The organism is Amycolatopsis sp. NPDC004368, from assembly GCF_053602515.1.
The window spans coordinates 1-55,220 of record NZ_JBSGDT010000007.1 but is presented as its reverse complement, the minus strand read 5'-3'; the positions used below and the strand labels follow the sequence as shown (position 1 = coordinate 55,220).

At 71.4% G+C, this 55,220-nt stretch carries 54 protein-coding genes, 2 pseudogenes and 1 riboswitch (1 of these 57 running past the window's edge); of the genes and pseudogenes, 24 read left to right on the top strand and 32 right to left on the bottom strand.

The window, feature by feature from the left end; all coding sequences use genetic code 11:
• From argS to ACWEOE_RS13110, 3 genes are all read right to left on the bottom strand, one after another.
• Nucleotides 1-706: the 5' end (the start) of an arginine--tRNA ligase gene (gene argS / locus ACWEOE_RS13120; protein WP_452007803.1), read on the bottom strand. The gene continues 1,022 nt to the left of window position 1, outside the view; the window shows 706 of its 1,728 coding nt (coding positions 1-706); its start codon is at nt 704-706; its stop codon lies off the left edge, out of view.
• A 73-nt stretch (nt 707-779) separates the two neighbouring features.
• Nucleotides 780-2,069, bottom strand: coding sequence for an MFS transporter (locus ACWEOE_RS13115; protein WP_452007801.1), 1,290 nt, complete (start codon nt 2,067-2,069; stop codon nt 780-782).
• Nucleotides 2,070-2,334: 265 nt separating this feature from the next.
• Nucleotides 2,335-4,461, bottom strand: coding sequence for a RecQ family ATP-dependent DNA helicase (locus tag ACWEOE_RS13110; RefSeq protein ID WP_452007799.1), 2,127 nt, complete (start codon nt 4,459-4,461; stop codon nt 2,335-2,337).
• Between the two features lie 304 nt (nt 4,462-4,765).
• On the opposite strand from ACWEOE_RS13110, the gene nadD reads away from it, so the two are divergent.
• Genes nadD through ACWEOE_RS13085 form a run of 5 tightly spaced genes read left to right on the top strand, consistent with a single transcriptional unit; the run spans nt 4,766 to nt 8,035 of the window.
• Complete coding sequence (gene nadD, locus ACWEOE_RS13105; protein ID WP_366189846.1) at nt 4,766-5,365, top strand: nicotinate-nucleotide adenylyltransferase; 600 nt, start codon at nt 4,766-4,768, stop codon at nt 5,363-5,365.
• Nucleotides 5,366-5,410: 45 nt separating this feature from the next.
• On the top strand, nt 5,411-5,839 hold the full coding sequence (gene rsfS, locus ACWEOE_RS13100) for a ribosome silencing factor (protein ID WP_452007797.1): 429 nt from the start codon (nt 5,411-5,413) through the stop codon (nt 5,837-5,839).
• Nucleotides 5,836-6,450, top strand: coding sequence for a histidine phosphatase family protein (locus ACWEOE_RS13095; RefSeq protein WP_452007795.1), 615 nt, complete (start codon nt 5,836-5,838; stop codon nt 6,448-6,450). The genes rsfS and ACWEOE_RS13095 overlap by 4 nt, the downstream gene beginning before the upstream one ends.
• Nucleotides 6,451-6,453: 3 nt before the next feature.
• A complete protein-coding gene (octT, locus tag ACWEOE_RS13090; RefSeq protein WP_452007793.1) occupies nt 6,454-7,182 on the top strand; it encodes a diglucosylglycerate octanoyltransferase in 729 nt (242 codons plus the stop codon).
• A gap of 4 nt (nt 7,183-7,186) precedes the next feature.
• Nucleotides 7,187-8,035 carry a DegV family protein gene (locus ACWEOE_RS13085; protein WP_452007791.1) on the top strand — a complete coding sequence of 283 codons (849 nt, stop codon included), beginning with the start codon at nt 7,187-7,189 and terminating at the stop codon, nt 8,033-8,035.
• Nucleotides 8,036-8,056: 21 nt separating this feature from the next.
• Here ACWEOE_RS13085 and ACWEOE_RS13080 read toward each other — a convergent pair whose 3' ends face one another.
• The 3 genes from ACWEOE_RS13080 to ACWEOE_RS13070 are packed head-to-tail and all read right to left on the bottom strand — an operon-like array spanning nt 8,057 to nt 9,915.
• Complete coding sequence (locus ACWEOE_RS13080) at nt 8,057-8,620, bottom strand: TetR/AcrR family transcriptional regulator (protein ID WP_452007789.1); 564 nt, start codon at nt 8,618-8,620, stop codon at nt 8,057-8,059.
• Between the two features lie 13 nt (nt 8,621-8,633).
• Nucleotides 8,634-9,458: an oxidoreductase gene (locus tag ACWEOE_RS13075; protein WP_452007787.1), complete on the bottom strand. Its 825-nt coding sequence runs from the start codon at nt 9,456-9,458 to the stop codon at nt 8,634-8,636.
• A 46-nt stretch (nt 9,459-9,504) separates the two neighbouring features.
• The gene (locus tag ACWEOE_RS13070; protein WP_452007785.1) at nt 9,505-9,915 is read right to left on the bottom strand and encodes a nuclear transport factor 2 family protein; all 411 of its coding nucleotides are present in this window, start codon (nt 9,913-9,915) and stop codon (nt 9,505-9,507) included.
• Between the two features lie 181 nt (nt 9,916-10,096).
• Here ACWEOE_RS13070 and ACWEOE_RS13065 point away from each other — a divergent pair, with 181 nt between their 5' ends.
• Together ACWEOE_RS13065 and ACWEOE_RS13060 are read left to right on the top strand one after the other, a co-directional pair.
• On the top strand, nt 10,097-10,846 hold the full coding sequence (locus tag ACWEOE_RS13065; protein WP_452007783.1) for a helix-hairpin-helix domain-containing protein: 750 nt from the start codon (nt 10,097-10,099) through the stop codon (nt 10,844-10,846).
• Nucleotides 10,843-13,227, top strand: coding sequence for a ComEC/Rec2 family competence protein (locus ACWEOE_RS13060; protein ID WP_452007781.1), 2,385 nt, complete (start codon nt 10,843-10,845; stop codon nt 13,225-13,227). Before ACWEOE_RS13065 ends, ACWEOE_RS13060 begins: the two co-directional genes overlap by 4 nt.
• Nucleotides 13,228-13,254: 27 nt before the next feature.
• Here ACWEOE_RS13060 and thrC read toward each other — a convergent pair whose 3' ends face one another.
• The gene (gene thrC / locus ACWEOE_RS13055) at nt 13,255-14,520 is read right to left on the bottom strand and encodes a threonine synthase (RefSeq protein ID WP_452007779.1); all 1,266 of its coding nucleotides are present in this window, start codon (nt 14,518-14,520) and stop codon (nt 13,255-13,257) included.
• Between the two features lie 13 nt (nt 14,521-14,533).
• A riboswitch (SAM riboswitch) is annotated at nt 14,534-14,667 on the bottom strand.
• Between the two features lie 146 nt (nt 14,668-14,813).
• Between thrC and holA the strand changes: the two genes are divergently transcribed.
• On the top strand, nt 14,814-15,785 hold the full coding sequence (holA, locus tag ACWEOE_RS13050) for a DNA polymerase III subunit delta (protein ID WP_452007777.1): 972 nt from the start codon (nt 14,814-14,816) through the stop codon (nt 15,783-15,785).
• A gap of 642 nt (nt 15,786-16,427) precedes the next feature.
• On the opposite strand, the gene rpsT is transcribed toward holA, so the two are convergent.
• Nucleotides 16,428-16,688: a 30S ribosomal protein S20 gene (rpsT, locus tag ACWEOE_RS13045; RefSeq protein WP_452007775.1), complete on the bottom strand. Its 261-nt coding sequence runs from the start codon at nt 16,686-16,688 to the stop codon at nt 16,428-16,430.
• Between the two features lie 372 nt (nt 16,689-17,060).
• Between rpsT and ACWEOE_RS13040 the strand changes: the two genes are divergently transcribed.
• Together ACWEOE_RS13040 and ACWEOE_RS13035 are read left to right on the top strand one after the other, a co-directional pair.
• Nucleotides 17,061-17,924, top strand: a complete 864-nt coding sequence (locus tag ACWEOE_RS13040; RefSeq protein ID WP_452007773.1) for an EamA family transporter — start codon at nt 17,061-17,063, stop codon at nt 17,922-17,924.
• A gap of 22 nt (nt 17,925-17,946) precedes the next feature.
• Nucleotides 17,947-18,321, top strand: coding sequence for a VOC family protein (locus tag ACWEOE_RS13035; protein WP_452007771.1), 375 nt, complete (start codon nt 17,947-17,949; stop codon nt 18,319-18,321).
• A gap of 726 nt (nt 18,322-19,047) precedes the next feature.
• On the opposite strand, the gene ACWEOE_RS13030 is transcribed toward ACWEOE_RS13035, so the two are convergent.
• The 6 genes and pseudogenes from ACWEOE_RS13030 to ACWEOE_RS13005 form a co-directional block, all read right to left on the bottom strand.
• Nucleotides 19,048-19,731, bottom strand: a complete 684-nt coding sequence (locus ACWEOE_RS13030; protein ID WP_452008212.1) for an SDR family NAD(P)-dependent oxidoreductase — start codon at nt 19,729-19,731, stop codon at nt 19,048-19,050.
• A pseudogene (locus ACWEOE_RS13025) lies at nt 19,728-20,352 on the bottom strand (MmgE/PrpD family protein). The gene ACWEOE_RS13030 and the pseudogene ACWEOE_RS13025 overlap by 4 nt, the downstream one beginning before the upstream one ends.
• 28 nt (nt 20,353-20,380) lie before the next feature.
• A pseudogene (locus ACWEOE_RS13020) lies at nt 20,381-21,064 on the bottom strand (MmgE/PrpD family protein); the annotation flags it as partial.
• Between the two features lie 26 nt (nt 21,065-21,090).
• A complete protein-coding gene (locus ACWEOE_RS13015) occupies nt 21,091-22,095 on the bottom strand; it encodes an MmgE/PrpD family protein (RefSeq protein WP_452007769.1) in 1,005 nt (334 codons plus the stop codon).
• Nucleotides 22,096-22,170: 75 nt separating this feature from the next.
• Nucleotides 22,171-23,067: a LysR family transcriptional regulator gene (locus ACWEOE_RS13010; protein WP_452007767.1), complete on the bottom strand. Its 897-nt coding sequence runs from the start codon at nt 23,065-23,067 to the stop codon at nt 22,171-22,173.
• A 66-nt stretch (nt 23,068-23,133) separates the two neighbouring features.
• On the bottom strand, nt 23,134-23,742 hold the full coding sequence (locus ACWEOE_RS13005; protein ID WP_452007765.1) for a class I SAM-dependent methyltransferase: 609 nt from the start codon (nt 23,740-23,742) through the stop codon (nt 23,134-23,136).
• A 117-nt stretch (nt 23,743-23,859) separates the two neighbouring features.
• Here ACWEOE_RS13005 and lepA point away from each other — a divergent pair, with 117 nt between their 5' ends.
• Complete coding sequence (gene lepA / locus ACWEOE_RS13000; protein ID WP_452007763.1) at nt 23,860-25,710, top strand: translation elongation factor 4; 1,851 nt, start codon at nt 23,860-23,862, stop codon at nt 25,708-25,710.
• A gap of 42 nt (nt 25,711-25,752) precedes the next feature.
• Here lepA and ACWEOE_RS12995 read toward each other — a convergent pair whose 3' ends face one another.
• Nucleotides 25,753-26,199, bottom strand: coding sequence for a pyridoxamine 5'-phosphate oxidase (locus ACWEOE_RS12995; RefSeq protein ID WP_452007761.1), 447 nt, complete (start codon nt 26,197-26,199; stop codon nt 25,753-25,755).
• 63 nt (nt 26,200-26,262) lie between these two features.
• Here ACWEOE_RS12995 and ACWEOE_RS12990 point away from each other — a divergent pair, with 63 nt between their 5' ends.
• Together ACWEOE_RS12990 and ACWEOE_RS12985 are read left to right on the top strand one after the other, a co-directional pair.
• On the top strand, nt 26,263-27,312 hold the full coding sequence (locus ACWEOE_RS12990) for an NAD(P)H-dependent flavin oxidoreductase (RefSeq protein ID WP_452007759.1): 1,050 nt from the start codon (nt 26,263-26,265) through the stop codon (nt 27,310-27,312).
• A 109-nt stretch (nt 27,313-27,421) separates the two neighbouring features.
• Nucleotides 27,422-29,116 carry an FUSC family protein gene (locus ACWEOE_RS12985; protein WP_452007757.1) on the top strand — a complete coding sequence of 565 codons (1,695 nt, stop codon included), beginning with the start codon at nt 27,422-27,424 and terminating at the stop codon, nt 29,114-29,116.
• A gap of 12 nt (nt 29,117-29,128) precedes the next feature.
• Here the strand turns inward: ACWEOE_RS12985 and ACWEOE_RS12980 are convergent, their stop codons facing one another.
• The 3 genes from ACWEOE_RS12980 to ACWEOE_RS12970 all read right to left on the bottom strand — a co-directional run bounded on the left by ACWEOE_RS12980 (nt 29,129) and on the right by ACWEOE_RS12970 (nt 32,850).
• Entirely contained in the window at nt 29,129-30,595 is a 1,467-nt protein-coding gene (locus tag ACWEOE_RS12980) for an amino acid permease (protein ID WP_452007755.1), read from the bottom strand.
• A 108-nt stretch (nt 30,596-30,703) separates the two neighbouring features.
• Nucleotides 30,704-31,723 (bottom strand): alpha/beta fold hydrolase, encoded by a 1,020-nt coding sequence (locus ACWEOE_RS12975; protein ID WP_452007753.1) that lies wholly within the window; start codon nt 31,721-31,723, stop codon nt 30,704-30,706.
• Nucleotides 31,724-31,884: 161 nt separating this feature from the next.
• On the bottom strand, nt 31,885-32,850 hold the full coding sequence (locus tag ACWEOE_RS12970; protein WP_452007751.1) for a zinc-binding dehydrogenase: 966 nt from the start codon (nt 32,848-32,850) through the stop codon (nt 31,885-31,887).
• A gap of 59 nt (nt 32,851-32,909) precedes the next feature.
• On the opposite strand from ACWEOE_RS12970, the gene ACWEOE_RS12965 reads away from it, so the two are divergent.
• Genes ACWEOE_RS12965 through ACWEOE_RS12955 form a run of 3 tightly spaced genes read left to right on the top strand, consistent with a single transcriptional unit; the run spans nt 32,910 to nt 33,942 of the window.
• Entirely contained in the window at nt 32,910-33,107 is a 198-nt protein-coding gene (locus ACWEOE_RS12965; RefSeq protein ID WP_452007749.1) for a hypothetical protein, read from the top strand.
• Between the two features lie 11 nt (nt 33,108-33,118).
• The gene (locus ACWEOE_RS12960) at nt 33,119-33,580 is read left to right on the top strand and encodes a ribonuclease domain-containing protein (RefSeq protein ID WP_452007747.1); all 462 of its coding nucleotides are present in this window, start codon (nt 33,119-33,121) and stop codon (nt 33,578-33,580) included.
• Nucleotides 33,577-33,942, top strand: coding sequence for a barstar family protein (locus ACWEOE_RS12955; RefSeq protein WP_452007745.1), 366 nt, complete (start codon nt 33,577-33,579; stop codon nt 33,940-33,942). Before ACWEOE_RS12960 ends, ACWEOE_RS12955 begins: the two co-directional genes overlap by 4 nt.
• 39 nt (nt 33,943-33,981) lie before the next feature.
• On the opposite strand, the gene ACWEOE_RS12950 is transcribed toward ACWEOE_RS12955, so the two are convergent.
• The 8 genes from ACWEOE_RS12950 to ACWEOE_RS12915 form a co-directional block, all read right to left on the bottom strand.
• Complete coding sequence (locus ACWEOE_RS12950; RefSeq protein ID WP_452007743.1) at nt 33,982-34,755, bottom strand: enoyl-CoA hydratase family protein; 774 nt, start codon at nt 34,753-34,755, stop codon at nt 33,982-33,984.
• Between the two features lie 55 nt (nt 34,756-34,810).
• Nucleotides 34,811-35,539: a sirohydrochlorin chelatase gene (locus ACWEOE_RS12945; protein WP_452007741.1), complete on the bottom strand. Its 729-nt coding sequence runs from the start codon at nt 35,537-35,539 to the stop codon at nt 34,811-34,813.
• Complete coding sequence (locus tag ACWEOE_RS12940; protein ID WP_452007739.1) at nt 35,536-36,798, bottom strand: sulfate adenylyltransferase subunit 1; 1,263 nt, start codon at nt 36,796-36,798, stop codon at nt 35,536-35,538. The genes ACWEOE_RS12945 and ACWEOE_RS12940 overlap by 4 nt, the downstream gene beginning before the upstream one ends.
• Complete coding sequence (gene cysD / locus ACWEOE_RS12935; protein ID WP_452007737.1) at nt 36,798-37,718, bottom strand: sulfate adenylyltransferase subunit CysD; 921 nt, start codon at nt 37,716-37,718, stop codon at nt 36,798-36,800. The genes ACWEOE_RS12940 and cysD overlap by 1 nt, the downstream gene beginning before the upstream one ends.
• A 20-nt stretch (nt 37,719-37,738) precedes the next feature.
• The gene (locus tag ACWEOE_RS12930) at nt 37,739-38,434 is read right to left on the bottom strand and encodes a phosphoadenylyl-sulfate reductase (RefSeq protein ID WP_452007736.1); all 696 of its coding nucleotides are present in this window, start codon (nt 38,432-38,434) and stop codon (nt 37,739-37,741) included.
• Nucleotides 38,431-38,586: an Insertion element protein gene (locus ACWEOE_RS12925; protein WP_452007734.1), complete on the bottom strand. Its 156-nt coding sequence runs from the start codon at nt 38,584-38,586 to the stop codon at nt 38,431-38,433. The genes ACWEOE_RS12930 and ACWEOE_RS12925 overlap by 4 nt, the downstream gene beginning before the upstream one ends.
• A complete protein-coding gene (locus tag ACWEOE_RS12920; protein ID WP_452007732.1) occupies nt 38,583-40,274 on the bottom strand; it encodes a nitrite/sulfite reductase in 1,692 nt (563 codons plus the stop codon). Before ACWEOE_RS12920 ends, ACWEOE_RS12925 begins: the two co-directional genes overlap by 4 nt.
• A gap of 111 nt (nt 40,275-40,385) precedes the next feature.
• A complete protein-coding gene (locus tag ACWEOE_RS12915; RefSeq protein ID WP_452008209.1) occupies nt 40,386-40,472 on the bottom strand; it encodes a putative leader peptide in 87 nt (28 codons plus the stop codon).
• A gap of 252 nt (nt 40,473-40,724) precedes the next feature.
• On the opposite strand from ACWEOE_RS12915, the gene hemW reads away from it, so the two are divergent.
• Both hemW and ACWEOE_RS12905 read left to right on the top strand, forming a co-directional pair.
• Nucleotides 40,725-41,942 carry a radical SAM family heme chaperone HemW gene (gene hemW / locus ACWEOE_RS12910; protein WP_452007730.1) on the top strand — a complete coding sequence of 406 codons (1,218 nt, stop codon included), beginning with the start codon at nt 40,725-40,727 and terminating at the stop codon, nt 41,940-41,942.
• A gap of 72 nt (nt 41,943-42,014) precedes the next feature.
• The gene (locus tag ACWEOE_RS12905; RefSeq protein ID WP_452007728.1) at nt 42,015-42,935 is read left to right on the top strand and encodes an NADP-dependent oxidoreductase; all 921 of its coding nucleotides are present in this window, start codon (nt 42,015-42,017) and stop codon (nt 42,933-42,935) included.
• Here ACWEOE_RS12905 and ACWEOE_RS12900 read toward each other — a convergent pair.
• Nucleotides 42,925-43,488, bottom strand: a complete 564-nt coding sequence (locus ACWEOE_RS12900; RefSeq protein WP_452007726.1) for a TetR/AcrR family transcriptional regulator C-terminal domain-containing protein — start codon at nt 43,486-43,488, stop codon at nt 42,925-42,927. The two genes, ACWEOE_RS12905 and ACWEOE_RS12900, sit on opposite strands and share 11 nt — an antisense overlap.
• Before the next feature lie 87 nt (nt 43,489-43,575).
• On the opposite strand from ACWEOE_RS12900, the gene ACWEOE_RS12895 reads away from it, so the two are divergent.
• The 3 genes from ACWEOE_RS12895 (at nt 43,576) to ACWEOE_RS12885 (ending at nt 46,046) form a co-directional block, all read left to right on the top strand.
• Nucleotides 43,576-43,899, top strand: a complete 324-nt coding sequence (locus ACWEOE_RS12895) for an SgcJ/EcaC family oxidoreductase (protein WP_452008206.1) — start codon at nt 43,576-43,578, stop codon at nt 43,897-43,899.
• 100 nt (nt 43,900-43,999) lie between these two features.
• The gene (locus ACWEOE_RS12890) at nt 44,000-44,815 is read left to right on the top strand and encodes a siderophore-interacting protein (protein WP_452007724.1); all 816 of its coding nucleotides are present in this window, start codon (nt 44,000-44,002) and stop codon (nt 44,813-44,815) included.
• A gap of 10 nt (nt 44,816-44,825) precedes the next feature.
• Nucleotides 44,826-46,046, top strand: coding sequence for a serine hydrolase domain-containing protein (locus ACWEOE_RS12885; protein WP_452007722.1), 1,221 nt, complete (start codon nt 44,826-44,828; stop codon nt 46,044-46,046).
• Between the two features lie 99 nt (nt 46,047-46,145).
• On the opposite strand, the gene ACWEOE_RS12880 is transcribed toward ACWEOE_RS12885, so the two are convergent.
• From ACWEOE_RS12880 to ACWEOE_RS12860, 5 genes are read right to left on the bottom strand one after another with little or no spacing between them, the layout of a single operon-like run.
• Complete coding sequence (locus tag ACWEOE_RS12880; protein WP_452007720.1) at nt 46,146-46,649, bottom strand: pyridoxamine 5'-phosphate oxidase family protein; 504 nt, start codon at nt 46,647-46,649, stop codon at nt 46,146-46,148.
• A 51-nt stretch (nt 46,650-46,700) separates the two neighbouring features.
• On the bottom strand, nt 46,701-47,699 hold the full coding sequence (locus tag ACWEOE_RS12875; protein WP_452007718.1) for a TIGR03842 family LLM class F420-dependent oxidoreductase: 999 nt from the start codon (nt 47,697-47,699) through the stop codon (nt 46,701-46,703).
• A gap of 10 nt (nt 47,700-47,709) precedes the next feature.
• Entirely contained in the window at nt 47,710-49,095 is a 1,386-nt protein-coding gene (gene hydA / locus ACWEOE_RS12870) for a dihydropyrimidinase (RefSeq protein ID WP_452007716.1), read from the bottom strand.
• A complete protein-coding gene (locus tag ACWEOE_RS12865) occupies nt 49,095-49,937 on the bottom strand; it encodes a nitrilase-related carbon-nitrogen hydrolase (protein WP_452007714.1) in 843 nt (280 codons plus the stop codon). Before ACWEOE_RS12865 ends, hydA begins: the two co-directional genes overlap by 1 nt.
• Entirely contained in the window at nt 49,888-51,429 is a 1,542-nt protein-coding gene (locus tag ACWEOE_RS12860; protein ID WP_452007712.1) for an NCS1 family nucleobase:cation symporter-1, read from the bottom strand. The genes ACWEOE_RS12865 and ACWEOE_RS12860 overlap by 50 nt, the downstream gene beginning before the upstream one ends.
• Before the next feature lie 219 nt (nt 51,430-51,648).
• Between ACWEOE_RS12860 and ACWEOE_RS12855 the strand changes: the two genes are divergently transcribed.
• From ACWEOE_RS12855 to ACWEOE_RS12845, 3 genes are all read left to right on the top strand, one after another.
• The gene (locus ACWEOE_RS12855) at nt 51,649-52,344 is read left to right on the top strand and encodes a response regulator transcription factor (RefSeq protein ID WP_452007710.1); all 696 of its coding nucleotides are present in this window, start codon (nt 51,649-51,651) and stop codon (nt 52,342-52,344) included.
• The gene (locus ACWEOE_RS12850; RefSeq protein WP_452007708.1) at nt 52,341-53,387 is read left to right on the top strand and encodes a HAMP domain-containing sensor histidine kinase; all 1,047 of its coding nucleotides are present in this window, start codon (nt 52,341-52,343) and stop codon (nt 53,385-53,387) included. Before ACWEOE_RS12855 ends, ACWEOE_RS12850 begins: the two co-directional genes overlap by 4 nt.
• Nucleotides 53,388-53,746: 359 nt before the next feature.
• Nucleotides 53,747-55,129, top strand: a complete 1,383-nt coding sequence (locus tag ACWEOE_RS12845) for a DUF4153 domain-containing protein (RefSeq protein WP_452007706.1) — start codon at nt 53,747-53,749, stop codon at nt 55,127-55,129.
• The last annotated feature ends 91 nt before the right edge of the window (nt 55,130-55,220 follow it).

The window sequence follows — 55,220 nt, the reverse complement described above, 5'->3', positions numbered from 1 at the left end:
CGACGAGCCCCTGCCACGTCGCGAGCGTCTCGGCGTCGCCGCCCTGCAGCTTCACGACGCGCTCGCGCGAGCGGGTGGCGAAGGCTTCGTCGGAGTCGAACTTCCGGCGCGCGGCCTGGTAGAACTCGTTGAGGTCGCCGATTCCGCTGGGACCGGCGGGCGGTTCGTCGAGCAGGTGCTCGATGAGCATGCCGAACGGCGTGCCCCAGTCGCCGAGGTGGTTGTGCGGCAGCACTTCGTGGCCGGCGAAACGCAGCAGGCGCACGATCGCGTCGCCGATCACCGACGAGCGCAGGTGGCCGACGTGCATTTCCTTGGCGACGTTGGGGCTGCTGTAGTCCAGCGCGATACGTCGCGGCTGCGCGGCGGGTTCCACGCCCAGGCGTGCGTCGTCGGTCAGGGCGGTGATGCTCTCCTCGAGCCACTCACGCCGCAGCACGAAGTTGAGGAAGCCCGGCCCGGCGACCGCGGGCGGCTCGGCGAGATCGGCGATCTCCAGGTGCTCCACGATGGCCGCGGCGACCTCCCGCGGCGCGCGGCCGAGGCGTTTGCCCAGGCTCATCGCGAGGTTGCACTGGTAGTCCACGCCTTCGCGGGTCGAGACGGCGATCAGCGCGTCGGCCGGGGTGATCTCGACGTCGAGCGCACGGCGGAGAGCGTCCACCACGCGTCGGGCGAGTTCCTCACTAACCTCGGGCTTGCGCACGGTGTCCCTCCTTCTGGTCGCTTCGCCGGTTTCGCAGGAGCGTAGCGACCGGGCCGCAGGGACCTCGAAGGGATTACCGCAGTTCGCTGCCCTTCGTCTCAGGCAGGTGCAGCACCACGAAGAACGCGATGGCCGCCGCGACCGCGACGTAGCCGAAAAAAACCGTGGCCGCACCCGCCGCCGAAAGCGCGTTGAGCACCAGCGGCGCGGTGCCACCGAACACGGCGACGGTGAGGTTGTACCAGGCCCCGATACCCAGACCCCGCAATTCGGTCGGGAACAGCTCGCTCATGATCGCGGGCGCGAGCGACGTCATCGCCGTGTACAGGCCGAGGCCCACGCAGAAGACGACCAGCAGCCCGCCGAGCCCCGGCCCGACGAGGAACGACAGCGGCACGATCACCACCGCGGTCGCCCCCGACCACACGAGCAGCTGCGGCCGCCGCCCGACGCGGTCGGCCAGCGCGCCCATCGGGTACTGCAGCACCACGAACAGCGCGGTGGCGATCGACAGCGCGAGGAACGCGTCGACGTCGCTCGCGCCGCGCGTCTTCACGGCGAAGGAGGTCAGCGCGCTGAAGAAGGTGTAGTAGCAGAGCGTCGACAGCATCGTGAACCCGACGAGCTGCCCCACGGCCTTGGGGTGCTGGGTGAGCGTCGTGAGCAACGGCCGCTCGACGCGTCGCGCCTGGTCCTTCTTCTGTTCGAACAGCTCGGTTTCCGCGAGACTGCGCCGCAACCACAGCCCCACAAGGCCCAGCACCCCGCCGAGCAGAAACGGAATCCGCCACCCGAGCGACGTCAGCTGCGCCTTGTCCATCGTGCGCGCCAGCACGAACCCCAGCACGGTCGCGATCAGCACCGCCGACCCGGTCGAGATGTAGAAGAACGACGAGTACCGCCCCCGCCGCTTCGCCGGCGCGATCTCGCCCAGGTAGGCCGATGCGTTCGACACCTCTCCACCGAGCGACAGCCCCTGCGCCACCCGCGCCACGAGGAGGAGGCCCGGGGCCAACCACCCGACCTGCTCGAACGTCGGCAACACCCCGATCGCCACCGACCCACCCGCCATGAGCGCGATGGTGAGGATCATCGCGGGCTTGCGCCCGTGCACGTCCGCGAACCGCCCCAGCAGCACCCCGCCCAGCGGCCGGAAGAAGAAGGCCAGCGCGTACGTGGCGAACGTGTTGATCAACGCCAGCGCTTCGTTGCCCGAGGGGAAAAACGCGCCCGCGAAGTAGATGCTGAACGTCGCGTAGATCGTCCAGTCGAACCACTCCAGCGCATTCCCGGCACTGGCCGCCACCAACCGCCGCACCGGCAACCGGTGCCTCGCCGGGACTTCCACCGTCGATTCGGCCATGCCGACCTCCACGTCCGCGAGGGGTGGAAGGGCACTTTGCCAGAAACGCCCGGTGATCGGTAGTTCTTCACGGACCGGATCTGGTCTTTGTGCCCTGCCGCCGTGGTCTGGACCGTGGCAGCGCGGTGGTTCGGACTCGTGGCCGCGAGACGTCGTTCGACGGGGTGTCGGCCTGCGCGCGGGTGTTGGTCATGGCTTGCCGTTCGGCCCGGTGCCGACTTGGCCCGCGTCCGGGCGTCGTCCGCCGGTGTCGGCGGGCCCCCGGTCAGGAGGTGCTCGCCAGACCGAAGGGCAACACCGCCTTCGCGCCCGCGTTGCGCAACAGGCGGGCCGCCAGGGTCATCGTCCAGCCGGTGTCGATGATGTCGTCCACGAGGAGGATCGGGCCGGGTGCCGAGGCGACCGCGGCGGCGACGTCGTCGGGCAGGGAGAGGCGGCGCCAGAGGTCGGCGAGGCGCTGGGCGCTGTTGGCCTGCCGCGGGGGTGGGCCGGCGGACTCGAGTGTGCCCAGGTGCTCCAGGCGGCCGACGGTGGCGAGCCGTTCCGCGAGGCTCGCGACCAGCACCGGCCGCGTTGCCGAGGGCACGGCGACGACGGCCGTCGGGCGCTCCGCCCAGGGCCACGCCGCGAGCACCTTCACGCAGGCCTGGAACACCGAATCGGGAACGACGTCGTCGACCGCGCCGGGACCGACGAGCTCGCGCAGGCGCGAACCCCAGCCGACGTCGGTGAGGCGGCCCAGCACCTGGCCCGGCTCGGCCTGCTCGGTAGCGGCGATGCGGCCCGACACCGGTACGTCGAGCCCCTTCATCCCACTCGGCCACTGCTTGCGCGGCGCCACCTCGACGCCCGGGCGGTCGAGCCGCTCGCGCGTGGCGCCCACGACCGCCTCCGACACCGCGGTGTCCCAGTGCTGCCCGGTGCAGTTGTCGCAGCGGCCGCACGGTGCGGCGTCCGGGTCGTCCAGCTGGCGGCGCAGGTATTCCATGCGGCAACCGGTGGTGGAGATGTACCCGAGCATCGCCGACTGTTCGGCCTCCCGCGCCTTGGCGACGCGGGCGTAGCGGTCGCGGTCGTATCGCCACTCCTGGCCCGTGCTCTCCCAGCCGCCGCGCACGCGCCGGACCGCGCCGTCGACGTCGAGCACCTTCAGCACCATCTCCAGCCGCGAGCGCGACAGCTCCACCGTCGGCTCGAGCGCGGCCGTCGACAGTGGACGGTCGGTGTAGGCCAGCGAGTTCAGCACCTGCGTCACCCGCAGTTCGTCGGGAAACGCGAGCGAGCCGAAGTACGCCCAGATCGCCTTGTCCTCGCGCCCGGGCAGCAGCACGACCTCCGCGCGTTCCACACCGCGGCCCGCACGCCCGACCTGCTGGTAGTACGCGATCGGCGACGACGGCGCGCCCAGGTGCACCACGAACCCGAGGTCCGGCTTGTCGAACCCCATCCCCAGCGCCGACGTGGCCACGAGCGCCTTGACCCGGTTGGCCAGCAGATCGTCCTCCGCCGCCTGGCGGTCGGCCGGATCGGTCTTGCCTGTGTATGCGGCCACCGGGTAGCCGCGCTCGCCGAGCAGCGCCGCGACGTCGTGGGCCGCCGCGACCGTGAGGGTGTAGATGATGCCGGACCCGGGCAGCTCGGCCAGGTGCTCGGCGAGCCACGCCAGGCGCGCCTGGTCCGTCGGCAGCTCCACCACGGCCAGCCGCAGGCTCTCGCGGTCGAGCGGCCCGCGCAGCACGAGCGTGTCGCCGCCCGTGCCGATGCCCAGCTGATCGGCGACGTCCGTGGCCACGCGGTCGTTGGCCGTCGCGGTGGTGGCCAGCACCGGCACGCCGTCGGGCAGGTCGCCCAGCAGCGTGCGCAGCCGGCGGTAGTCGGGCCGGAAGTCGTGGCCCCAGTCGGAGATGCAGTGCGCCTCGTCGACCACGAGCAGCCCGGCGCTCGCGGTGAGCTTCGGCAGCACGGCGTCGCGGAAATCCGGGTTGTTGAGCCGTTCGGGGCTCACCAGGAGCACGTCGACGTCGCCGGCCACCACCGATGCCTGCACCTGGTCCCACTCCTGCGCGTTGGCCGAGTTGATGGTCGCCGCGTGGATCCCGGCCCGCGCGGCCGCCGAGATCTGGTTGCGCATCAGGGCCAGCAGCGGCGAGACGATGACCGTCGGACCGGCGCCCTGCTCGCGCAGCAGAGCCGTGGCCAGGAAGTACACGGCCGACTTGCCCCACCCGGTGCGCTGGACGACGAGCGCACGCCGGTGGTGGGCGACGAGGGCCTCGATCGCCGTCCACTGGTCCTCGCGCAGGGTCGCGGTTTCGCCGGCGAGCGACCGCAGCAGGGTCTCGGCACGCTCGCGAAGGGCTTCGGTGGTGTCCACGTTCCCGGTGTACCCCATGAGTCCGACAGAACGGGAGCCGGACGGGGTGCGAACGGACCGTTGATACCACAATACCCAGGGTTATGTGACTCAAGTCACAATGGACACCTGCGTAAGGCGTTCGCGACTTCCGGCTCTCCTCCGCAACCGGTGCCTCTCGGGGGAGGTGATCGGTTGCCCGGCGTTGCCCCCTTGATCGCCGGCGATGAGCGTGCGGGCCCGGCCTCCTCCTGGGGAGCGGGTAGGCCGCGGCCCGCACGTTACGGACGTCGCAGTCGGAATCGGGGCTTGCACGCGTCCGCGCGTATTAGGCTCACCGGCTATGTCACCACGCCGGATCGGGGTCATGGGCGGCACCTTCGACCCCGTGCACCACGGTCACCTCGTCGCGGCCAGCGAGGTCCAGTCGCGCTTCGCGCTGGACGAGGTCATCTTCGTCCCGACCGGCCAGCCGTGGCAGAAGTCCGAGCGGGTCGTCACCCGCGCCGAGGACCGCTACCTGATGACGGTGATCGCCACCGCGTCCAACCCGGTCTTCTCCGTGAGCCGCGTCGACATCGACCGCGGCGGCCAGACCTACACCGTGGACACCCTGCGGGACCTGCACGAGGAATATCCGGACGACCAGCTGTTCTTCATCACCGGCGCCGACGCGCTCGAACAGATCCTCACCTGGCACAAGGCCGACGAGCTGTTCGACTTCGCGCACTTCATCGGCGTCACGCGCCCCGGTTACCGGCTCAACTCCCACCACCTGCCGAGCGGCAAGGTCAGCCTCGTGGAGGTCACGGCCATGGCGATCTCGTCCACCGCGTGCCGCGAACGGGTGGAGCGCGGCGAGCCCGTCTGGTACCTCGTGCCCGACGGCGTGGTCCGCTACATCGCCAAGAAGGACCTGTACCGCAAAGACCGAGGTGAGTGACCGGGTACCCTCGTCCGGGCGTACCCCGAACCCTGAAGGAGCACTGTGGCAGCGACGTCCGAGGCACGAGAGCTGGCCGTCGCGGCCGCGCACGCGGCAGCCGACAAGCTGGCCAGCGACGTGGTCGTGCTGGACGTGTCCGACCAGCTCGTGATCACCGACGCGTTCGTGATCGCGTCGGCCGCCAACGAGCGGCAGGTCGGTGCGATCGTCGACAACGTCGAGGAGAAGCTGCGCATCGGCGGTCACAAGCCGGTCCGCCGCGAAGGTGCCCGCGAAGGCCGCTGGGTGCTGCTGGACTACGTCGACGTCGTCGTCCACGTGCAGCACCAGGAGGAGCGTTCGTTCTACGGCCTCGAACGGCTGTGGAAGGACTGCCCGCGCATCGAGGTCGAAGGCCTCGCGTCCGCCGGCGACGGTGACGGCGACGCCGCGGCCGACGGCACCGGCAGCGTGGACGGCCTGGACGCGTGAGCCTGAAGCGGCTGCTGCTCTGGCGGCACGGCGAGACGGACTACAACGCCGCCGGCCGCATGCAGGGACACCTCGACTCCGCGCTGACCCCGGTCGGCTGGAACCAGGCGCGCTTCGCCGTCCCGGCGCTCGCGCGGTTCTCGCCCGACCTGGTGATCGCGTCGGATCTGCACCGCGCCACCGACACCGCCACCGTGCTCACCGAGGCGATCGGCGTGCCGCTGCGCATCGACAAGCGCCTGCGGGAGACACACCTCGGCGAGTGGCAGGGCATGACCGGCCCCGAGGTCGACGCCGCGTATCCCGGTGAGCGCAGGAAATGGGCCACCGACGCCGCGTGGGCACCGCCGGGCGGTGAGTCCCGAGTGGACGTCGCCGCGCGGGCAGGCGAGGTCGTGAACGACCTGCTGCAGCCCAATTCCGAGGCCGGCGAATCGGTGCTGCTCGCGTCGCACGGCGGGTTGATCGTCGCGCTCACGGCCAAGCTGCTGGAGCTGCCGATCGAGGTCTGGCCCTCGCTCGGCGGGATCATGAACTGCCACTGGGTGGAGCTCGGCCGCCGTGACGGCACCTGGCGGCTGCACGCGTACAACGCGGGGATCACCGGCTGACCGATGGGCCCGCACCTGCTCGTCTTCGGTGACTCGCTGAGCTTTCACGGCCCCGAAGGCCCCTGTGCCGCCGACGAACCACGCCTGTGGCCCAACGTCGCGGCCACCGCCCTCGACGGGCGCGCCGACGTGGTCGCCGGCATCGGCTGGACCGCGCGCGACGTCTGGTGGTCGCTCACCGGAGACCCCCGCGTGTGGGCCGACCTGCACCACGTGGACGCCGTCGTGCTGGCGATCGGCAGCATGGACACGCTGCCGTCGCCCCTGCCGACCTACCTCCGCACGGGCCTGCGGTACCTGCGTCCCGACGGCGTGCGCCGCGTCGTGCGCGGTGCGTACCTGGCCGCGCAGCCGCGGTTGTCCGTGGTGCTGCGGGGCCGGCCCGCGGTGCTGCCCGCGAAGCTGACCGTGCACTACCTGGACCTCGCCGTGGAGGCGTTGCGCGTGTTGCGGCCCGAGCTGCCGATCTTCGGGATGCTGCCGTCGGTGCACCGCGCCGACGCCTACGGCCGCGTCCACACCGCCCGCCCCGCCGCGGCCGCCGCCATGGCAGCCTGGGGCGCGCGCGTGGACGTGCCGCTCCTCGACCTCCCGGCCGTCGTCGGCGACCACGTGCTCGGCGGCGAGGGCAACCCCGACGGCATGCACTGGGGCTGGGCGGGACACGAAGCGGTCGGCACCGCCATGGCCAAGCTGATGACACCGGCTTTGCACCCCGGCCACGTAGGCTGACGGCGTGTCGGTCGCCGTGGTCACGGACTCCACCGCCCATCTGCCGGAGGGTTTCGCCGACCGGCACTCGGTGCGCGTGGTGCCCCTGCACGTCCTCGTCGACGGCGCCGTCTCCTACGACGGCACCGAGATGGGCCCCGCCGCGCTCGCGGAAGCGCTGGGGGAGCGCAAGATCGTGACCACGTCACGGCCCACGCCCGCCGAGTTCGCCGCGGTCTTCCGCGCCGCACTCGACGAAGGCGCCGAGTCCGTCGTCTCGGTCCACTTGTCCAAACAGCTCTCCGGCACGTGGGAAGCCGCCGTGCTCGCCGCGCAGGAAGTGGGTCCGGACCTCGTGCGCGTGGTCGACTCGCGCACCACCGCGATGGGCCTCGGGTTCGCCGCCCTGCACGCCGCGGTCGCCGCCACCGCGGGCAAATCGGCGGTCGACGTCGAGGTGGCCGCGGTCGACGCCGCCGCCCGCTCGTCCACGCTCTTCGTGGTCGAGACCCTCGAGCACCTCCGCCGCGGTGGCCGCATCGGGCCCGCCGCCGCGCTGCTGGGCACGGCGCTCGCGGTGAAGCCGGTGTTGCACATGTCCGAAGGGCGCATCCTTCCGTTGGAAAAGGTCCGGACCATGAACCGGGCCATGGCCCGGCTGGTCGAGCTCGCGGTGCAGGCCGCCGGCGACGGCCCGGTCGAGCTCGCCGTGCACCACCTCGCCTCGCCCGAACGAGCCGTCGAGCTCGCGAACCGTCTCGAGGAAGCCGTGCCCGGCTGCGCCGGCGGTTGCGTGGTCTCGGAGCTGGGCGCCGTGATCGGCGCGCACACCGGGCCGGGCGTGCTCGGCGTGGTCGTGCAGCGCGAGCGCTGATCTCCTTGGCCGGTAAGGGTTTCAGTCCTTGCCGGTGGTGAAGCCAGCGAGGAACAGCCGCAGCCACCGCGCCCGCACCACCGGCTCGACGTCCGTCGGCGCCGTGAGGATGAGCAGGTAGAAGTCGTCGGCCGTCACGTCCTCACGCAGCCGCCCGTCACGCTGGGCGGCCACGATCAGCCGCGTCATCGCGGTGCGGCTGCGGCTCTCCTGCTCGGCCGTGAGGTACTCGGCGCCCACGTTCTGCGCCGCGGCCTTCACCGCCCGGTCGGCGGCCGCCGCCTCGACGATGTGGCTCACCAGTGCCGTGATCTCGCCCATCGCGTCGGCCTCGCCGGCCACCCGCTCGGCGGCCGCCTCGATCGCCTGGGTGATCACCTCGCTGTGCTCGCCGATCACCGCCGTGACGAGGTCCGTTTTCGTCGGGAAGTGCCGGTACAACGTGCCGACGGCGACCCCCGCGGCCTCGGCGATCGTGTCCATCGGGACGTCGGGGCCGAGCCGCGTGATCTGCTCCCGCGCCGCGTCGAGGATTTTCGTGCGGTTGCGCACCGCGTCGGCGCGCAGCGGGCGGGACGGCTCCATCGGCTCTCCGGGGTCAGCTCGCGACGGCCCTCTTGATCAAGGCGTCGAAAGCGCGGTCGGGCAGGACACGGCGCAGGAAGATCAAGGGCTTCGCGCCGAAACCCGCAGCGTAACGTGTGCGCGGCCGCCGGACGGTGGCAGCCTTGGCGACGGTCTTCGCGATGACCGACGGCTGCGACAGCATCCGCGCGTGGACGCCCGAGCTCATGCCCTTCGCGAGTTTCTCGGCCAGGTCCGCGTACACACCCTCGCCGGACACCTCCTTCAGGTGGTCCATCGCGATGGCACCCCATTCGGTCGCGATCCCGCCGGGCTCGACCACGACCACGTCGATCCCGAAGGGCTGCACCTCCATCCGCAGCGAGTCGGAGAACCCTTCCAGGGCGAACTTCGTGCCGTGGTACCACGCGCCCAACGGCGTGTGGATCTTGCCGCCCATCGACGAGATGTTCACGATCCGGCCCGAACCCTGCGCGCGCATCACCGGCAGTACGAGCTGGATCAACCGCGCGGCGCCGAACACGTTCACGTCGAACTGGTAGCGCGCTTCCGTCAACGGCACGTCTTCGACCGCGCCGTACGAGCCGTAGCCCGCGTTGTTCACCAGCAGATCGATCCGCCCGGACTCCGCGACGATCGCAGCCACGGCCTTCTCGGCCGACTCCTCGTCCGTCACGTCGAGCGCGATCGTGCGCACCCCACGCTCGGCGAGGCCGGCCATCCGCTCCACTCGTCGCGCGGCGCCATAAACGGTGTACCCACGCTCGAGCAGCGCTCGCGCGGTCGACTCTCCGATTCCCGACGATGCGCCCGTGACAAGGGCGACCTTGGACGACATGGCCCACACCTCCTGAAGATGAACTAAGACTCAGGTTTATCATGAGTCACCGTTCACCTTCAAGCGGGGCGGGATCGACGGCCGCGAACGAGTGGTGTTCGTGCGTCACCGTCCAGCGGCCCTGCTCCTTGCGCAGGCCCAGGGTGAGCCGCAGATGGTGGCCCGGCGGATCGGCGGGCGTGCCGCAATGAAGCAGGGCCCACGCGAACGCCACGTCTTCGCCGGCGGTCACGTCGAGTTCGAGGATGGTGAACTCCGCGCCTTCCGCTTGCCAGACGAAAAACGGTGGCCAGGTCTCGCGGTAGGCATCGATCCCGCGAACTCCTTCGTGGGGCGGTGGGACGTCGAACATCACGATGTCGTCGGAGTGCCCGGCCAGGACGCGGTCGAGATCTCCGTTGTGCACGGCGGTGGCCCAGTTTTCGATCAGGGCACGAATCTCGGTCTCGTCGGTCATGGGGGTCCTTTCGTCGGGGCCACCGTCGAGGGCGGCGATGGCGGACAGCATGACACCGCCGTCCGACGAAAACGGCTGATCGGACCGAGTTATCCACAGGGGCCTGGTTTTCGGCGAGTTATCCACAGGCTGCCGAATTCACCCTGGCAGCCAGTGTCGATCTTCGCTTACCGTCGCACGTGTGTTCGATCAGACCGCCCGTGATCCGGGCACTCCCGTGAACGCCAGGCTCGCCTGGTTGGCCGATCAGCTGGCAGCGGGCCCGCACACCGTCGGGCCCGGCGGCCGGTTGGTCCGGCGCTGGCTGCCCGGCGGCACCGACCCGGCCCACCCCGGCCTGCCCGGTGTGCTGAAAAACCCGCGGGTGCTGGTCGTCGCGGGCATGGTGGTCGTGGTCGCTCTGATCGCCGCGGGGTTCGCGGTGTACGGCGGGTCGCCCGCGGTGGAGGTCGCGCCATCGCTGCCGAGCGCGAAGGCCCACCCTCCGGCCGCGGCCCCGCCGTCGTCGTCCGCGGCAAAGCTGGTGATCAGCGTGATCGGGCACGTGCGTGCGCCCGGTCTGGTCACGGTCCCGGCGGGCTCGCGCGTGGCCGATGCGGTTCGCGCCGCCGGTGGCGCGGATCCGGGCACGGACCTCTCGGGTCTGAACCTCGCGCGCAAGCTGACCGACGGCGAACAGCTCGCGGTCGGCATCACGGTCGCCTCCTCGGCTTCGGCCGGCTCCGGTGCGCCCGCGGGCAAGCTCGACCTCAACTCAGCCACTGCCGCGCAGCTCGACACGCTGCCCGGCGTCGGCGAGGTCACCGCGGGTCGCATCGTCGACTGGCGCACCGAGCACGGCGGTTTCTCCAGCGTCGAACAACTTCGCGACGTCGAAGGCATCGGCGAAAGCAAGTTCCAAAAATTGAGGGAGCAGGTGACGGTCGGATGATGTTCGCGCAGCCGGACGCCCCTCCTTCGTGGCGTGATCACGACTTGCGGCTCGTTCCGGCAGCCCTCGCCGCGTGGGCCGGCACCCTCGCGGGCTTGCGGCTCGGGTGGTGGGCGGCCGAGGTTTTCGGTGCCGTGGCGGTGGTTCTGTCCGCGGTGCTGCTCGCGCGAAGGCGGGGCCGATGGCTCGGTGCGGCGGGTGCGCTGCTGGTCCTCGGGCTCGTCGTGGCGCTGCCGACGGCGTGGCGGATCCGGGGCGCCGAGCAGGACGTACTCGCGCAAGCCGCGGCGCACGGACTGACCGCGACGGTACGCGTCGAGGTGGCCGAGCGGCCGCGGCCGATCCACAGCGCCGGATACGCCGATCAGCAGGCGGGCACACGGTCGGTGGCCATCGACGCGCGGGTGGAATCGGCCACTGTGGACGGTCGGCCGCTGGGTTCGACCGGTCGGGTGCTGCTGCTCGCGCCCGTGGCGGGCTGGGGGCAACTGCTGCCGGGCCAGGACGTCACGGCGTCGGGCCGCCTGGCGCCGGCGCGCGGGGGTGAGCTGACGGCCGCGGTCGTCTACCTCCAGGGTGCGCCGGTCCAGGTCACGGCCGCGCCGTGGTGGCAGCGCGCGGCGGCGGAGTTGCGCGCCGGCTTGCACGAGTTGTGCGCGGTGCTGCCGGAAGAGCCGGCCGGGCTGCTGCCCGGGTTGGTGCTGGGCGACACGAGCGCGTTGCCGGAGCAGGTCGAGCAGGAGTTCACGGACTCGGGGCTCACGCATTTGATGGCCGTGAGCGGGGGAAATCTCGCGATCCTGTGTGGTTCGGTGCTGCTGTTGTGCCGCTTGCTGCGCATCGGGCCGCGGGTGTCGGCTGTCGCGGCGGGACTGTGCTTGTGCGGGTTCCTGGTTCTGGTCGGCCCGGCGCCGAGCGTGCTGCGCGCCGGAGTGATGGGTGGGGTCGCGCTGCTGGCCTTGGCGTTGGGGCGGCGCGGGTCCGCGTTGCCGGCGCTGGCGTTTTCGGTGTGCGCGCTCGTGGCGTGGGACCCGGTGATGGCGGCGGACTTCGGGTTCGCGCTGTCGGTGCTCGCGACGGCGGGGCTGGTGCTGCTGGCGCCGAGGTGGGCGAATTCCTTTGTCCGGCGGGGGATTCCGCCCGGGTATGCCGAGGGCATCGCCGTGCCGCTGGCCGCGTTCGTGGTCACCGCGCCGGTGATCGCGGGCATGGCGGGCACGGTGAGCCTCGTCTCGGTGGTCACCAACGTGTTGGCGGCACCTGTCGTCGCGCCGGTCACGGTGCTCGGTGTGCTGGCCACGGTGGTCGGGCCGTGGTGGCCCGGGGCCGGGCGGGTGCTGGTGCACCTGGCCGATCCCGAGGCGCGCTGGCTGATCACCGTCGCGCGGCACGGCGCCCGCGCGCCTGGTGCGGTGCTCACGTGGCCGGGTGGCTGGTGGGGCGGGCTGTGCGCGGCCGGCGTGCTCGGCGTGGTGGTGGTCGCGCTGCGGTTCAGGCGGGCGCGGCTGCTGGTGGCGATGGGGCTGGTGGCGGTGCTGCTGATCTTCGTGCCGCCGCGGGTGCTCTCGCCGGGCTGGCCGCCGAAGAACTGGGCGATGGTGGAATGCGACGTCGGACAGGGCGACGCGGAGGTGCTGGCCACGGCGGAGCCCGGCCGCGCTGTGGTCGTGGACACCGGGCCCGAACCGGGGCCGGTGGACGAGTGCCTGCGACGGCTCGGCGTGGACCGGATTCCGTTGCTGGTGCTCAGTCATCTGCACGCCGACCACATCGGCGGGCTGTCGTCGGTGTTCGACGGCCGGGCCGTGGGCGCGATCGCGGTCGGGCCCGGGCGGGCGCCGGCATGGGCGTGGCAGCAAGTGTCGCAGCAGGCGGCGGCGCACCACGTGCCCTTGCTGGAGCTGAGCGACGGGCAGCGGCTGGGCTGGCCGGGTCTTTCGCTCGACGTGCTCGGACCGCGCTACGTCACGGCGCGGGCGGCCGCGGAGCAGGACGGCACGATGATCAACAACAGTTCCGTGGTGCTGAGGGCGACCACGGCGGTGGGGAGGGTGCTGCTGACCGGAGACGTGGAACTGGCCGCGCAGGCCGACTTGCTGGCCGAGGGGGTGGACCTGCACGCCGAAGTGCTGAAAGTGCCGCATCACGGATCTCGGTACTCGTTGCCACAGTTCCTCGCGGCGGTGGGAGCGCGGGCCGCGATGATCAGCGTGGGTGCGGGCAACAGCTACGGACATCCGGCAAAGTCCACAGTGGACGTACTGGGCACGCTGGGTGTGCTCGTGACGCGGACCGATGTGGACGGAGACACGGCGGTGGTGCCCGGAGACGGCGGGCCGGCCGTGGCCCGCCGGGGTGAGCCGCGCGGACCGCCCCGGTGAGGAGCGGCCCGCGGGCCCGTCGTCAGGTCAGTAGCCGAGCGCCTTGGCGACGGCCGCGGCCGACGGCGGCACGGTCGCCTTGGGGCCGATGCGGCCTTCGACGGCGTCGAGCGTCTTGAGGCCGTCGCCGGTGATGAGCAGCACGGTCTCGGCGTCGGGGTCGAGCTTGCCGGTCTCCACGAGCTTCTTCGCCGTCGCGACGGTCACGCCGCCCGCGGTCTCGGTGAAGATGCCTTCGGTGCGCGCGAGCAGCCGGATGCCCTCCACGACCTCCTCGTCGCTCACGTCCTCGATCGCGCCGCCGGTGCGGTTCACGACGTCGAGCACGTAGGGGCCGTCGGCGGGGTTGCCGATGGCGAGCGAGCGGGCGATGGTGTCCGGTTTCACGGGCTGCACCACGTCGTGGCCGGCGCGGAACGCCGTCGAGACGGGGGAGCAGCCGGTGGCCTGGGCGCCGAAAACCTTGTAGGGGCTGGCTTCCACGAGGCCGAGCTGGCCGAGCTCGCGGAAACCCTTGTCCACCTTGGTCAGCTGCGAGCCCGACGCGATGGGCACCACGATCTGCTGCGGCAGGCGCCAGCCGAGCTGCTCGGCGACCTCGTAGCCGAGCGTCTTGGAGCCTTCGGAGTAGTACGGGCGGACGTTGACGTTCACGAACGCCCACGTCGGGTGCTCGGCGGCCAGCTCGGTGGCGAGGCGGTTGACGTCGTCGTAGTTGCCGTCGACGGCGACGAGGTCACCGTCGTAGACCGCGGTCGTGAGGATCTTGGCGCGCTCGAGGTTGCTCGGGATCAGCACGACCGACTTCCAGCCGGCGCGGGCCGCGGCGGCGGCCGTCGCGTTGGCCAGGTTGCCGGTCGAGGGACACGCGAGGACCTCGAAGCCGAACTCGCGGGCCGCGGCCAGCGCGACGGCGACCACGCGGTCCTTGAAGGAGTGCGTGGGGTTGCCGGTGTCGTCCTTGACCCACACGGTCTTCAGGCCGAGGGCCTTGGCCAGCCGGTCGGCCTTGACCAGGCGGGTGCCGCCGGGTTCGGTGTTCGGGATCTCCTCGACGGTCGAGGGGACGGGAAGGAGCTTCTTGTAACGCCAGATGTTCTTGGGGCCGGCTTCGATGTCTTCGCGGCGCACGCGGCCGAAGTCGTAGGCGACCTCGAGCGGGGAGAAGTCCTCCGCGGACACGAACTCCGGGGCGAGCGGCTGCCGGTGGCCCTCTTCCTTCGACACCAGTTCGACGGCAGGACCGAGGTCCAGGGTCTTCTTGGTGGAGGACGTTCCGAGGGTTGCAGTCATCGCGAGGTTCCTTTCCTCATCTGCCCCGCCGAAGCGGGCCGGAATTGGCACCGTGGTCGTCAGCTATCCCGCAAATTCGGGAAGACAGGCTGTACGCCGGTTGCCGGGGCTTCGTCGGGCCGTTCCCTCTGCCCCTCTGGATGAGCGGTGTTCAGTTGTCGGCGCGCCGCGGTGTTCGGGTCGAGCGGGCGCTGCCTCGGGTACACCGTACGACATGGCGATCACCTCGTGCCACGGTGGCGGCGCACATCACCGAAGACGGTGTGTGGCCGGGCGGGTGAGAGGATGGTGGGGTGACCACCGCACCCGCGCCGCTGCACCTCGTCCTCGGTGAGGAAGAACTGCTCATCGAGCGGGCTGTCCGCTCGTCGCTGGACGCCGCGCGGGCTGTGGACTCGACGGCCGAAATGACGCGCAACCGGGTGTCGGAACTCACACCGCCGGTGCTCGCCGAGCTGGTGAGCCCCTCGCTGTTCAGCGAGGGGCGGGTCATCGTGCTCGACGCGGCGCAGGACATCTCGCAGGAGCTGGCGGACGCGGTGCTGGCGTACCTCAAGGCGCCCGCCGACGGGATCGTGCTCGTGGTCGTGCACAACGGCGGCGGGCGCAGCAAGGCCGCCAAGGCGCTGCCCGCGGCGCTGAAAAAGGCGGGCGCGGAGATCACCGAGTGCCCGAAGCTCACGAAGCCCGCCGAGCGGGAGTCGTTCGTGCGCAACGAGGTGCGTCGCGCCGGCGGCAAGATCGACGCGGCGGGCGTGCTGGCGCTGATGGATACCGTCGGCTCGGACCTGCGCGAGCTGTCCTCCGCGGCGACGCAACTCGTCGCCGACACCGGCGGCGTGGTCGACGAGCAGGCCGTGCGCCGCTACCACACGGGCCGCGCCGACGTGACCGGCTTCGCCGTGGCCGAGAAGGCCGTCGGCGGCGACTACGCGGCGGCGCTGGAGTCGCTCCGCTGGGCCATGCAGCTGGGCGTGCCGCACGTCCTGGTCGCCGACGCCCTCGCCGACGCGGTCCGCACCATCGCGCGCGTGTCCGCGGCCGGCCGCGGCAACCCGAACCAGATGGCGGGCGAGCTGGGCATGCCGCCGTGGAAGATCCGCAAGGCGCAGGGCCAGTCGCGCGGGTGGAACCAGGACGGCCTCGCCACCGCCATGCGCGTGGTCGCCCGCCTGAACGCCGAGGTCAAGGGCGCGGCGGCCGACGCGGACTACGCGCTGGAACGCGCGGTGGTCGAGGTCGTGGCCGCGAAGGGTGAACGCTGACCCTGCTCAGGCGGGGTTCGGGCTGTCGGCACGCGGGCTGAGTCGGCCGCAAGCGCCATGCGGGGCCGGTCGCTAGCCGCGCCGGAGGCTGCGCGGTCGCAGGTCCGGGATTGATCGCCTTTTCGGCTTCCGGGCCCAGCCTTCTCGTCCAAGCGAAGCGCAGGGCTCAGGTGGGTCCCGGCTGGGCGGGAAATGCTCGGTGATGGGCTGGCCTGACTTCGTCGGACGGCGGGCTCAGCGTGCAATTGAGCACGCTGTGGAGCGCGAGCTGAGCTGCGAGCGGGCTTGGCCGGAAATGCTCAGTGACGGCTGGCCGGGCCCGAGTCGTCGGAACGGCCGGCTCAGCGGCGGAGCCGAGGATGCTGTGGAGGGCGGGCTGAGGTGCTTGCGGGCTGGGCGGGAAACGCTTGGTGATCAGCGGCCTGACTTGTCGGGAGGCTGGCCCGGCGTGCGGTGGAGCACGCCGTGGAGCGCGGGCTGAGGTGCCTGCAGGCCGGGCGGGGAAGCGCTCGGCGATCCGCTGGTCCAGGTTGTCGGAACACGGCCCGGCGTCGTCGAGCGCGGGCGGCTGCGATGGCACGAAAAAGGCCCGGTGACCAGCCGATCACCGGGCCTCTTCAGGTCTGACTGAACGCGATCAGCTCAGAGCTGGTTCGCACGCTTCGCGAGCGCCGACTTCTTGTTGGCGGCCTGGTTGGCGTGGATGACGCCCTTGGTGACGGCCTTGTCGAGCTTGCGGGCCGCGTCGCGCTGGAGCTCGAGGGCCTTGTCCTTGTCGCCGGCCTCGGCGGCTTCGCGGAACTTGCGGATCGCGGTCTTCACCGAGGAGCGGATGGCCAGGTTGCGCTGGCGGGCCTTCTCGTTGGTGGTGATGCGCTTGATCTGGGACTTGATGTTGGCCATGAAGGCGTCCTGCTTTCGTCTCGGTGAAGGTCGCTGCCGCGGTGAAGTGGCTCCGGGCGCCTGAAGCGGAGAAGCAGGCGCAGCCGGGTTTCCTCCCTGACGGAAAGCCGCACGGCAACGAACGGAAATGCTAACAGGCCTGCTCGCGGGCCCTGTGGGCGGCCCGGCGTGATCGCTTCGGCTATGCTGGGCGGTGGTAGTGCCTAGGGTTCCGCCGCCGGCTCGCGCGAACAAGCAGCACACCACAACCAGGGCCGGCGGGGCTGGTCCGAGCGGCACCGTCGGCGCGGCCGGAAGCCCGCCGTTCATCTGACGGGACAAAAGCCTGGAGGACCCGGTCTCTCGCGTGCGCGGGGGACTCGAAGGGGTCCGGTGAACACCACTGCTTTGTCGTTCGTCCTCGTCGCCGCGGTCGTGCACGCGGGGTGGAACCTCGCGGCCAAGCGGGTGACCTTCGGTGGGCCGCGGTTCGTGTGGCTGTACTACACCGTGTCGGCCGTCTTGATGGTTCCCGTGACGATCACCTTGCTGCTGGTCGAAAATGAGCGTCCACAGTGGACTTGGTTGCTCGCCGCGGTGGTGACGGCCGTGCTGCACGTGGGGTACGGCACCGTGTTGCAGCGCGGGTACGTGGTGGGGGACCTGTCGATCGTGTACCCGCTGGCGCGCGGCACCGGGCCGTTGCTGTCGGTGCTGGCGGCTGTGCTGGTGCTGCACGAGCGTCCCGGGGTGCTGGGGCTGGTCGGGGCGCTGCTGGTGGTGGCGGGCGTGCTCGTGATCAGCCTCGGTGGCAGCGGGGGAGACCCGAAAGCCCAGCGCGCGGGCGTGTTCTACGGCGTGCTCACCGGGGCGACGATCGCGGCCTACACGCTGTGGGACGCCCACTCCGTGACGACGCTCGCCGTCCCGCCGCTCGTGTACTTCGGCATGGGTGCGGTGGTGCAGAGCGCGCTGCTCGCGCCCGCCGCGCTGCGTGACCGCGCGGAGGTGGCGAAGCTGTGGCGGGAGCACCGCAAGGAGACGCTGATCGTCGGGATCGCTTCGCCCGCGGCGTACCTGCTGGTGCTGTACGCGCTGCGGCTGGCGCCGGTCAGCCTGGTCGCGCCGGCGCGGGAGCTGTCGATCGTGCTGGGCGGGCTGGCGGCGTGGTTCGTGCTCGGCGAGCGCAACGCGGCGCGCCGGCTGGCGGGGTCGGTGGTGGTGCTGGCCGGGATCGTCGCGATTGCGGTGGCCTGAGTCGCTCCGGTAGGCAGGACGCATGCACGTACTGAGCAGCCGGGTCCTGATCCACCCGCGCGACCCGGAGGTCTCCACCGCGTTCTACCGCGACACGCTCGGGCTGGCCATCCAGCGCGAGTTCCCCGGCGGCACGGTCTTCTTCGCGGGCGGCGGCTCGATCGAGGTCGTCGGCCGCAACGACGCGGCGCCTTCGCCGGCCGTCGACATCTGGTTGCAGGTCCCCGACCTGCCGGCGGCGCTGGAGGAACTGGCCGCCCGCGGCGTCACGCCGGTCCGCGGGGCGCAACGCGAGCCGTGGGGCCTCGACGAGGCCTGGATCACCGACCCGGACGGCATGCGCATCGTGCTGGTGCAGGTGCCGGCCGACCACCCGCTGCGCCGGGATCCGCGCTAGCCCCGAGGCCGGTGGTGGGGTCGACCTGCTGCTGGTGGCGCGAGCGGCGGGGCCGGACTGCGCGGGCTGTGGGGTGCGCTGGCCGGAACGGTGCCGCGGCCGCCGGTTCCGGACTAGGGATCACCGGGCGAGTGATCCGGTCCGGTCGGACCCGGATGGGATGCGCATCGTGCTCGTGCGCGTGTCGGCCCGGTCATCCGCTGCGCCGGGATCCGCGCTAGGCCCGAGCCGGTGGTGGGGTCGACCTGCTGCTGGTGGCGCGAGCGGCGGTGCCGGACTGCGCGGGCTGTGGGGTGCGCCGGCCAGGCGGTGCCGCGGCCGCCGGCACCGGACGCGGATGGGGCGCGCATCGTGCTGGTCTGGTGCCGGCCGACCGCTCGCTGCGCCGGGATCCGCGCTGGGCCCGGGGCCGATGGTGCGATCGAGCAGCGGCTCGTCGCGCGCGCAGCTGGACCGGTCTGGACGGGCCGTGAGTGCGCCGGCCAGGGCTGTGCCGCGGCCGCCGGCCCGGACCACCGCGCAGGTGATCCGGGCCGGCACGACCACCGCGGTCCGTTGCCAGCGAGCAGGCCCGATGAGCGGCCCACCTGGACGTCGACGAGACCGGCCCGAATCCCGGTGTCCGCGGCCGCCGAGGCCACGCGCAACGGGCAGCAAGCCGCCCGTTGCTGCCCTTGGTCCTGGGGCACCGCGGGTTCTCCGGCGCTCCGGTCCAGGCCGCCGGTCTCACGCGTCCGGCGGGCCCACCGAGATCAGCTGCCCCGTCACGTGGGCGGCGGTCGGGGACGCGAGGAACGCGACCGTCGAAGCCACGTGCCCGCGGCGCACCTCCGACGAGGCGGCGTCCGGAGCGTTCATCCGGCCCGGGGACACGGCGTTCACCGTGATTCCCTCGGTGGCGTAAGCCGCGGAGAGGGCCTTGGTCAACCCGACGACCCCGTGCTTCGCGGCGGACAGGTGCACGCGCGACGGGTCGCCGCGCAGGGCGTTGGCGCCGATCATCGAGAGGATGCGGCCGCCGCCGGCGTGGCGCAGGTGCGGGAGGACCGCGTGGGCGCAGTGGAAAGCGCCGTCGAGGGTCACCGAGCGCACCGCGGCCCATTCGGCGAGCGTCAGTTCGTCGAACGGGACGCGGGTGCGCAGGGCGGCGTTGTTCACGAGCACCCGCACCGGGCCGAGGTCGGCGGCCTGTTCGACCATGTCGGCGACGGCGGCGGGGTCGGCGACGTCCGCGACCAGGCCGAGGGCCGGTACCCCGAGCGCGGCGATCTCCGCGGCGGTCTGCCGCGCCGTCTCGTGGTCCGAGCCCGCGGTGACCACCGCGCCGAAGCCGTCGGCGGCGAGCTTGAGTGCGATGGCCCGGCCGAGGTTGCGCACGCCGCCCGTGACGATCGCGATCGGCGGGGTCACGGGGCCGTCCGCCGGACCAGTTCGGCGAAGTCTTCGTCCGCGCCGGTGTGCCAGCAGAGGTCGAGCAGTTCCTGCGCCCGCACAGTCCCCAACCGCGGCGAGGCGGTGTCGAGGAACTTCGCGGCGAGGTCGTCGTCCGGCAGCGGATTGTCCGGGGTGCCGCGGTTGTCCGCCACGGACTCGGTGAACCGCCGGCCGTCGGACACGACCACGGTGACGACGGCAGCGCTTCGTCAGCGACGGATCGGCCACGACGGTGACCCGGTCCCGCACCTGCGCCAGGACCGGGTCGGTCGCGCCGGCGTCGCTGAAGTGCTCGAGTCCCGGCCGCGGCGCCACCAGGGCCACCGCCGCGCCGTGGGTGAGGCTGAACTTCGCGTCGAGGCCCGTGCGGGGCCGCACCTTCCCGGTCACGGTCGCGGCGTAGGGGTGCACGCGCGCCTCCACCTCGGACACGTCCTGGGCCATGAAGCCGTGGCGGGCGCGCAGGGTCCGGATCGCGTCGAGCGTGGGATGGGTGAGCGAGCCGCTCGGGTACGCCTTGTACCCGTTGGCCAGCAGGTGCCACGTTTCGCGCAGGCCTTCGGCGAGCCGGTCCGGCTTGGGCGCCGGCGAGAGCACCGCCAGGAAGCCGCGCTACGCCCTCCAGCACGTCGGTGGACGACGTGAACCCCTCGGCCGCGGCCAGAGCCGAAAGCAGGCCGTCCATCGCGGCCTTGCCGGGGTGCAGGGCCTTGCCGTCGGTGCCGTAGACGTTCTTGAGCCCCGCGGCCTGGGTGCCCGCCGTGCCGAACGCCTGTGCCGTCGTGTCCGGCGCCAGGCCGAGCAGGTTCGCGGCGGCGGCCGCCGCGCCCAGGTGCCCGGTGGTGCCGGTGACGTGCCAGCCCGCCTCGTAGTGCTCCGGTCCCGCCGCGAGCCCGACCCTGGTCTCCGTCTCGAACCCGGCGACGAACGCGGCCAGCGCCCGGGCGCCGCTGATCGGTGCCCGCTCGGCCGAAGCGAACACCACCGGCCACACCGGCGCCGAACCGTGCACGGTCGTGCCGCCGGGGTTGAACGTGTCGTCGTAGTCCTCGACGTGCGAGGCGAACCCGTTCACCAGAGCCGCGAACGGCGCCGAGGCCCGTTCGCGGCGACCGATGAGCGTGGTGGTCCCGGCGCCGACGCGCCCGGCCACCCGCACCAGCGCACCGGTTCCCGTCGCGGAGGCGCCCGCGGGTGCGCACGCCAGCCAGTCGACGAGCGCACGACGGGCCTCGTGCACCACCTCTTCCGGCAGGTCCTCGTGAGCCAGAGCCGACGCGAACGCCGCCAGCGACCGGGTCTCGTCCACCTTTTCCCTCTCCTGTCGGTCTTCCGTCACCGCGAAGCCAGCCCCAGCTGGTCCACCAGCTTCTTCAACGACGCCTGCTGCTGAGCCAGGTAGGTCCGGAACTGGTCGGCGTCCATCAGCTCCGGCACCAGGGGATGACAGGTGATCCGCACGGCGGTGATCGCGCCCGGGTCGCCGACGGCCGCCGAAGCGCCGATCGCCGCGTCGATCGCCGGGTGCGCGACGATCCCGCACGGGTACGGCTTGAACGCGTTGTGCTCCAGCTCCCACGTGCCGGACCAGTCGCGCTGCAGCTCGTCGTAGTCGGGCTGGGAAAACACCGGCAGCACGCCACCGGGTCCCAGCGGGTCCTCGGGGGCGGTCAGCCCGGCGGCGGCCAGGCGCGCCGCGAAGACGCCGACGGCGGCGGCCTTGCCCGGGTGCAACGGTTTGGTCATGGAGCCGAACGCCTCACGCTGGCCCAGCGTGCCGGTCGAGGCGATCCCGAGAGCGTGGGCGAGCTGCTCGGAGCCGAGGCCCAGCAGGTGCGCGGCGGCAACGGCCGCGCCGAACACGCCGCACGTGCCGGTGATGTGCCAGCCGTAGTCGTAGTGGCTGGGCGAGATCGCGACGCCGATCCGCAGCTGTGCCTCGCACCCGAGTGCGAACGCCTCGAGCGCGGTCGCGCCGTCGGGCGCCGTTTCGGGCGCCAGTGCCAGCACCGCGGCGAGCACGGCCGCGCCGGGGTGGATCACCGTGGTCAGGTGGGTGTCGTCGAAGTCGTCGAGGTGGGCGGCGGTGCCCACGACGGTCGCGGCCCACTCGGGGTCGAGCAGCTCCGCCCGCCCGGGCACCGGCACGGCCCCGGTGGCGCCGAGCTCGTCCGCCGTGGCGAGCAGAGCCTCGACGGCGGGGGTCCGGGCCGCGCCGATCGCCGTGCCCAGCACGTTGAACATGCTGCGCCGCGCGGCTCGCGACACCGTTTCGGGCAGCGGAGCGTCCGCCGCCTTCCGCACGTTCGCGCAGAAGACTTGCGTTGTTACGAATGGCATGCGGCGAGCATTCCGCGCACCCCGTGGCCGAACAACGCCAAGGACGCGCCCCAATCATTGCGTTTTGAACAATGATCAAACCGTGCTGCCGTGCGCCACCGCGACCTTCGCGAGCGCGCGGACCATGGTCCCGACGGCCGATTTCCGGTGATGGGCAAGGAAAACCGTGCGGTGCCCGCTCCGGTCGTCGATCGGGATCCGCGTCACGCGGGGATGGTGGTGGTCGGCCATCCGGCCCGGCACCACGGACACGCCCAGCCCGGCGCCCACCATCGACTCGACGATGAACGGATCACTGCCCTCGACCGCGATCCGCGGCACGAAGCCGGCGCGGGCGCAGGCGTTGGCCATGTGCGTGCGGCTGCTGGACCCGGCCGCCATCGCGATGAACGGCCGGTTCCGCGCCGTCGTCAGCGCCACCGAGCCGTGTGCCGCGAGCGGGTCGCCGGCCGGCACGGCGAGCAGCAACGGCTCGCTGAACAGCGGCAGCACCACGATGTCGGGATCGGTGGGCGGGGCGGAGCCGAAGATCACGTCGGCGTCGCCGCGCAGCAGGTGGGTCACCACCTCCGTCGCCGACGTCTGGTGGCAACGGAACCGCAGGTCGGGGTGGCGTTCGAGGACCTTCGCCAGCACCGTGGGAACGAAACCGAGGCCCAGGGAGTAGGTGTGCGCGATCCGCAGCACCTGCTGGGGACCGCCGGCTTCTTCGCGCGTCTTCGCGACGATGTCCGAACGGGCCCGCAGCACCGTGCTCGCCTCCTGCGCGAGAACGCGCCCGGCGTGCCTCAGCCGCATCCGCCGCCCGGCCTGCTCCACGAGCGCAACGCCGAGCTTGCGCTCCAGCCCCCGCACGCTGCGTTGCACCGTCGCGGTGTTCAACCCCAGGTCCTCGCCGGCCTGGGCGAAGTGCTCGCGCCGCGCGAAGGCGATGAAAACCTCGAGGTCGTGGAACGAGACGTCGTCGATCACCCTCCCGTTCTACCGGCCCGGCGCCGCTTCGTCGCCGATCGCAGCGAAAGCGGGGGACTCCGGACGCTACGGCTTGCGGGCCCTCAGCTGCGCCGCCAGCGTGGCGAAGCCCGGCGGCTCCCAGGTCCAGGTCTGCAGGTCCGTGAAACCCGCCGCGGTGACTTCGGCCGCGAGGGCGTGGCGGGCGACGGGCAGCCACTTCTCGTGGGCGGACAGCAGGAGCCGGCCCCCGGGGCGCAGCACGCGGAACAGCTCGGTGAAACCGGCCGTGCGGTCGGGCCAGAGCTGGACGTTGTTGACGCTGAGCACGGCGTCCACCGACGCGTCGAGCGACCCCGTGCCCGCCGCCGTGCCACTGCGCAGCTCCACGCGGTCGCCGCAGCGTTCGTGACACAGAGCACGCATCTCGGCGGACGGCTCGACGCCGATGGTCCTGCCCGCGAGGCGGCTCGCCTCGTCGAGGCCGATGCCCGGGCCGGGGCCCACGACCAGCACGGTTTCGTCGGGTTCGAGGCGGGCCAGCGCCACGAGACGACGTTCGGTGGCGGCGTTGGCGCGGGACATCAGCCGGCCGCCGACGCGGCCCAGCAGGCCGCTGGGGTGGCCGAACGCCCGGTCGAGGGCGTTGTCCCAGGCGCTGTCGAACGCGCCCGGCCGACGGTGGGAAGTGCTCATCCTTCGAGGTCACCACGAGCCCGGCGCGCTCGCATCGGGGATGACCCCCAACCGCACCCGGAGGTCCATGGGACGATAGGAAGCGGCCACCCCCGACCTTTCCCGAGGACCACACGAGTGACAGCGCCCAAGACGTTCGCCGACACCACCTTCACGCCGCCGGAACTGATCCGCAACTTCTGCATCATCGCCCACATCGACCACGGCAAGTCGACGCTGGCGGACCGCATGCTGCAGCTCACCGGCGTGGTCGAGGAACGGGCGATGCGCGCGCAGTACCTCGACCGGATGGACATCGAGCGTGAGCGCGGCATCACGATCAAGGCCCAGAACGTGCGCCTGCCCTGGCAGGTCGAGGGCCAGGACCACGTGCTGCACATGATCGACACGCCCGGCCACGTGGACTTCACCTACGAGGTCTCGCGTGCCCTCGAAGCGTGTGAAGGCGCGATCCTGCTGGTCGACGCCGCGCAGGGCATCGAGGCGCAGACGCTGGCGAACCTGTACCTGGCGCTGGAGAACAACCTCCAGATCATCCCGGTGCTCAACAAGATCGACCTGCCCTCGGCCGACCCGGACAAGTACTCGGCCGAGCTCGCGCACATCATCGGCTGCGAGCCCACCGACGTGCTGCGCGTCTCGGCGAAGACGGGCGTGGGCGTCGACGCGCTGCTCGACGAGGTCGTGCGGCAGGTTCCGGCGCCGGTCGGCGACGCGGACGCCCCGGCGCGCGCGATGATCTTCGACTCGGTCTACGACACCTACCGCGGCGTCGTCACCTACATCCGCGTGGTCGACGGCAAGATCATGCCGCGCGAGAAGATCCGCATGATGTCCACCGGCGCGACCCACGAGCTGCTGGAGGTCGGCATCATCTCGCCGGAGCCCAAGCCCAGCAAGGGCCTCGGCGTCGGCGAGGTGGGGTACCTGATCACCGGCGTGAAGGACGTCCGCCAGTCGAAGGTCGGCGACACGGTGACCTCCGAACGGCACGGCGCCACCGAACCGCTCGCCGGCTACCAGGAGCCGAAGCCGATGGTCTACTCGGGCCTGTACCCGGTCGACGGCTCCGACTACCCCGAGCTGCGCGAGGCGCTGGAGAAGCTGCAGCTCAACGACGCGGCGCTGGCGTACGAGCCGGAGACGTCCGTGGCGCTGGGCTTCGGCTTCCGCTGTGGTTTTCTCGGCCTGCTGCACCTGGAGATCACCCGCGACCGGCTCGAGCGCGAGTTCGGCCTCGACCTGATTTCCACGGCGCCCAACGTGGTCTACCGCGTGGTGCTGGAGGACCGCAGCGAGGTCGTGGTCACGAACCCGTCCGACTGGCCGAGCGGGCTCAAGATCTCCGAGGTCCACGAGCCGGTGTCGAAGGTGAGCATCCTCGCGCCGAGCGAGTTCGTCGGCACGATCATGGAGCTGTGCCAGAGCAAGCGCGGTGTGCTGCTCGGCATGGACTACCTGTCCGAGGACCGCGTGGAGCTGCGCTACAACATCCCGCTCGCGGAGATCATCTTCGACTTCTTCGACACGCTGAAGTCGCGCACGCGCGGGTACGCCTCGCTCGACTACGAAGAGGCCGGTGACCAGGTCGCGGAGCTGGTGAAGGTGGACATCCTGCTGCAGGGCGAGACCGTGGACGCGTTCTCGGCGATCGTGCACAAGGACGCGGCCTACGGCTACGGCAACCGCATGGCGACGCGGTTGCGCGAGCTGATCCCGCGCCAGCAGTTCGAGGTGCCGATCCAGGCGGCCATCGGCTCGCGCATCATCGCGCGCGAGACGATCCGCGCGATCCGCAAGGACGTGCTCGCCAAGTGCTACGGCGGTGACATCTCCCGCAAGCGCAAGCTGCTCGAGAAGCAGAAGGAAGGCAAGAAGCGCATGAAGACCGTGGGCCGGGTCGAGGTCCCGCAGGAGGCCTTCGTCGCGGCTCTGTCCACTGAGGACAGCGGCAAGGGCAAGAAGTAACCGGGCCGGGCGAGCCCGGACGTCCGGGCTCGCCCTCGCAGGTCAGCGGTTGCCGATGACGCGGTCGGCCGCGATGAACACCGCGACGCGGCGCTCCTCGGCCATCACGCGGTCGTACTCGGCCCAGTCGTCGTGGGTGCCGGTGGCGGCTTTGAACACGTCACGCAGCAGTGTCGGCAGCCCGGCCGGGTCGAACGCGGTGTCGGGGTCGTCGGGGCCGATGAGGTGGGTCGCGCCGGTCACCGACACCCAGTCCCAGCCGCGGCGGAACACCAGCGTGGCGTGCCCGGAGGCGCGCAGCAGCTTCAGCTTGTGCGCGCGGCCCATCGCCACGAGGGCGACGCCCGGTTTGCCCGTGACGGGGTCGTCGAACACGCCGGCGTTCACGACGGACGAGTGAACCGTTCCGTCGGCGCGGGTGGTCGAGAGGGTCGCGAGGCCGTTTTCCTGCCGGGAGAGGGCGCGGACGTGCTCCAGATCTGCGGTCATGCCCCCAAGCAACGCCGGAAGCCGCGAACGTATTCGCCCTTCACCCGGACTAGGCTCCGGTTCATGTTCGACGAACTCGAGTTCCCCGTGATCGTGGCGCCGATGGCGGGCGGCCCCACCACCCCCCGGCTGGTCGCGGCGGTCACGTCCGCGGGTGGCTTCGGGTTCCTCGCCGCGGGCTACCTCACGGCCGAGGCGCTCGAGGAGAAGATCACCGAAACCGCCGGGCTGACCGGCGGCAGGTTCGGCGTGAACCTCTTCGTGCCCGGCAGCCGCTCCACCGTGGACGTGAGTGCCCACCGCGAGCGCATGCTCACCGAGGCCCTGCGCTACGGCGTCGAGCCTGGCGAACCGCTCTGGGACGACGACGAGTACCCCGCCAAGCTCGACGTGGTGGTGCGCCACCGCGTGCCCGTGGTGTCCTTCACGTTCGGCACCCCCACCTCGGCCGAGGTCCACCGCATCCAGGACGCCGGCGGCAAGGTCGCCGTCACCGTCACCAGCCCCGACGAAGCCGACCTCGCCGCCGCCCGCGGCTCCGACGCGCTCGTCGTCCAGGGCTTCGAAGCGGGCGGCCACCGCGGCCTCTTCACCGACGACACCACCAACCCGGCCGGCGGCGAACAGTACGGCCTGCTCGCCCTCCTCCGGCTGATCTCGGCGCGCACCACCCTGCCCCTGGTCGCCAGCGGCGGCTTGGTCCACGGGGCCGACGTCGCCGCCGTCCTCGCCGCCGGCGCCTCCGCCGCCCAACTCGGCACCGCGTTCCTCCAGACCGCCGAAGCCGGCACCCCCTCGGCCCAACGCCGCGCCCTCGCCGAGGCCGGCCGCCTCACCGCCTTCACGCGCGCCTTCAGCGGCCGCCCCGCCCGCGGTTTGGTGAACCGAGTCCTCAGCGACCTTTCCGCCCACGCCCCGGCCGCCTACCCGCAGCTGCACCACATCAGCAAGCCCGTCCGCGCCGCCGCCGCCCGCGCGGACGACCCCGAAGCCATGTCGCTCTGGGCCGGCCAGACCTACCCGCTCGCCGACGACGGCTCCGCGGCCTCGGTGATGGACCGCCTCCGCACCGAGGCCCGGACGGCGGCCGACCGCTTGGACCGCCTTCGCTGACGGACGTGGGCCTCGCCGGGTGATGGCGGCGGAGCTTCCCGGGCCGGAGCATTTTCGGTCCGCGTTCGCGTAGCGTGTTCACACCTTCGGTCCGGGGGAGGTGCGGCACGTGGCGGGTGCGCAGGAGTGGGCGGCCGTGCGCCGGGCGCTGCGCCCCGCCGATCGAGGCTGGGCGATCCTCCCGGCGGTGCGCACGGTGGCGGCCGTCGGTGTGTGCACGGCGATCGGGGCCGCGACGGGAGACCTCGCGGCGCTCGGGTTGATGTATTTCGGCGCGGCGTGCGCGGCGGTGTTCGTGACCGCGGACGAGTACCGCACGCGCGCGATGGCGTTGGCCGGGCAGGGGATCGGCGCCGTGCTCGGACTGGGGCTGGGCGCGGTGGGCACCACGATCGCCGCACAGGTCGGGGTGGCGGCCGCCGTGGCGCTGGTGTGCGGGGTCCTCGGCGCGATCGGACCGGTGTTCACGGCCGGGGCGGTGATGACCGTGATCGGGGTGGCGTACGGGCAGTTCGGCGGGCTCGCGCTGCCGTGGTGGCAGCAGACGGGGTGGTACGCGCTGGGCACGGTGATCGTCGCGGTGCCGGCGTTGACGCCCTGGCTCTTCGCCTCTCGCCGGTACGAGCGGCGCGCCATCGCCGACGTGGTCCGCGCGTCGGCGGACCTGCTGGCCGTCGTCGGTACCGAGCAGGCGCACCGGCGGCGGGTGGAGCTGGCGGCGTGCAGTGCCAGAGCGCACGCGGCCGTGCTCGGGCACCGGTTGAAGGTGCCGGGGCGGCGTCGCGACCTGCTGGTCGACCTGGCCGCCGCGCAGGAGGCCGCGGTGCACGCCACGGCGTGCTACCACGAGGGCCGGATCGTCCCGGCTGACGCCGGCCGCGCCGCACACCACGGCCACGACGTGGTGGTCGTCGTTCCGTGGCGCCGGCGGGCGGCGATCGCGGTGCGTGGACTCGCCCGGCTCCGGGTGCTGCTCGCGGGGGTGCGGCTGGCCTGGTGCGTGGGCATCGCGACCGTGCTGGCCGAGGTGGTGCATCCCGAAGGCCACGCCTACTGGCTGCCGCTCACGGTGGCCGTCGTCGTCCGGACCGAGTACGGCACGGTGTTCGTGCGTACGGTCAACCGGGTCGCCGGAACGATGGCCGGCGCACTGGTCGCGGTGCCGGCGCTGGCGGCGTTCGGGTCCGGTTGGCCCATCGCGCTCGTCGCCGCGTTGTCCATCGGTTTCGCGGTGCTCGCCGCTCCGAAGCTGTACGCGCTGAGTGTCGTCGGCGTGACCGCCTCGGCCCTGCTCAGCGCGTGCATCGCGGTGCCGGACACGGAGTTCCCGCTCGTGCGCGTCACGGACACGCTGCTGGGCTGCGTCGTCGCGCTCGTCTTCGGCTACCTGCTGTGGCCCGGTCGCCACGCCCTGCCCGCGAAGGCTGACCTCGCGGCCACAGCGCGGCAGGTCGTCGAGTACCTCCGGGCGACAGTGGCGCCCGGAGGCACTCGACTCGGCTACCAGGCCGTGCGCGACGAGACCTATCGCGTGGTGCACGAGACGCGCACGGTGCTCGCCGCGGCGCTGGCCGATCCGCCGCCGCTGGGCGCGCTCGCGGCCGCCGCGCTGCCGTCGGCTGTCGCCCTGGAGGACGCGGCCGACGGCATCACCGCGGTGCGGGAACGGCTCGTGGCGGGCAGGCGGCCATGCGGCGACGACCAGGTCCGGGCCGTCGCCCGGTCGATCATCGAGTGGGGCGGCCACCCGACGGCGCCGCCGCCCGCCACGCTCATCCGGCGCACCCTCGTCGAACGGCCGTGACCGACCCCGGCCTCAGTCCGAAGTGGACCCCTGGCTCGGCTCGGCGTCGCCCCGAGCCAGCACCGAATGCCGCCTGCTGTACCCGAAGTAGACCGCCATCCCGATCACGAACCAGATCGCGAACCGCAACCAGGTCTCGGGCTTCAAGAACGTGATCAACCAGATCGAGAACACCACGCCGATGATCGGCACCACCGGCATGCCCGGCGTCCGGAACGTCCGCGGCAGGTCCGGCCGCTTGTACCGCAGCACGATCACCGCGATGCAGACCACCACGAACGCCAGCAGGATCCCGATGTTGGTCAGCTCCGCCGCCTCACCGATCGGCAGGAACCCCGCGATCACCGCCGACGCCACGCCGAGGATCCACGTGGTCCGCGAAGGCACCTTCTTCACCGGATGCGTCTTCCCGAACCACTTCGGCAGCAACCCATCCCGGCTCATCGAATACCCGACCCGAGTCGCCCCCAGCAAGAACGTGAACAACACCGTCAAGATCCCGATGATCGCTCCGACCGCGATCACCGCGCCCAGCCACCCCAGGCCGACCTTCGCGAACGCACTCGAGAACGCCGCCTCAGGATCGATGTCCGTGTACTTCACCATCCCGGTGAGCACCAAGCACGCCAACACGTACAACACCATCGAAATCGCCAAAGAATAAAGAATCGCCTTCGGCATGTGCTTCTGCGAGTCCTTCGACTCCTCCGCCGCGGTCGACATGGCGTCATAACCGAACACGGCGAAAAACACCGTCGCCGCCCCCGTGAACGCGCCACTCACACCGAACGGGAAGAAGTTGCTGTAGTTCCCCGTCTTGATGTGGAACGCCCCGACCACGATCACCAACACCACCAGCCCGACCTTGAGGTAAACCAGCAAGGTCTCGAACCGGGCAGCGTTCTTCATCCCCTGGTTGAGAATGAACGCGATCAGCAAGCACAGCACCACCGCGAACAGGTTCACCACGTACGACCCGGGAGCCACCCCTTCGGACTCGGTCCCCGGCGCCCCCGACATCCAAGCCGGCAGCGACACGTGCATGAACCCCAGCAAGTCGTTGAAGTACCCGGAAATCCCGATCGCCACCACCGCGACGATCGCCGTGTACTCCAGCAGCAGGTCCCACCCGATGAACCACCCGACGATCTCCCCGAGCACCGCGTACCCATACGTGTAAGCAGACCCGGCACGCGGGATCAACCCGGCGAACTCCGCGTAGGAAAACGCCGCCGCCGCACTCGCGATGCCCGCGATCAAGAACGAGATCAGCACCGCCGGCCCGGCCGTCTGGTTCGCCACGGCGCCCGCGAGCGAGAAGATCCCCGCACCGATGATGCCGCCGACGCCGATCGCCGTCAGCTGGCGCAGCCCGAGAGTGCGTTGCAGGCCATCGCCTCCACCGCCGCTCTCGATCGTCTCGATCGGTTTGCGCCGGAAGATGCCGGAGCCTGATCCCAGGCTTCGCGGAGCGGACATCGCTGTCTCCTCATACGTCGTGAACCGGGCCCGGGTCACGGGCTCTGGCAGCGCACCGTACTAGGCCGTGTCCACTGTGTCACCGATGTCGTCTCCGCCGGCGGGAGCTCAGCCCGCAGCGGTGTCCTCGGCCGCCGCGGGAGGAACAACCGGCCGCTTGTCGTCACCGCTGCGCACCGCGCCCGCGGCGAAGAACGTGAGCAGCTCGGCGATCTCCGGCGGGTTGTCCAGCTGCGGGCAGTGCCCCCAGTCCTCGCGCACCAGCAGCCGGCTGTGGGGCACGAGCGTGTGCAGCCGACGTCCGGCGGCCGCGGACACGAGCTTGTCCTTACCGCAGGCCACGACCAGCAGCGGCACGTGCACGCGGTCGAGCTGGTAGGCGTCGGCCAGCTCGGTGACGAGCTGGCGCGCTTGTTCGAGCCGCGACGTGGTGGCGCGGTAGTCGGGGAAGAGCGTGGTGAAGCGGCGGACCTGACCGGCGTCGGCGGTGCCCGCGTCGGCGTACAGCAGCCGCGGGACGACCTGCTCGGCGACGGCGCGGACCAGGAACCCCGGCACGGGCAGGGGGAGCGCCGAGTACAGCCGCAGGGGCAGCGGGTTGCGCGCGACCGCGCGGACGAGCCACGAGTCGACGAACCCGGGCGCGGCGATGGACACGACGCCGACGAGCGGCAGTCGCGGGTTCTGGGCTGCCCGCAGGCCGAGAGTGCCGCCGAGCGAGTTGCCGGCCAGCACCACGGGCCCGAGCACGGCCTGCTCGCGCACCACGGCGCCGGCGAACGCGTCGAGCTGGGGCAGCATCGGGCCGGGTCGCAGGGGCTGGGCGTCGCCGAACCCGGGCAGGTCCACGGCGACGGCCGCGATGCCCGCGGCGGCGAGCTCGGTGAGCACGGGGCGCCAGGTGTCGGCGCTGTCGCAGTAGCCGTGCAGGAGTACGAGACGCGGTGCGCGGGGCTTCTCGACGGAGTGTTTGCGAGACCGCTTCGGTGCCTCGGCCACGGGTGGACCGACTTCGAGCACCCGCGTCCGCACCCCGGCGAAGCGCCGGAAGGAGACCCGGACGGGATCCGGTTCGCTGCTGGGCCGGCCGCCCCGGACAGCGGGTGCGGGCCGCTTCGATGCGGTCATGTCTACAGGTTAACCGTTCAAGGTCGAGTTCTGGTCGAACTTCGGCGGTAACAAGCCGATTGCGAACTCGGGGTGTTGACGGTTGACGAAATGTGGCGTACAAGCCCCGGCCCGGGCTGATCCGTGACGGAAAAGCCCAGGCCGGAGGCGTTCTGTCGACTTCAGCGGGTGAACACGATCTTGCCCGCGGTGTCGCCGTCGAGTATCGCCTTGAACCCTTCGGCGGCTTCGGTGAGCGGCAGTTCGGTGCCGATCCGGGGCTTGATCCCCTTGAGGTCGAGGTAGCTCAGCATGTCGGCCAGCTCGTCGCGGGTACCCATGGTCGAACCGGCGACACGCAGCTGCAGGAAGAACACGCGCTGCAGGTCGGCAGACGGGTCCGGGCCGCTCGTGGCCCCCGACACCACCACGATGCCGCCCGGCTTGAGCGACTTGAGGCTGTGCGCCCAGGTGGCCTTGCCCACCGTCTCGAACACGGCGTCGACGCGCTCGGGCAGCCGTGCGCCGGACTCGAACGTCTGGTGCGCGCCGACGCTTTCGGCCACCGCGCGCTTCTCCTCGCTGCGCCCGGTCACCCACACCCGGTAGCCCGCCGCGCGCCCGAGCGCGATCAGCGCCGTGGACACGCCGCCGGAAGCTCCCTGCACCAGCATCGTCTGGCCGGGGCGCAGCCCGGACTTCACGAACAGCATCCGGTACGCGGTGAGCCACGCGGTGCCCATCGTCGCGGCCTCGGAGAAGGTGAGCCCCGCAGGCTTGGGCACCACGTTGCGCGCGGGCACCACGACCTGCTCGGCCATCGTGCCCTGGTGCTTCTCGGTGAGCAGGGTGCGTTTCGGGTCGAGCGTGTCATCGCCCTGCCAGCCCGGGGCGTTGACCACGGAGTGGATCACGACCTCGGTGCCGTCGTCGAGCATGCCGGCGCCGTCGCAGCCCAGGATCATCGGGAACTGCTCGGGTTTGATGCCGACGCCGCGCAGCGTCCACAGGTCGTGCATGTTGAGGCTGGCGGCCTTGACGTGCACCCGCACCCAGCCCTCGGGCACCTCGGGCTCGGGTCGCTCGCCGGCGACCAGGGAGTCGAGCGGGGAATCGGCGTTGGGTTCCTTCGCGTATACGGCGAACATGGCAGCAACCTACCGCCCCTGGGCGCGCCGACGCAGCCTGGCGAGCGTAGGCTCACAGGGTGTTCAACGGGCTGGCCGACTGGTGGGACGGGGTCGAGCTGTGGCTCGCCCAGGCTTGGTTCCCCGTCCAGTTCGTGCTGGTCATGGTCGTCCTCGTGCCGCTGTGCCTGCTCGTCGCGTGGCTGATCGACAAGCTCGTGGGCCGCTTCGCGCGCTGGTTCGGCCCGGCCCGCGACGACGACAAGCCACCCTCATAGGCTCACTCACCATGGTCAACCGTAGGCGGATCACCGCCGCACTCGTCGGTCTCCTCGTGCTCGTGCTCGGCGGCTGGCTGGTGAAGGAGAACATCGGGGACTCGTCCTCGTCGGCTCCGGCTCCCGGCACGTCCGCTCCGGCCGGTGTTTCCGGCGTCGCCGCCAAGCTGCCCGGCAGTGACTCGGGGTTGCCGGTGAAACCGTTGTCCGGCTTGCCCTCCCAGGCGCGCGACACGTGGAAGCTGATCCAGGCGGGCGGCCCGTACCCCTATCCGCGCAACGACGACGTCGTGTTCGAGAATCGCGAGAAAGTGCTGCCGCGGAAGCAATCGGGCTACTACCACGAGTACACCGTGAAGACGCCGAAGAGCCCCGACCGCGGCCCGCGCCGCCTGGTCACCGGGCAGGCGAAGGAACTGTTCTACACCGACGACCACTACGCGTCGTTCGTCGTCGTGGACCCGAACCGGTGACGGCGGCGGGCGAGGCGCGGGCCGCCGCAGACGCGGCCTACGCGCGGGGCGCGTTCCCCCACCTGGTCGACGGCCGCACGGCCGACAAGGCCTCGACGCTCGACGCGATCGCGAAGGCGATGTCCTTTCCGGACTACTTCGGCCGCAACCTCGACGCGTTGTACGACATGCTCACCGACCTGTCGTGGCTGCCCGCGGGCGAGCACGTGCTGATCTGGCGCGGTTCGGAAGCCTTGCGCCAGGCCGAGCCGAAGACCTACCTCGCGATCCGCAGCGTGCTCTCCGACGCCCAGCGGGCGCTGGGCCCGTCCGAGGGCACCGCGGACTCGTGGCGCCTCACGGTCGTGCTCGCCGACTCGTGACGTCTCGGTCCCCGTCACCACGGGGACCGAGAAACCGAGTCAGTCCTCGGGGACCCAGTTGGGCTTGCGCTTCTGGGCGAACGCGAGGATGCCTTCCTGGCCTTCGTCGGAGGCGAAGAACCCGGCCGACAGCTCGTTCATCGCCGCGAAGCCTTCCGACGGAGTGGCCGGGCGGGGCTTGCTCAGCAGCGTTTTGGTGGCGGCCAGGGCCTTCGGCCCGCCCAGCGTCAGCGACTTGAGGTAGCGGGCCACCGTCTCGTCGAGCTCCGCGGCGGGCACCGCGGCGTTGAGCAGGCCGATCTCCACGGCGCGCCGGGCGTCGAACACGTCGCCGGTGAGGAAGAGCTCGTGCGCGGCACGGGGGTTGAGCCGCGGCAGCACGGTCAGCGAGATCACCGCCGGGATCACGCCGATGCGGACTTCGGAGAACGCGAAGGTCGCCTCGGGCACCGCCACGGCGATGTCGCACGCGGCGACCATGCCGATGCCGCCGGCGCGCGCGGGCCCGGCCAGCCGCGCGACCACCGGCTTCGGGCTCGTCCACAGCTGGTCGAGGATCTTCGGGAACTCGTTCACGCCCTGGTCGCCCGCCCCGGCGCCGCGGGCCTCCTTGAGGTCCATCCCGGCGCAGAAGACCGGGCCGGTGTGGGTCAGCAGCACCACGCGCACGGCGTCGTCCTCGCGCGCCTTGTCGAGCGAAGCGGACAGCTCGCGGCGCAGCTGCGCGGAGAGCGCGTTGCGGTTGTGCGGGGAGTCGAGGGTGATCGTGGCGGTGCCGCCCACCACGTCGTAGTGCACCAGTTCGTCAACCATGGCACCACCCTCGCACACGGGCCCGCGAAGGAGCTTGTGACGTGCGCCGGACTCGCTACAGCGGGATCCGCGTCACGACCTCGGCGTAGCGGTTCAGCACGGCGGCGGCCACGCGCGGGTCGGTGCCCAGGGGTTCGGCGAGGAACACGGCCCGGTCCTCCTCCCGCGCGAGCTCCGCGATCCGGTCGGGCAGCAGCCCGGGCGCGAGGAACCACGAGGCCACGGCGATCCGCCGCGCGCCGCGCGCCCGCAACCGCGCCACGGCGGCGGGCACATCGGGCACCGCGGCACTCGCGAACGCCTCGGTGACCGGCAACCCCAGCTCGCCTTCCCACCTCGCGGCCAGGTCGGCCACAGCGGCGTTGGCCCCGGCGTTCGACGAACCGACCGCGCTCACCACAACCCCGTCACCAGAGCCCAGGCCGGCGCCGGAGAGCCGGTCGAGCGCCACGCGTTCCAGCACCGGGTCGACGCCGAGCACGTCGGACACCCGCACGTCGAAATTCGGGCAGCCGGCTTGGACCTCGGCGACGAGCGCGGGCAGGTCCACCCGCGCGTGGAACGCGCTGCCGAGCAGCAGCGGCACCACGACGGCCGAGCGGTGCCCCTGCGCGTGGAGCCGCCGCAGCACGTCGGTCACGCGCGGTTCGGAGAGGTCGAGGAACGACTCGCAGGCCTCGATGTGCGGCGCCAGCTCGCGCACGCGCTCCACGAGCCCCCGCACGGTCGCGGCCGAGCGGGGGTCGCGGCTGCCGTGCGCGACGGGGACGAGGGGGACGGTCACGAGAACCGTTCGCCGACCAGCCCGGCGGCGAGCGTGTCGCCGTCCTTCGGGTCGATCACGAGGAACGCGCCCGTGCGCGGGCTCTCGGTGTAGTCGTCCACACTCAGCGGCTCGGCCAAGCGCAGCTCGACGCGGCCGATGTCGTTGAGGTCCAACGACTCCGGAGAGTCCACACTGGACAGCGTCTGCTCGTCGAAGCGTGCGGTGAGCTCGGTGGCGATGGCCTGCACGGTGCGGGTCCCGTGCTTGACCAGCACCCGCGCGCCCGGCTTGAGCTGCTTCGACGACAGCCAGCACAGCGTCGCGGTGAGCTCGTCGGTCACCCGGGGCTGACGATCGGCCACGGCGATCAGGTCGCCGCGTGAGATGTCGAGGTCGTCGGCGAGCAGCAGCGTCACCGACGTGCCGGCTCCGGCCTCATCGAGGGGGCCGTCGGCGGTGTCGATGCGCTCGACCGTGCTGCGCAATCCCGCGGGCAGCACCACGATCTCGTCGCCCGGGCGGATGGTGCCGGCGGCGATCTGGCCGGCGTAACCGCGGTAGTCGAGGTGCTCGGGCGTGCGCGGCCGGATCACGTACTGCACGGGGAAGCGGAACGCCGCCTCGTGCGGGTCGGGTGCGACCGGCACCGTCTCCAGGTGCTCCAGCAGCGTCGGGCCGTCGTACCAGGGGGTGCGCTCGGAGTGGGTGGCGACGTTGTCGCCCTCCAGCGCGGACACCGGGATGGTGACGACGGAGCCGCGGTCGTAGCCCAGCGACTCGGCGTGAGCGGTGAACTCCTTGGCGATGACGGAGAACGTCTCCTCGTCGTGGTCCACGAGGTCGATCTTGTTCACCGCAAGCACCAGCCGCGGCACGCCCAGCAGCGCCAGCACCGCGGCGTGGCGCCGAGTCTGCTCCACCACGCCCTTGCGCGCGTCGACCAGCAGCACGGCCAGCTGCGCGGTCGACGCGCCGGTGACGGTGTTGCGGGTGTACTGCACGTGTCCCGGGGTGTCGGCGAGCACGAAGGAGCGCCGCGGGGTGGCGAAGTAGCGGTAGGCCACGTCGATGGTGATGCCCTGCTCGCGCTCGGAGCGCAGCCCGTCGACGAGCAGTGACAGGTCCGGCGTGGACAGTCCCTTGTCGACGGACGCGCGCGTGACGGCGTCGAGCTGGTCGGCCAGCACCGATTTCGTGTCGTAGAGCAGGCGTCCGACGAGCGTGGACTTGCCGTCGTCGACGCTGCCCGCCGTGGCGAGCCTCAGCAGCGAACTCATCAGAAGTAGCCCTCCCGCTTGCGGTCTTCCATCGCCGCCTCCGACATCCGGTCGTCCGCCCGCGTCGCGCCGCGCTCGGTCAGCCGCGACGCCGACACCTCCGCGATCACGTCGGCCACGCTCACCGCGGTGGACTCGATCGCGCCGGTGCACGAGCCGTCGCCGACGGTCCGGTAGCGCACACTCAGCTCACGCACGTCCTCACCGGCCCGCGGGCCGCCCCACGGGCCTTCGGTGAGCCACATGCCGTCGCGCTGGTAGACCGCGCGCCGGTGGGCGTAGTAGATCGAGGGCAGCTCGACCTTCTCGCGGGCGATGTAGTTCCACACGTCCGCCTCGGTCCAGTTCGACAGCGGGAACACCCGCACCTGCTCGCCCTGGCGGTGGCGGCCGTTGTAGAGGTTCCACAGCTCCGGGCGCTGCCGGCGCGGGTCCCACTGGCCGAACGCGTTGCGCAGGCTGAAGATCCGCTCCTTGGCCCGCGCGCGTTCCTCGTCGCGGCGGCCGCCGCCGAACACCGCGTCGAACTTGTTCTCCGAGATCGTGTCGAGCAGCGGGGTGGTCTGCAGCGGGTTGCGCAGGCCGTCGGCGCGCTCTTCGAGGCGGCCGTCGTCGATCCAGTCCTGCACCTTCGCCACGACCAGCCGCAGGCCGTGCTTCCGCACGACGTGGTCGCGGAAGGCGAGCACTTCGTCGAAATTGTGCCCGGTGTCCACGTGCAGCAGCGGGAACGGCACCGGCGCCGGCCAGAAGGCCTTGATCGCCAGGTGCAGCAGGAGCGTGGAGTCCTTGCCGCCGGAGAAGAGGATCACCGGCCGGTCGAACTCGCCGGCGACCTCGCGGAAGATGTGGATGGCCTCGGATTCGAGTGCGGCGAGATTGTCCACGGCGGCATCGGCCGCGGGTTCGAGTGTGGTCATCGGTCCTTCTGTGGTCGCCATCAGCCGTGCAGTCCGCACTCGGTTTTCGCCTGGCCGGCCCAGCGGCCGCTGCGCGGGTCCTGCCCCGGCTCGACCTTCGCCGTGCACGGCGCGCAGCCGATCGACAGGTAGCCCACGGGCACGAGCGGGTTCTCCAGCACGCCGTGGTCGCGGATGTAGCCGTTGAACTCGGCGTCGCTCCACGCGGCGAGCGGGTTGATCTTCACCAGGCCGTTGCGCTCGTCCCAGGTGACGATCGGGGTGTTCGCGCGCGTCGGCGCGTCCACCCGGCGCACGCCGGTGACCCACGCCGAGTACTTCGACAGCGTGTCGCGCAGGGGCACGACCTTGCGCAGGAAACAGCACTGCGTGGCGTCGCGCTCGAAGAGGTTCTTGCCGTACTCGGCGTCCTGCTCGGCCACGCTCTGCGCAGCCTGGGCGTTGACGATCTTCACGTCGGGGTACACCGTCTGCACGGCGTCGCGCGTGCCGATCGTCTCCGGGAAGTGGTAGCCGGTCTCGAGGAAGAGTACGTCCACATCGGACTTGACCTGGGTGGCGAGGTCGATGAGCACGGCGTCCTGCATGTTCGACGCGACGATGAAGTCGTCGCCGAAGTGCTCGACCGTCCAGCGCAGGGCTTCATCCGCCGTGGCCTGCGCCAGCTCCTTCTCCGCGTGCTCGGCCAGGGTCCGGTGGTCAGCTGTGGCCGTCATCCGAGTGACTCCTCCGGTAGGGACAATCCGTGGAACTGCACCGAGAACCCGCGCCGGCAGGCGCTGCAGAGCCAGCCGTCCTCGGCCGGACGCAGGTCCTCGTCGCCGCAGAACGGGCAGTAGTAGGGCACCGCGCGCTCGGTCGAGGTCACTGCAACCGGCTTTCGTCGGCCCGCCCGGCCCACTGCGCGAAGCGCTCGCCGGGCTCGCGGCCGGCGAGGTAGGCGCGGACCACGCGCTCGACGTAGTCCACCAGCTCGTCGGCGACGACCTTGTGGCCACGCAGCTTGCGGCCGAACCCGGCGTCGAGACCGAGCCCGCCGCCCAGGTGCACCTGAAAGCCCTCGACCTGGCGGCCGTCGGCGTCGGTGACGATCTGGCCCTTGAGCCCGATGTCGGCGGTCTGGATGCGGGCGCACGAGTTGGGGCAGCCGTTGAGGTGCACGCTCACCGGGTTGTCGAGGCCGTCCTGAACGTCGGCCAGGCGCTTCTCCAGGTCGGTGACCAGGGCCTGGGCGCGGGCCTTCGTCTCGACGATCGCGAGCTTGCAGAACTCCAGCCCGGTGCACGCCATCACGTTGCGCCGCCACGGCGAGGGCTTGGTGGGCAGGCCCAGCTCCGTCAGCTCGGTCTCCAGCCCCGGCACCTCGGCTTCGGGCACGTCGAGGACCACGAGCTTCTGCTGCGGCGTGAGGCGCACGCGCTCGGACCCGGCGCGTTCGGCCGCCTTGGCCACGGCCAGCAGCGTCTCGCCGTTCACGCGGCCCGCGACGGGAGCGGCACCGACGTAGAACTTGCCGTCGACCTGCTTGTGCACGCCGACGTGGTCGATCGGTGCGGGCGGCACGTCGGGCGCGGGGCCGTCGAGCAGCGGCCGCTTGAGGTACTTCTCCTCCAACACCTCGCGGAACTTCGCGGCGCCCCAGTCCTTCACCAGGAACTTGATCCTGGCGCGCGAACGCAGGCGGCGGTAGCCGTAGTCGCGGAAGACGCTGATCACGCCTTCCCACACGTCCGGCACCTCGTCGCGCGGCACCCAGGCGCCGAGGCGCTGGCCGATCATCGGGTTGGTCGACAGGCCGCCGCCGACCCAGACGTCGAAGCCGGGGCCGTGCTCGGGGTGGTTGACGCCGACGAACGCGACGTCGTGGATCTCGTGCGCCACGTCGGCCTGGCCCGACACGGCGGTCTTGAACTTGCGCGGCAGGTTCGCGTACTGCGGGTCGCCGATGAAGCGGCGCTTGATCTCCTCGATGGCGGGCGTGCCGTCGATGATCTCGTCGGCCGCGATGCCCGCCACGGGCGAGCCCAGGATCACGCGGGGGCTGTCGCCGCACGCCTCCATGGTGGTCATGCCGGCGTTCTCGAGCTTCTGCCAGATCGTGGGGACGTCCTCGATCCGGATCCAGTGGTACTGGATGTTCTGCCGGTCGGTGATGTCGGCGGTGCCGCGCGCGTGCGTCTGCGAGATCTCGGCCAGCACGGCGAGCTGGTGCGTGGTGAGCAGGCCGCCGTCGAGGCGCACGCGCATCATGAAGTAGCGCGCGTCCAGCTCCTCGGGCTCGAGCGTGGCGGTGCGGCCGCCGTCGATGCCTTCCTGGCGCTGCGTGTACAGGCCGAACCAGCGGAACCGGCCGCGCAGGTCACCCGGGTCGATCGAGTCGAAGCCGCCGCGGGCGTAGATGTTCTCGATGCGCGCGCGGGCGTTGAGCGGGTTGTCGTCCTTCTTCGACCGCTCGTTGGGGTTCAGCGGCTCTCGGTAGCCGAGCGCCCACTGTCCCTCGCCGCGCTTCTGCCGCGGGCGGCTCTTCGCGGGGGTTTCACGCGTGGGTGAGGCCATGAGAAGTCCTCCGGTTCGTGGCTCCGGACGCCGCGGTGCTCCTGGCAGGCTTCAGCGGCGGGTCCGGCGCCGGCAATCCAGGCTTGTGGTGGGCTGGTCGGGCGTCGGGAGTCAGCGGACAGGCCGGCAGAGCGCGCTCGCGACCCGCAGAAGGTCGACGTGGCGGCGCGCCACGAGAGGGACACCGGCAGGACTCACCGGGCCAGATAACCACGCGTCCAGAAGGTGGTCCAAGCGTGTCCGGATCGTGGGAGAGCCGGCTGCCGGGGCTTGCGTGCGGGGCGCCGGTGTGGGTGGAGGGTGGCCGCGGCCTGCTGGTTTGGTGTCGTGTGTGGTGGTAGCGGGCCGTCGTGGGCGCGGGATTCGCGGCGGGCGTGGAGTCGGTGGGCTTCGTTCGGTGGCCGAAGTTCCGTGTGGGTGGGCCAGGGGCTCGGGACCGGCGCGGGGACAATGGACGTCGTGCCTGAAGCAACCGCAGTGCCTGCCGAGACCGGATTGCCCGAAACCGCCCTGGAAGGCCTCGGGCAGCGGCCGTTCGGTGTGTACGTGCACGTGCCGTTCTGCGCGACGCGCTGCGGGTACTGCGATTTCAACACCTACACCGCCGGTGAGCTGGGGTCGGCGGCGTCGCCGCGGTCGTGGCTGGACGGGTTGCGCCGGGAGCTGGAGCTGGCGGCGCGGGTGCTGGGGGAGCCGCCGGCCGCGGAGACCGTGTTCGTGGGTGGCGGCACGCCGTCGCTGCTCGGGGCGATCGGGCTCGCCGAGGTGCTCGACGTCGTGCGGGGTGCGTTCGGGCTGGCGCCGGGCGCGGAAGTGACCACTGAGTCGAACCCGGAGTCGACGTCGGCGGAGTTCTTCGAGCGCATCCGCGCGGCCGGCTACACGCGGGTGTCGCTGGGGATGCAGTCGGCGGCGCGGCACGTGCTGCAGGTGCTCGACCGCGTGCATACGCCCGGGCGGCCCGTCGACGCCGCCCGGGAGGCGCGGGCCGCCGGGTTCGAGCACGTGAACCTCGACGTGATCTACGGCACGCCGGGCGAGCGGCCGGAGGACCTGCGGGCCTCGCTCGACGCCGTGCTGTCGGCCGGGGTCGACCACGTGTCGGCGTACGCCCTGATCGTCGAGGAGGGCACCGCGCTCGCCCGTCGGGTGCGCCGCGGCGAGCTGCCCGCGCCCGACGACGACGTGCTGGCCACCGACTACGAGATGATCGACTCCGTGCTCTCGGCCGCGGGCCTGCGCTGGTACGAGGTGTCCAACTGGGCTTCCGGCGAGGACGCGCGCTGCCGCCACAACTTGGGGTACTGGCAGGGCGGCGACTGGTGGGGCGCGGGCCCCGGCGCGCACAGCCACGTCGGCGGCGTGCGCTGGTGGAACGTCAAGCACCCGGCCAAGTACGCGTCGCTGCTGGCCGAGGGCCACAGCCCCGAGGCCGGCCGCGAGCTGCTCACCGACGAAGACCGGCACCTGGAGCGGATCATGCTGGAGCTCCGCGTGGCCGAAGGGCTCTCCCTCGACGCGCTCGACGCCGCCGGAGTCGCCGAGGCCCGCGCCGCCGCGGCGGAGGGGCTGCTGGAACCGTCCGTGTTGGACAGTCGCGGCCGCGCCGTGTTGACGGATCGCGGGCGGCTGCTCGCCGACGGTGTTGTCCGCCGGCTCGTCGGCTGAAGTTTCGCTGAGCGGAAATAAAGCGGGGCGTTGGTTCGTTGGTCGAAGTATCGACGAGCGAGGGAGTCGCGCATGCCGCAGGCGGTCAGGTACAGCGAACACGGCGGGATCGACGTGCTGCGGGTGGACGACGTCGCCCGGCCTGTGCCCGGCCCCCGACAGGTGCTCGTCGCGGTGAAGGCCGCCGGGATCAACCCCGGTGAAGCAGCCATCCGCGAAGGGGTGTTCGCGCAGCAGTGGCCCTCGACGTTCCCCTCCGGCCAGGGCAGTGACCTGGCCGGCGTGGTCGCCGAGCTGGGGCCGGACGTCGAGGAGATCGAGGTCGGGGACGAGGTCGTCGGCTTCGTGGAGACGCGCGCCAGCCAGGCCGAGTTCGTGGTGGTCGAGGCCGCGAACCTGACGCCGAAGCCCAGCGGGGTGTCGTGGGAGGCGGCCGGTGGCCTGTTCGTCGCCGGGACCACCGCGTACGCCGCCGTGCGCGCGGTGCACCTGCGCGACGGCGACACGCTCGTGGTGTCCGGGGCGGCGGGTGGCGTCGGCTCGCTGGTGGTGCAGCTCGCGAAGCTCACCGGCGCGACCGTGGTCGGCATCGCGAGCGAGGCCAACCACGCGTGGCTGCGGGAGCAAGACGTGGTGCCGGTGGCGTACGGCGCGGGGCTCGAAGAGCGCGTTCGTGAGGTCACCGGCGGCAAGGTCGACGCGTTCATCGACACCTACGGCAACGGCTACGTCGAGCTCGCACTGCGCCTGGGTGTCTACACAGGACGGATCGACACCGTGATCGACTTCGCCGCGGCCCAGAAGTACAACGTGAAGACGGAAGGCAACTCCGCCGCCGCGAGCGCCGAGGTGATGCGTGACCTCGCCGCGCTGGTGGACAAGGGCCTGCTGGAGGTCCCGATCGCGGCCACCTACCCGCTCGCGCGGGTGCAGGACGCCTACCGCGAGCTCGAACAGCGCCACACCCGCGGCAAGATCGTGCTCACGCCCTGACGAGGCTTTCCAGCCCGCCCACGAACATCGCGAGGGCGAACTGGAAGCGGTCCTTGCTCGTCTCGCCGGTGAAGAACTGCCCCGACTGCAACAGGTTCGGGAACGCACCGGCCGGCAGGGACCGCATGTACTCCGCCATCTGCCGCCCGCGTTCGGCGACTTCGGCCTCGTCGTAGTCGCCGAACGTCCAGCTGCTCGCCTCGTAGGCGAACGCCTTGGCGTACAAGCTCAACGCGTCACCCGCGAACACCGCCTGCTTCAGGTCCAGCCCGCCGGCGCGCAGCAGCGCGAGCATCGCCTCGCCCTGGCGCAGTGAGTGGGGCGTGACCGGCACCGGCGTGTTCCACGCGACCTTCGCGATGCCCGGGTACGCCACCATGGCGCGGACCTGGTGGCGCACCTGCTCTTTCACCTGCTCGGCCCAGGTTTGCGGGTCGGGCTCCGGGATGGGGACCTCACCGAGCACGGCGTCGAGCATGAGCTCGTCGAGCTCTTCCTTGTTGGCCACGTGCGCGTACAGCGACGCTGGCCCCGTCTCCAGCTGCTGCGCCATCCGCCGCATCGACACGGCTTCGAAGCCTTCCGCGGCGAGGATCTCCAGCGCCGTCTTAACAGCGGCGATGCCGCCGCCTACGCGGGGTTGTTCACCGAGGACGCCGACTACGTGACGTTCTTCGGGATGCGCCTGACCGGCCGCGCGCTGATCGAGAGCTCGCACCGGGCGTTGTTCGAGGGGCCGCTGCGAGGGTCCACGCTCAGCGGGATGGGCGACGCGTCGGTGCGGTTTCCCAGCGACGGCGTGGCGGTCGTGGTTTCCGGCGGGGCTTCGGCGCTCGACGGGGGAGACGCCGTGGCCCAGGGCCGGGAGAGCACGGTGACGTTCGTGCTGGTCCGCGCGGAACCGGGCTGGTTGATCACGGCGTTCCAGAACACCCGGGTGAGTGATCCGCGCGCTGCGGCCTGAGGCGTTTTCCGTGGGGACCGAGGCCGCACTGGGCGGGCAGGGGAGGGGAGCGTACGGTGGAGGCGAGATTAGGCAAGCCTTAGTGAATGGGTGGTGTCCGATGGCCGAAGCTCCGGCGCGCAAGGGGAAACCGGCTGTGCGGTTGTCGGTTCTGCGCAAGGAGAACCTGACCCCGCACATGATCCGGATCGTGGCCGGAGGCGAGGGTCTGCGTGACTTCACGCCCAACGACTTCACCGACGCGTACGTGAAGGTGATCTTCAAGGTGCCCGGCGTCGAGTACCCGGAGCCGTTCGATCTGCAGCGCATTCGCGCGGAGCTGCCACGTGAGCAGTGCCCGCGGATGCGTTCGTACACGGTCCGCTCGTACGACGCGACGGCCGGCGAACTCGTGCTCGACTTCGTGGTGCACGGCGACGAAGGGCTGGCCGGTCCGTGGGCCATGCGGGCGCAGCCGGGCGACGACCTGCTGCTTTCCGGCCCCGGTGGCGTCTACGCGCCACGCGCCGACGCCGGCTGGCACCTGCTGGTGGGCGACGAGGCCGCGCTGCCGGCCATCGCCGCGTCGCTCGAGGTCATGCCGGCGGGCGCGCGGGCGCACGTGTTCCTGCTCGTGTCCGACGCGGCGGAGGAGCAGCCTCTCGTGACGAAGGCCGACGCGCAGATCACCTGGCTGCACCGTTCGTCAGGTGCAGACCTGGCGGCCGTCGTGAAGGCGCTGCCGTGGCCGGGGAACGACGTGCACGCGTTCGTCCACGGCGAGGCCGGGTTCGTGCGCGAGCTGCGGCGGTACCTCTTCGCCGAGCGCGGCGTGGCGAAGGAGTCGGTGTCGATCTCCGGCTACTGGCGCGAGGGCAAGAACGACGAGGCGTGGCGCGAGGAGAAGGCCGCCGAGCGGGCGCGCGAAAGGGCGTAATGTCGCCGGCATGAACGTGGAGACCGACCCGTCTTCGGCGGGGTTCGACGCAAATCGGCTGAAGCGGATCGACCGGCTGTTCGAGGCCTACGTGGACGACGGACGGCTGCCCGGGTACCTCGCGGTGGTGAGCAGGCACGGGCGCGTGGTGCACGTGGCCTCCCACGGCAAGCGAGACGTCGAAGCGGGCGCCCCCGTCGAACCCGACACCATCTGGCGCATCTTCTCGATGACGAAGCCGATCACCTCCGTGGCGGCGATGACGTTCGTCGAAGAGGGTGCCATCGACCTCAACGATCCGATTTCCCGCTGGCTGCCCGAATTCGCGGCGCCTCAGGTGTACGTGAAGGGCTCGGCGCTGAGCCCGCTCACCGTGCCCGCGACCGAGCCGATCCGCCTGTGGCACCTGCTCACGCACACGAGTGGTCTGACCTACGGGTTCCACCACACCCACCCCATCGACACGATCTACCGCGCCGCGGGCTTCGAATGGGGCACCCCGCCGGGCATGGACCTGGCCGCCTCGACGCGCGCGCTGGCCGAGTTCCCCCTCGTGTTCCAGCCGGGCAGCGAGTGGAACTACTCGGTGTCCACGGACGTCCTCGGCCGGCTCGTGGAGGTGCTCGCGGGCAAACCGCTCGACGAGGTGTTCGAGGAACGGGTCTTCGGCCCGCTGGGCATGACGGACACCGGGTTCTGGACCAAAGACACCGACCGCCTGGCCGCCCTGTACGTTGCGCACCCGCGCACGAAGCTCCCCACCCGCAACGACGCCTTCGGCTCCATCGGCCTCGCCCGCCCCGACTCCTTCTCCGGCGGCGGCGGCCTCGTCTCCACCGCCGCCGACTACCACCGCTTCACCCAGATGCTCCTGCGCGGCGGCACCCTGGACGGCACCCGCGTCCTCTCGCCGCGAACCGTCGACCTGATGGCCAGCAACCACCTCCCGGGCCACGTCGATCTCGAGGCCTTCGGCCGCCCCCTCTTCGCCGAAATGCCCTTCGACGGCTTCGGCTTCGGCCTGGGCTTCTCCGTCCTGCAGGACCCCGTCAAGGCGAAAACCCTGTCCAGCCCCGGCGAATACGCCTGGGGCGGCGCCGCGTCGACGGCGTTCTGGGTGGACCCGGACGAGGACTTGACGGTGGCCTTCTACACGCAACTGCTGCCGTCGAGCACGCACCCGATCCGCCAGCAGCTGCGGCAGTTGGTCTACCAAGCCCTGGTGGACTGAGCCATCACCGGAGTGGCCGGCACCGGCAGGTGCCGGCCACCCTGAGCTTTCCCGGTGACGCGGCCGCTGAATCACGACCGCGGCACCGAACGGGCACCCTCACCCGACGAAGTTCCACCGCGTGGCGCCATGCGGGTTCGCCGTTGCGACGCCCACGGCGGTGTGCAGGTCCAGGCGGTAGACGTACCACGGCGGCGGCCCCGCGCTCGGCGCGCTGAACGGGGCGGTGAAGGTGGCGTCGTCGGATCTGACCGGCCAGCCGCTGGCGCGGTAGACGGCGGCGAGGTGGGCCACGGCGGCGGGGTCGGCCACCCGGGTGGCCGAGCCTTCCAGCGTCAGGTCGATGTCGTGCAGGCGCACGCCCACGCTGCAGGCCGCGTTGTCGGCCAGGAGGCGTGACTTCAGGGTGCCCGGGCCGCTGGTGAAGTAGAGCTCGCCGGAGTCCCAGAGGGCGCCCACGCCGGCCGTGTGGGGGCGGCCGTCGGGGCGGACGGTGGTGAGGAAGAAGGTCACGTCGGCGGTGGGCGAGCGGGTGAGGGCCGCCAGGGCGCGGCTCCACGGAAGCTCGGCGTGGTCGTAGATGTCCAGGTTTCGGGTTCGCACGGGTTCAGTCATGTCAACGCGTCGAATCGACAACCGCGAAATCGACAAGCCTCAGGAAGTCAGTTTGTCGACCACGTGTTTTCCGTAGGCCGCGAGGGTTTCCGGGCGCTGGTCGTGCATCAGGTACAGCGCGAACTGGTCGACGCCGAGTTCGGCGAGTTCCTGGAGGCGCTCGATGTGCGCCGCGGCTGGGCCGAGCAGGCAGAACCGGTCGACGATGTCGTCGGGGACGAAGTCGGTGGACGGGTTGCCCGCGCGGCCGTGGTGGCTGTAGTCGTAGCCGGTGCGGGCGCTGATGTAGTCGGTGAGCTCGTGCGGCACCGGGCCGGAGTCGCCGTAGCGGGCGACGAGGTCGGCCACGTGGTTGCCGACCATGCCGCCGAACCAGCGCAGCTGTTCGCGCTGGTGGCCCAGGTCCTCGCCGACGTAGGCGGGAGCCGCGACGCAGATGGTGATACCGCCGGGGTCGCGACCGGCGGCGCGGGCGGCGTCCCGCACCGCGCCGATCGTCCAGCGGGCGATGGCCGGGTCGGCGCACTGGAGGATGAAACCGTCGGCGTGTTCGCCGACGGTTTTCAGCGCCTTGGGGCCGTAGCCCGCCATCCACATCTCCAGGCGGCCGCCGCGGACCCACGGTATGCGCACGGCGGTGTCGTTCATCAGCACCTCGCGGCCCTCGGCGAGGTCGCGCACCACGCGCATGCAGTCGCGCACCGTGGCCAAAGTGGACGGTGGCTTCCCGACCACGCGGTGCGCCGAGTCGCCCCGGCCGATGCCGCAGACGGTGCGGTTGCCGTACATGTCGTTGAGCGTCGCGAAGGTCGACGCCATCACCGACCAGTCGCGGGTGGCCGGCGACGTCACCATGGGCCCGACCACCAGCGACGACGTCTCCGCCAGGATCCGCGAGTAGATCACGAACGGTTCCTGCCACAGCACGGCCGAGTCGAACGTCCAGCCGTAGCGGAACCCCTGGTCCTCGGCGGTCTTCATCAGCCGCACGACGTCCGAGGCCGGCGGGTCGGTCTGCAGCACGATCCCGAAATCCACGAGGAACTCCCTACCGAAGATACTGGTTCAGGCCGCGCGACAGGAACTGTCCGTGCCCGGCGGATCCACTGAAGCCCGAAGGTGACACCACCACCCGCCCCCGCGACAGCACCGTCTCCACCTTCCCGGTCAAGGAAAAGCCTTCGTACGCTGAATAATCCACGTTCATGTGGTGCGTCGAAGCCGACAACGTCTGCTGCGCCGCCGGGTCGTAGACCACGATGTCCGCGTCGGACCCGGCCGCGATCACGCCCTTGCGCGGGTAAAGCCCGAACATCCGCGCCGGCGTCGCCGAGCACGTCTCGACCCAGCGGCCCAGCGAGATCTCGCCGGCGACCACGCCCTGGTGCAGCAGGTCCATCCGGTGCTCGACGCCGGGCATCCCGTTGGGGATCGCGCGGAAGTCGTCGCGCCCGAGCTCCTTCTGGTCCTTGAAGCAGAACGGGCAGTGGTCCGTCGAGACCACCGACAGGTCGTCGGTCCGCAGCCCGCGCCACAGGTCCGCCTGGTGCGACTTCTCCCGCAGCGGCGGCGAGGCCACGAACTTCGCGCCCTCGAAACCCGGCCGGGCCAGGTCCTCGATGGACAGGTACAGGTACTGCGGGCACGTCTCCGCGAACACGTTCTGCCCGTTCGAACGCGCCTCCGCCACGGCCGCAAGCGCTTGCGCCGCCGAGAGGTGCACGACGTAGAGCGGCGCGCCCGTCACGGCCGCCAGCGTGATGGCCCGTGACGTCGCCTCGCCTTCCAGCTCGGGCGGGCGCGTGAGGCCGTGCTGCACCGGGTCCACCCGGCCCGCCGCGAAGGCCTGGGCGGCCAGCTGGTCGATCGCGATGCCGTTTTCGGCGTGCATCATGATCGTCGCGCCGATCTCGCGCGCCCGCTGCATCGCCAGCAGGATCTCGCCGTCGGTCGAGTAGAACACGCCCGGGTAGGCCATGAACATCTTGAACGATCCGACCCCGGCGTCCACACAGGACTGCATTTCCTTCAGGGACGAGTCGTTCACGTCGGACACGATCATGTGGAACCCGTAGTCGATGGCGCAGTTGCCGTCGGCCTTCGAGTGCCACTTGTCCAAAGTGGCCGAAAGAGACGTGCCCTTGGCCTGCACGGCGAAGTCGATGATCGTCGTCGTGCCGCCCCACGCGGCGGCCACGGTGCCGGTCTCGAACGTGTCCACCGAGTGCGTGCCGCCGAACGGCATCTCCATGTGCGTGTGCGCGTCGATCCCGCCGGGCAGCACGTACTTGCCCGTGGCGTCGATGATCTCGTCGGCCCGCGTGAACACACCGGGCGCGGCGACGGCGGCGATGCGCTCGCCGTCCACCAGCACGTCGGCCGGCACCGCGCCCGAGGGTGAGACGACGGCGCCACCCTTGATGAGCGTCGTCATCAGGCCTCCGCCAGCGGGCCGTAGCTGTCGGGACGGCGGTCGCGGTAGAACGCCCACAGGTCGCGCACCTCGGCGAGCCGGCCCATGTCGAGGTCGCGGACCACGATCTCCTCCTCGGTGTCCGACGCCGCTTCGCCCACGAGCTGCCCACGCGGGTCCACGAAGTACGTCTGGCCGTAGAAGTCGTTGTCCCCCAACGGTTCCACACCGACACGGTTGATCGTGCCCACGTAGTACTCATTGGCCACGGCGGCCGCGGGCTGCTCGAGGCGCCACAGGTACTCCGACAGGCCGCGGCTGGTCGCCGACGGGTTGAACACGATCTTCGCCCCCGCCAGGCCCAGCGCGCGCCAGCCTTCGGGGAAGTGGCGTTCGTAGCAGATGTACACGCCGATGCGGCCCACCGCGGTGTCGAACACCGGGTAACCGAGGTTGCCGGGCCGGAAGTAGAACTTCTCCCAGAACCCCTTCACCTGCGGGATGTGGTTCTTGCGGTGCTTGCCCAGGTACGTGCCGTCGGCGTCGATCACCGCCGCGGTGTTGTAGTAGACGCCCGGCTGCTCCTGCTCGTACATCGGCACCACGAGCACCACGCCGTGGCGCTCGGCGACCTCCTGCATGAGCTTCGTGGTCGGGCCGTCGGGGATGCCCTCGGTGTAGGAGTAGTAGTCGGCGTCCTGGACCTGGCAGAAGTACGGGCCGTAGAACAGCTCCTGCAGGCAGACGACCTGGGCTCCCTGCGAAGCCGCCTTGCCGATGGCGTCGACGGCGCCCGCGATCATCGAGTCCTTGTCACCCGTCCACCGCTGCTGGATCAGTCCGGCTCGAACCAGATCGCTCACTTGTCTCCTCCTTCGTCAGGGGCAGGTTCAGCAACACGTAGACGACCAACGCGCCGGCGAAACCGATCACCCAGTTGTAGTCGTAGAGCGGTTTGAGGAACGGGATGAGTCCGTCCGCGGGGAAGGGGCCGCCGTACGCGCCGCCGACGGCGAGCACCGCGCCCACCAGCGTCGCGACCAGTGCGCGCCAGTTCCAGCCCCCGCGGAACCAATACACCCCATCAGGTGTGTAGAGGTCGCGCAGCCGCAGCCGGGTGCGGTTGACCACCCAGTAGCCGGCCACGAGCACGCCGGCGACGGCGCCGAGCAGGCCGCCGTAGAAGCCGAGCCACGCGAAGATGTAGATGCTCGGGTCGGAGTAGAGCCGCCACGGCTGGATCGCGACACCGAGGATGCCGGTGATCAGGCCGCCGATCGCGAACGTGATGCGCTTCGGGAAGGCGTTGGAGAAGTCGTAGGACGGGCTGACGACGTTGGCCGCGAGGTTCGCCGAGATCGTGGCCAGCACGAGCGCGACCAGCGCCACGACCACCACGACCGGGCTGGAGAAGCGGTCCGCGAGCTGGGCCGGGTCCCAGATGTCCTCGCCGTAGAGCACGTGCCCGCCCGATGTGGTGAGGATGGCGACGATCGCGATGAACGTCATCGTGGTCGGCAGGCCGAGGATCTGCCCACGCACCTGCTTGCGCTGGCTTCCGCCGAAACGCGTGAAGTCCGGCATGTTGAGCGAGAGCGTGGACCAGAACGCGATCATCGCCATCAGCGACGGCGCGAACACCTTCCAGAAGTCCGAACCCCAGCCGAGCTTGCCGCCGTCGGAGAGGATCGGGCCGAGGCCGCCCGCCTTCACCAGCACGTAGCCGAGCAGGATCAGGAAACCGACCGACACGAGCGGGGCCGTCCAGTTCTCGAACCTGCGCACCGCCTCCATGCCGCGCCAGATGATGAGCATCTGCACGATCCAGAACACGACGAAGCTCAGCCACAGCGTCCAGTGCTGGCCCCAGACCACCGTGGAGTCGCGCCAGCCGGAGCCGGCGAGGCGCCCGACGATCACGTAGATCGCCTCACCGCCCACCCACGTCTGGATGCCGAACCAGCCGCACGCGATGAACGCGCGCAGCAGTGCGGCCAGGTTGGCGCCGCGCAGGCCGTAGAACGCGCGGGCGAACACCGGGAACGGGATGCCGTACTTCGTGCCGGCGTGGCTGTTGAGCAGCATCGGCGCTAGCACCACGACGTTGCCGATGGTGATCGTGATGAGCGCCTGGACCCAGTTCATGCCGAGCGCGATGAGCGACGCGGCCAGGGCGTAGCTGGGGATGTTGTGCGCCATCCCCATCCAGAGCGCGAAGTAGTTGTATGTGGTCCAGGTCCGCCTCGCGACCGGGACAGGGGCCAGCTCCTCGTTGAAGAACCGGCTGCCGGCGAGGGACCGCACGTCGGCGAGTTCCACCCGGCCGTCGGAGGGCACGCTTGTCGTCGGCTCCATTGCGGAATCCTGCGCGCCTGGTCGCGGCGGGTGGCAGAGGCAGACTGTTCACTCTTCGCGTGCGGTCGACGCAGAGTGTCGATTGCGCTTCGTGGCCGGCAGTGGATGACGTGCGTCACAGTCGTTCTGCGCGAAGTGCGCAAACAGGACGTGGGTTCTCCACAGGATCTCCACAGTTCGCCCGGATGGCCTCCACGGCGGTTCCCTAGAGTCAGCGGCATGGACAAAGGGGGACGGCGGGTGCTGGTCGTCGAGGACGACCTCACGATCGCCGCGTCGATCGCCGCCCGGCTGCGGGCCGAGGGCTTCACCGTGGACGTGGCGCACGACGGTCCGGCCGCCGTCGCCGGCGAGGCCGAGTTCGCTCCGGACCTCGTGGTGCTCGACGTGATGCTGCCGGGGTTCGACGGGCTCGAGGTGTGCCGCCGCATCCAGGCGCGCCGGCCGGTGCCGGTGCTGATGCTCACCGCGCGTGCCGACGAGACCGACCTGCTGGTGGGCCTGGGCGTGGGTGCCGACGACTACCTGACCAAGCCGTTCTCCATGCGGGTGCTCAGCGCGCGCGTGGCTGCGCTGCTGCGGCGGGTCGAGCGGTCGGCGCAGGTCACGGCCCCGGAGCGGATCGTGCTGGGGGACCTGGAGATCGACATCGACCAGCGGCGGGTGGCCCGGGCCGGTGTGCCCGCGCAGCTCACGCCCATCGAGTTCGACCTGCTCGTGCACTTCGCGCGGCGGCCGCGGGCCGTCCAGCCGCGGGAACGACTGCTCAGCGAGGTGTGGGACTGGGCCGTGCCGACGGGCGGCGCCGGCACCCGCGCGGTCGACAGCCACATCAAGGCGCTGCGGCGCAAGCTCGGGCCGGACCTGATCCGCACCGTCCACGGAGTCGGGTACGCGCTGGAGGTGCCGGCGTGAAGGCGTTCCTGGCGAAGGTGGTCGACTTCCTGCCGCGGCCGCTCGACCCGATCCGCTCGATCAAGCTCAAGCTGGCCATCCTCATGCTGGCCGCGGGCGCGATCGCGTTCCTGTTCTTCTGGTCCCGCATCGGCTGGCTGCCGCCCGCGACCACCATCACGGCGATGCTGCTCGCCCTGGTCACGTCACAGATCCTGGCCCACGGGATGACGCGCCCCCTGCGCGAGATGACCGCGGCCGCCCGCGCCATGGCCAAGGGCGACTACACCCGCCGCATCCGCGCGACGGCCCGCGACGAGGTCGGCTCGCTCGCCGAGGCCTTCAACCAGATGGCGGCCGACCTCGCCATGGCGGACCAGCAGCGGCGCGAGCTGATCGCGAACGTGTCCCACGAGCTGCGCACGCCCATCACCGCGCTGAGCGGGGTGCTGGAGAACCTGGTGGACGGGGTTTCCACGCCGGACACCGCGACGCTGCGCACGGCCCTGCACCAGAGCGAGCGCCTCGGCCGGCTGGTCACGGAACTGCTGGACCTCTCGCGCATCGACTCCGGCACGTTGTCGCTCGACCTGTCGACAGTGGATCTCTCGGACCTGCTGGCCGAGGTCGCGGTGGAAGCGGAGGCCATGGCGGCGGCCGCCGGGCGCGGCGTGCGCTTCGACGTCTCGGTGACCCCCGCGGGGGCTTGCGTGCAGGCGGACCGGGAGCGGCTGTACCAGGTGGTCGTGAACCTCCTGGAAAACGCCGCCCGGCACGGTCCCGCGGGTGGGTCCGTGGAGGTCCGCGCGGTCGTCTCCGGCGGCGAGACCCGGATCGAGGTCCGCGACGAGGGGCCGGGAATTCCCGTGGCCGAGCGGGATCGGGTTTTCGAGCGGTTCACCCGCGGCGAGCGCGCAGGCGGCGGCGGGACGGGGCTCGGCCTGGCGATCGCGCGGTGGGTCGTCGAGCTCCACGGCGGGACGATCGCCGTGGTCGAGCCTCCCGCCGGGGTTGCTTCCGGTGGTGCGCCGGGGTGCCGGATCCGGGTGACGTTGTCGGCTTGATCGTGAGCTTCCCTGTTCCGGGGAGCCGCTGGGGCGTGGTGTTTGCCAATGCGAAGGCGGAGGTTTTCGGGGTGAGTGAGGAAAGGCGGAGGGTGGCGCACGCGGCGCCGCCGGGGACCGAGGTGGGTGGGGCGGTCGAGGGGGTTGCCCCACCCGCCGGTGGTGCGCCGGCGGAGGCGGCTGGTGCGGCTGTGACACTGGATGACCACGGGGCAGCGGCTGGGCCGACCGAGCCGGAAGAAGCGGTGCAGGTCGGCGAGGCAACGCACGATGACCCGGCGGGGCACGGCGGCGTCGCCGTAGCGCCGCCCTTCACCCCCGTCCTTGCCAGGCCGGTCCCGAAGTCCGCGGTCGTGCCCATGGTGGGTGGGGTGTTGCCGGCCGTCGGGGTGGGTGGGGTGGTGGTCGCGGCCGTGGTGCCACTGGACCGGCCCGGGGTGGGGTGGCTGGTGGCCGCGTCGGTGGTGACCGCGTTGATCGTGGTGGTGGATCGGCGGGGGTGGGAGGCGCCACCGAAACGTACGCGGCGGGCGAGTGCCGCGTGGGCGGCGTTGGCGTTGGTGTTGCTGGGCGTCGGGGCGGTGCGGGCGGCGGAGTGGCTGTTCGTGTTGTGCGTGGTGGCCGCGGTGGTGGCCGGGTCGCTGGCGGTGGTGGGGCCGCGCTCGGTGAACTCCGCGGTGTACGACGCGGTGGCCCTGCCGATCGAGGCGTTGCGCGCCCTTCCGTGGGTGGCGCGCGGGCTGCGGGGCCGGGGCAAGCAGCGCGGGCGGGTGCTCGGGGCGGTGCTCGGGGCGGTGGCGGTGCTGGCGGTGTTCCTGCCGTTGCTGACCGGTGCGGACGCGACGTTCGCCGGGTTCGTCGAAGCGCTCGTGCCGGATCTGCGGGCGGATTCGGTGGTGTGGTGGGTGTTCTTGTTCTGCGTCGGCGCTTTCGGGACGGCCGGGGCGTGTTACCTGCTGGCCGCGCCGCCGCGGCGGGCGGTCGAGGGCGGTCGCAGGAGCCAGGGCGACAGTCTCGTGTGGACGGTCCCGCTCACCACGCTGGTGGTGGTGTTCGCCGTGTACGTGGTGGTGCGGGTCGTGGAGTTGTTCGGGGGCACGGGATACGTGCGGCGCACCGGCGGCCTCACCTCGGCCGAGTACGCGCGGGGCGGCTTCTGGCAGCTGTGCGCGTGCACGGTGCTGACGCTGGGGATCATGGCTCTGGCGCTGCGCTGGGCACCGCGGGAGACCACCGGGGAAAGAACGACGCAGCGCGTGCTCCTGGGTGCGCTGGCGGCGCTGAGCCTGGTGCTCGTGGCGTCCGCGCTCAGTCGCATGTGGACGTACCAGGAGGCCTACGGCTTCACCGTGCTGCGGTTGCTCGTGGAAGTTTGCGAGCTGTGGCTGGGCTGCGTGTTCTTGCTCGTCGGGGCGGCGCTGGTCAGTCTGCGCTCGGCGTGGCTGCCACGCGCGGCCATCGCGACGGCCGCCGGGGCGCTGCTGGCACTCGCCGTCGCTAACCCGGAGGCGCTGATCGCCGGGGCGAACATCGACCGCGCTCAGCACGGGAAACCGCTCGACGTGGCGTACCTGCGCGGGTTCTCCACGGACATCTTCCCCGTGGTCGCCGAGCGGCTGCCGAACGCGGAGTGCGTGCTGGGGCCGATGCTGCTGCGCCTGGACGACGACAGCTGGCCCGGCTGGAACTTCAGCCGGGCCAGTGCGCTCGATGTGGACCTGAAGCCGGCCACCTGCCGCTAGTGTCCTGAGTCATAATTTCGGGGCCAGTGGTTAGGGTGTTGTGATGCCGAATCCGAAACTGCCGCCGTTGGTGTTGAGTGACGAGGAGCGC

Bases quoted from the DNA above. Each gene is read 5' to 3' on its own strand.
- ACWEOE_RS13075 (WP_452007787.1), bottom strand. From the start codon at position 9,458: ATGTCGTCCAAGGTCGCCCTTGTCACGGGCGCATCGTCGGGAATCGGA.
- rpsT (WP_452007775.1), bottom strand. From the start codon at position 16,688: ATGGCCAACATCAAGTCCCAGATCAAGCGCATCACCACCAACGAGAAG.
- ACWEOE_RS13070 (WP_452007785.1), bottom strand. From the start codon at position 9,915: ATGACCGACGAGACCGAGATTCGTGCCCTGATCGAAAACTGGGCCACC.
- hydA (WP_452007716.1), bottom strand. From the start codon at position 49,095: ATGACGACGCTCATCAAGGGTGGCGCCGTCGTCTCACCCTCGGGCGCG.
- ACWEOE_RS13060 (WP_452007781.1), top strand. From the start codon at position 10,843: ATGATGTTCGCGCAGCCGGACGCCCCTCCTTCGTGGCGTGATCACGAC.
- ACWEOE_RS13005 (WP_452007765.1), bottom strand. From the start codon at position 23,742: ATGAGCACTTCCCACCGTCGGCCGGGCGCGTTCGACAGCGCCTGGGAC.
- ACWEOE_RS12905 (WP_452007728.1), top strand. From the start codon at position 42,015: ATGCCGCAGGCGGTCAGGTACAGCGAACACGGCGGGATCGACGTGCTG.
- hemW (WP_452007730.1), top strand. From the start codon at position 40,725: ATGGACGTCGTGCCTGAAGCAACCGCAGTGCCTGCCGAGACCGGATTG.
- ACWEOE_RS12890 (WP_452007724.1), top strand. From the start codon at position 44,000: ATGGCCGAAGCTCCGGCGCGCAAGGGGAAACCGGCTGTGCGGTTGTCG.
- ACWEOE_RS13080 (WP_452007789.1), bottom strand. From the start codon at position 8,620: ATGGAGCCGTCCCGCCCGCTGCGCGCCGACGCGGTGCGCAACCGCACG.
- ACWEOE_RS12855 (WP_452007710.1), top strand. From the start codon at position 51,649: ATGGACAAAGGGGGACGGCGGGTGCTGGTCGTCGAGGACGACCTCACG.
- ACWEOE_RS12930 (WP_452007736.1), bottom strand. From the start codon at position 38,434: ATGACGGCCACAGCTGACCACCGGACCCTGGCCGAGCACGCGGAGAAG.
- ACWEOE_RS12920 (WP_452007732.1), bottom strand. From the start codon at position 40,274: ATGGCCTCACCCACGCGTGAAACCCCCGCGAAGAGCCGCCCGCGGCAG.
- thrC (WP_452007779.1), bottom strand. From the start codon at position 14,520: ATGACTGCAACCCTCGGAACGTCCTCCACCAAGAAGACCCTGGACCTC.
- ACWEOE_RS12990 (WP_452007759.1), top strand. From the start codon at position 26,263: ATGTTCGACGAACTCGAGTTCCCCGTGATCGTGGCGCCGATGGCGGGC.
- ACWEOE_RS13035 (WP_452007771.1), top strand. From the start codon at position 17,947: ATGCACGTACTGAGCAGCCGGGTCCTGATCCACCCGCGCGACCCGGAG.
- ACWEOE_RS12950 (WP_452007743.1), bottom strand. From the start codon at position 34,755: ATGGTTGACGAACTGGTGCACTACGACGTGGTGGGCGGCACCGCCACG.
- ACWEOE_RS12860 (WP_452007712.1), bottom strand. From the start codon at position 51,429: ATGGAGCCGACGACAAGCGTGCCCTCCGACGGCCGGGTGGAACTCGCC.
- cysD (WP_452007737.1), bottom strand. From the start codon at position 37,718: ATGACCACACTCGAACCCGCGGCCGATGCCGCCGTGGACAATCTCGCC.
- ACWEOE_RS12960 (WP_452007747.1), top strand. From the start codon at position 33,119: ATGGTCAACCGTAGGCGGATCACCGCCGCACTCGTCGGTCTCCTCGTG.
- ACWEOE_RS12900 (WP_452007726.1), bottom strand. From the start codon at position 43,488: ATGGCGCAGCAGCTGGAGACGGGGCCAGCGTCGCTGTACGCGCACGTG.
- nadD (WP_366189846.1), top strand. From the start codon at position 4,766: ATGTCACCACGCCGGATCGGGGTCATGGGCGGCACCTTCGACCCCGTG.
- ACWEOE_RS12885 (WP_452007722.1), top strand. From the start codon at position 44,826: ATGAACGTGGAGACCGACCCGTCTTCGGCGGGGTTCGACGCAAATCGG.
- ACWEOE_RS13015 (WP_452007769.1), bottom strand. From the start codon at position 22,095: ATGCCATTCGTAACAACGCAAGTCTTCTGCGCGAACGTGCGGAAGGCG.
- ACWEOE_RS12975 (WP_452007753.1), bottom strand. From the start codon at position 31,723: ATGACCGCATCGAAGCGGCCCGCACCCGCTGTCCGGGGCGGCCGGCCC.
- ACWEOE_RS12940 (WP_452007739.1), bottom strand. From the start codon at position 36,798: ATGAGTTCGCTGCTGAGGCTCGCCACGGCGGGCAGCGTCGACGACGGC.
- ACWEOE_RS12845 (WP_452007706.1), top strand. From the start codon at position 53,747: ATGGTGGGTGGGGTGTTGCCGGCCGTCGGGGTGGGTGGGGTGGTGGTC.
- ACWEOE_RS12980 (WP_452007755.1), bottom strand. From the start codon at position 30,595: ATGTCCGCTCCGCGAAGCCTGGGATCAGGCTCCGGCATCTTCCGGCGC.
- ACWEOE_RS12970 (WP_452007751.1), bottom strand. From the start codon at position 32,850: ATGTTCGCCGTATACGCGAAGGAACCCAACGCCGATTCCCCGCTCGAC.
- ACWEOE_RS13110 (WP_452007799.1), bottom strand. From the start codon at position 4,461: ATGGGGTACACCGGGAACGTGGACACCACCGAAGCCCTTCGCGAGCGT.
- ACWEOE_RS12995 (WP_452007761.1), bottom strand. From the start codon at position 26,199: ATGACCGCAGATCTGGAGCACGTCCGCGCCCTCTCCCGGCAGGAAAAC.
- ACWEOE_RS13115 (WP_452007801.1), bottom strand. From the start codon at position 2,069: ATGGCCGAATCGACGGTGGAAGTCCCGGCGAGGCACCGGTTGCCGGTG.
- octT (WP_452007793.1), top strand. From the start codon at position 6,454: ATGGGCCCGCACCTGCTCGTCTTCGGTGACTCGCTGAGCTTTCACGGC.